54 protein-coding genes (1 of these 54 running past the window's edge) are annotated in these 52,001 nt (G+C 74.9%); 35 read left to right on the forward strand and 19 right to left on the reverse strand.

Annotated features, from left to right (window positions below; all coding sequences use genetic code 11):
• A protein-coding gene (locus ACPFP2_RS16160; protein ID WP_424089988.1) for an amino acid adenylation domain-containing protein crosses the window boundary here: on the forward strand, positions 1-4,003 show its 3' portion. Its footprint begins 1,562 nt before the window's first position; the window shows 4,003 of its 5,565 coding nt (coding positions 1,563-5,565); its start codon lies beyond the left edge, outside the window; the stop codon is at positions 4,001-4,003.
• A gap of 51 nt (positions 4,004-4,054) precedes the next feature.
• On the opposite strand, the gene ACPFP2_RS16165 is transcribed toward ACPFP2_RS16160, so the two are convergent.
• Both ACPFP2_RS16165 and ACPFP2_RS16170 read right to left on the reverse strand, forming a co-directional pair.
• Positions 4,055-5,296, reverse strand: a complete 1,242-nt coding sequence (locus ACPFP2_RS16165; protein ID WP_424089989.1) for a hypothetical protein — start codon at positions 5,294-5,296, stop codon at positions 4,055-4,057.
• A 41-nt stretch (positions 5,297-5,337) separates the two neighbouring features.
• Positions 5,338-5,853 carry an NUDIX hydrolase gene (locus ACPFP2_RS16170; RefSeq protein ID WP_424089990.1) on the reverse strand — a complete coding sequence of 172 codons (516 nt, stop codon included), beginning with the start codon at positions 5,851-5,853 and terminating at the stop codon, positions 5,338-5,340.
• Between the two features lie 41 nt (positions 5,854-5,894).
• Here ACPFP2_RS16170 and ACPFP2_RS16175 point away from each other — a divergent pair, with 41 nt between their 5' ends.
• Positions 5,895-6,632, forward strand: a complete 738-nt coding sequence (locus tag ACPFP2_RS16175; RefSeq protein WP_424089991.1) for a class I SAM-dependent methyltransferase — start codon at positions 5,895-5,897, stop codon at positions 6,630-6,632.
• A 49-nt stretch (positions 6,633-6,681) separates the two neighbouring features.
• A complete protein-coding gene (locus ACPFP2_RS16180; protein WP_424089992.1) occupies positions 6,682-7,173 on the forward strand; it encodes a type II toxin-antitoxin system PemK/MazF family toxin in 492 nt (163 codons plus the stop codon).
• A gap of 91 nt (positions 7,174-7,264) precedes the next feature.
• Here the strand turns inward: ACPFP2_RS16180 and ACPFP2_RS16185 are convergent, their stop codons facing one another.
• Positions 7,265-7,915, reverse strand: coding sequence for a GGDEF domain-containing protein (locus tag ACPFP2_RS16185; RefSeq protein WP_424089993.1), 651 nt, complete (start codon positions 7,913-7,915; stop codon positions 7,265-7,267).
• Between the two features lie 269 nt (positions 7,916-8,184).
• Between ACPFP2_RS16185 and ACPFP2_RS16190 the strand changes: the two genes are divergently transcribed.
• The 4 genes from ACPFP2_RS16190 (at position 8,185) to ACPFP2_RS16205 (ending at position 11,998) form a co-directional block, all read left to right on the forward strand.
• On the forward strand, positions 8,185-8,424 hold the full coding sequence (locus ACPFP2_RS16190; protein WP_424089994.1) for a DUF397 domain-containing protein: 240 nt from the start codon (positions 8,185-8,187) through the stop codon (positions 8,422-8,424).
• A gap of 140 nt (positions 8,425-8,564) precedes the next feature.
• Positions 8,565-9,446 (forward strand): helix-turn-helix domain-containing protein, encoded by an 882-nt coding sequence (locus ACPFP2_RS16195; RefSeq protein ID WP_424090044.1) that lies wholly within the window; start codon positions 8,565-8,567, stop codon positions 9,444-9,446.
• 111 nt (positions 9,447-9,557) lie between these two features.
• Positions 9,558-10,406, forward strand: a complete 849-nt coding sequence (locus tag ACPFP2_RS16200; RefSeq protein WP_424089995.1) for an SAM-dependent methyltransferase — start codon at positions 9,558-9,560, stop codon at positions 10,404-10,406.
• Between the two features lie 146 nt (positions 10,407-10,552).
• A complete protein-coding gene (locus ACPFP2_RS16205) occupies positions 10,553-11,998 on the forward strand; it encodes a serine/threonine-protein kinase (protein ID WP_424089996.1) in 1,446 nt (481 codons plus the stop codon).
• 6 nt (positions 11,999-12,004) lie between these two features.
• Here the strand turns inward: ACPFP2_RS16205 and ACPFP2_RS16210 are convergent, their stop codons facing one another.
• Together ACPFP2_RS16210 and ACPFP2_RS16215 are read right to left on the reverse strand one after the other, a co-directional pair.
• A complete protein-coding gene (locus tag ACPFP2_RS16210) occupies positions 12,005-12,823 on the reverse strand; it encodes an MOSC domain-containing protein (protein ID WP_424089997.1) in 819 nt (272 codons plus the stop codon).
• Between the two features lie 124 nt (positions 12,824-12,947).
• Positions 12,948-13,649: a carbon-nitrogen hydrolase family protein gene (locus ACPFP2_RS16215; RefSeq protein ID WP_424089998.1), complete on the reverse strand. Its 702-nt coding sequence runs from the start codon at positions 13,647-13,649 to the stop codon at positions 12,948-12,950.
• Positions 13,650-13,736: 87 nt separating this feature from the next.
• Here ACPFP2_RS16215 and ACPFP2_RS16220 point away from each other — a divergent pair, with 87 nt between their 5' ends.
• The 5 genes from ACPFP2_RS16220 to ACPFP2_RS16240 all read left to right on the forward strand — a co-directional run bounded on the left by ACPFP2_RS16220 (position 13,737) and on the right by ACPFP2_RS16240 (position 18,524).
• Positions 13,737-14,519, forward strand: coding sequence for a DedA family protein (locus tag ACPFP2_RS16220; protein WP_424089999.1), 783 nt, complete (start codon positions 13,737-13,739; stop codon positions 14,517-14,519).
• Between the two features lie 100 nt (positions 14,520-14,619).
• On the forward strand, positions 14,620-15,690 hold the full coding sequence (locus tag ACPFP2_RS16225) for an SRPBCC domain-containing protein (RefSeq protein WP_424090000.1): 1,071 nt from the start codon (positions 14,620-14,622) through the stop codon (positions 15,688-15,690).
• Positions 15,691-15,857: 167 nt separating this feature from the next.
• Entirely contained in the window at positions 15,858-16,802 is a 945-nt protein-coding gene (locus tag ACPFP2_RS16230; RefSeq protein WP_424090001.1) for a hypothetical protein, read from the forward strand.
• A gap of 47 nt (positions 16,803-16,849) precedes the next feature.
• Positions 16,850-17,821, forward strand: a complete 972-nt coding sequence (locus tag ACPFP2_RS16235; protein ID WP_424090002.1) for a pirin family protein — start codon at positions 16,850-16,852, stop codon at positions 17,819-17,821.
• Between the two features lie 40 nt (positions 17,822-17,861).
• Complete coding sequence (locus ACPFP2_RS16240) at positions 17,862-18,524, forward strand: hypothetical protein (protein ID WP_424090003.1); 663 nt, start codon at positions 17,862-17,864, stop codon at positions 18,522-18,524.
• A 206-nt stretch (positions 18,525-18,730) separates the two neighbouring features.
• On the opposite strand, the gene ACPFP2_RS16245 is transcribed toward ACPFP2_RS16240, so the two are convergent.
• Both ACPFP2_RS16245 and ACPFP2_RS16250 read right to left on the reverse strand, forming a co-directional pair.
• Positions 18,731-19,384, reverse strand: a complete 654-nt coding sequence (locus tag ACPFP2_RS16245; protein WP_424090004.1) for a DUF1345 domain-containing protein — start codon at positions 19,382-19,384, stop codon at positions 18,731-18,733.
• Positions 19,385-19,447: 63 nt separating this feature from the next.
• Entirely contained in the window at positions 19,448-19,717 is a 270-nt protein-coding gene (locus ACPFP2_RS16250) for a DUF2795 domain-containing protein (protein ID WP_424090005.1), read from the reverse strand.
• Positions 19,718-19,873: 156 nt separating this feature from the next.
• Between ACPFP2_RS16250 and ACPFP2_RS16255 the strand changes: the two genes are divergently transcribed.
• From ACPFP2_RS16255 to ACPFP2_RS16280, 6 genes are all read left to right on the forward strand, one after another.
• Positions 19,874-20,287 carry a DUF2267 domain-containing protein gene (locus ACPFP2_RS16255; protein ID WP_424090006.1) on the forward strand — a complete coding sequence of 138 codons (414 nt, stop codon included), beginning with the start codon at positions 19,874-19,876 and terminating at the stop codon, positions 20,285-20,287.
• 233 nt (positions 20,288-20,520) lie between these two features.
• The gene (locus tag ACPFP2_RS16260; RefSeq protein ID WP_424090007.1) at positions 20,521-21,537 is read left to right on the forward strand and encodes a TerC/Alx family metal homeostasis membrane protein; all 1,017 of its coding nucleotides are present in this window, start codon (positions 20,521-20,523) and stop codon (positions 21,535-21,537) included.
• Between the two features lie 81 nt (positions 21,538-21,618).
• The gene (locus ACPFP2_RS16265) at positions 21,619-22,209 is read left to right on the forward strand and encodes a sulfite oxidase-like oxidoreductase (RefSeq protein ID WP_424090045.1); all 591 of its coding nucleotides are present in this window, start codon (positions 21,619-21,621) and stop codon (positions 22,207-22,209) included.
• A gap of 1 nt (position 22,210) precedes the next feature.
• Positions 22,211-22,972 (forward strand): ferredoxin reductase, encoded by a 762-nt coding sequence (locus ACPFP2_RS16270; RefSeq protein ID WP_424090008.1) that lies wholly within the window; start codon positions 22,211-22,213, stop codon positions 22,970-22,972.
• A gap of 16 nt (positions 22,973-22,988) precedes the next feature.
• On the forward strand, positions 22,989-23,276 hold the full coding sequence (locus tag ACPFP2_RS16275) for a DUF6510 family protein (RefSeq protein ID WP_424090009.1): 288 nt from the start codon (positions 22,989-22,991) through the stop codon (positions 23,274-23,276).
• 112 nt (positions 23,277-23,388) lie between these two features.
• Complete coding sequence (locus ACPFP2_RS16280; protein WP_424090010.1) at positions 23,389-23,919, forward strand: GNAT family N-acetyltransferase; 531 nt, start codon at positions 23,389-23,391, stop codon at positions 23,917-23,919.
• A gap of 34 nt (positions 23,920-23,953) precedes the next feature.
• On the opposite strand, the gene ACPFP2_RS16285 is transcribed toward ACPFP2_RS16280, so the two are convergent.
• Both ACPFP2_RS16285 and ACPFP2_RS16290 read right to left on the reverse strand, forming a co-directional pair.
• Positions 23,954-24,115 carry a hypothetical protein gene (locus ACPFP2_RS16285; RefSeq protein WP_424090011.1) on the reverse strand — a complete coding sequence of 54 codons (162 nt, stop codon included), beginning with the start codon at positions 24,113-24,115 and terminating at the stop codon, positions 23,954-23,956.
• A gap of 133 nt (positions 24,116-24,248) precedes the next feature.
• Positions 24,249-25,331, reverse strand: a complete 1,083-nt coding sequence (locus ACPFP2_RS16290; protein WP_424090012.1) for a hypothetical protein — start codon at positions 25,329-25,331, stop codon at positions 24,249-24,251.
• 261 nt (positions 25,332-25,592) lie between these two features.
• Between ACPFP2_RS16290 and ACPFP2_RS16295 the strand changes: the two genes are divergently transcribed.
• Both ACPFP2_RS16295 and ACPFP2_RS16300 read left to right on the forward strand, forming a co-directional pair.
• Positions 25,593-27,746, forward strand: coding sequence for a glycogen debranching N-terminal domain-containing protein (locus tag ACPFP2_RS16295; RefSeq protein WP_424090013.1), 2,154 nt, complete (start codon positions 25,593-25,595; stop codon positions 27,744-27,746).
• 78 nt (positions 27,747-27,824) lie between these two features.
• A complete protein-coding gene (locus ACPFP2_RS16300; RefSeq protein WP_424090014.1) occupies positions 27,825-29,129 on the forward strand; it encodes an NAD(P)/FAD-dependent oxidoreductase in 1,305 nt (434 codons plus the stop codon).
• Between the two features lie 23 nt (positions 29,130-29,152).
• On the opposite strand, the gene ACPFP2_RS16305 is transcribed toward ACPFP2_RS16300, so the two are convergent.
• The 3 genes from ACPFP2_RS16305 to ACPFP2_RS16315 all read right to left on the reverse strand — a co-directional run bounded on the left by ACPFP2_RS16305 (position 29,153) and on the right by ACPFP2_RS16315 (position 32,232).
• Positions 29,153-30,238, reverse strand: coding sequence for an AI-2E family transporter (locus ACPFP2_RS16305; protein WP_424090015.1), 1,086 nt, complete (start codon positions 30,236-30,238; stop codon positions 29,153-29,155).
• 128 nt (positions 30,239-30,366) lie between these two features.
• Positions 30,367-31,158 (reverse strand): spermidine synthase, encoded by a 792-nt coding sequence (locus ACPFP2_RS16310; protein WP_424090016.1) that lies wholly within the window; start codon positions 31,156-31,158, stop codon positions 30,367-30,369.
• Between the two features lie 102 nt (positions 31,159-31,260).
• The gene (locus ACPFP2_RS16315) at positions 31,261-32,232 is read right to left on the reverse strand and encodes a DUF2267 domain-containing protein (RefSeq protein WP_424090017.1); all 972 of its coding nucleotides are present in this window, start codon (positions 32,230-32,232) and stop codon (positions 31,261-31,263) included.
• Between the two features lie 183 nt (positions 32,233-32,415).
• On the opposite strand from ACPFP2_RS16315, the gene ACPFP2_RS16320 reads away from it, so the two are divergent.
• Complete coding sequence (locus ACPFP2_RS16320; protein ID WP_424090018.1) at positions 32,416-32,730, forward strand: hypothetical protein; 315 nt, start codon at positions 32,416-32,418, stop codon at positions 32,728-32,730.
• A gap of 68 nt (positions 32,731-32,798) precedes the next feature.
• Here ACPFP2_RS16320 and ACPFP2_RS16325 read toward each other — a convergent pair whose 3' ends face one another.
• Together ACPFP2_RS16325 and ACPFP2_RS16330 are read right to left on the reverse strand one after the other, a co-directional pair.
• Positions 32,799-33,140 carry an STAS domain-containing protein gene (locus ACPFP2_RS16325; protein WP_424090019.1) on the reverse strand — a complete coding sequence of 114 codons (342 nt, stop codon included), beginning with the start codon at positions 33,138-33,140 and terminating at the stop codon, positions 32,799-32,801.
• Between the two features lie 46 nt (positions 33,141-33,186).
• On the reverse strand, positions 33,187-33,579 hold the full coding sequence (locus ACPFP2_RS16330) for an STAS domain-containing protein (protein ID WP_424090020.1): 393 nt from the start codon (positions 33,577-33,579) through the stop codon (positions 33,187-33,189).
• A gap of 204 nt (positions 33,580-33,783) precedes the next feature.
• Between ACPFP2_RS16330 and ACPFP2_RS16335 the strand changes: the two genes are divergently transcribed.
• The 5 genes from ACPFP2_RS16335 to ACPFP2_RS16355 all read left to right on the forward strand — a co-directional run bounded on the left by ACPFP2_RS16335 (position 33,784) and on the right by ACPFP2_RS16355 (position 38,220).
• The gene (locus ACPFP2_RS16335; protein WP_424090021.1) at positions 33,784-35,550 is read left to right on the forward strand and encodes a SpoIIE family protein phosphatase; all 1,767 of its coding nucleotides are present in this window, start codon (positions 33,784-33,786) and stop codon (positions 35,548-35,550) included.
• On the forward strand, positions 35,547-36,596 hold the full coding sequence (locus tag ACPFP2_RS16340; protein ID WP_424090022.1) for a cobalamin B12-binding domain-containing protein: 1,050 nt from the start codon (positions 35,547-35,549) through the stop codon (positions 36,594-36,596). Before ACPFP2_RS16335 ends, ACPFP2_RS16340 begins: the two co-directional genes overlap by 4 nt.
• A gap of 86 nt (positions 36,597-36,682) precedes the next feature.
• Entirely contained in the window at positions 36,683-37,030 is a 348-nt protein-coding gene (locus tag ACPFP2_RS16345; RefSeq protein WP_424090023.1) for an STAS domain-containing protein, read from the forward strand.
• Between the two features lie 73 nt (positions 37,031-37,103).
• On the forward strand, positions 37,104-37,550 hold the full coding sequence (locus ACPFP2_RS16350; protein WP_424090024.1) for a response regulator: 447 nt from the start codon (positions 37,104-37,106) through the stop codon (positions 37,548-37,550).
• A 121-nt stretch (positions 37,551-37,671) separates the two neighbouring features.
• Positions 37,672-38,220, forward strand: a complete 549-nt coding sequence (locus ACPFP2_RS16355) for an ATPase (protein ID WP_424090025.1) — start codon at positions 37,672-37,674, stop codon at positions 38,218-38,220.
• Between the two features lie 9 nt (positions 38,221-38,229).
• On the opposite strand, the gene ACPFP2_RS16360 is transcribed toward ACPFP2_RS16355, so the two are convergent.
• Complete coding sequence (locus ACPFP2_RS16360) at positions 38,230-39,069, reverse strand: hypothetical protein (RefSeq protein WP_424090026.1); 840 nt, start codon at positions 39,067-39,069, stop codon at positions 38,230-38,232.
• Positions 39,070-39,372: 303 nt separating this feature from the next.
• Here ACPFP2_RS16360 and ACPFP2_RS16365 point away from each other — a divergent pair, with 303 nt between their 5' ends.
• On the forward strand, positions 39,373-40,320 hold the full coding sequence (locus ACPFP2_RS16365; RefSeq protein ID WP_424090027.1) for an endonuclease/exonuclease/phosphatase family protein: 948 nt from the start codon (positions 39,373-39,375) through the stop codon (positions 40,318-40,320).
• A 3-nt stretch (positions 40,321-40,323) separates the two neighbouring features.
• Here ACPFP2_RS16365 and ACPFP2_RS16370 read toward each other — a convergent pair whose 3' ends face one another.
• Together ACPFP2_RS16370 and ACPFP2_RS16375 are read right to left on the reverse strand one after the other, a co-directional pair.
• On the reverse strand, positions 40,324-40,749 hold the full coding sequence (locus tag ACPFP2_RS16370) for an OsmC family protein (RefSeq protein ID WP_424090028.1): 426 nt from the start codon (positions 40,747-40,749) through the stop codon (positions 40,324-40,326).
• A 90-nt stretch (positions 40,750-40,839) separates the two neighbouring features.
• On the reverse strand, positions 40,840-41,790 hold the full coding sequence (locus ACPFP2_RS16375; RefSeq protein WP_424090029.1) for a serine/threonine-protein kinase: 951 nt from the start codon (positions 41,788-41,790) through the stop codon (positions 40,840-40,842).
• A gap of 182 nt (positions 41,791-41,972) precedes the next feature.
• Here ACPFP2_RS16375 and ACPFP2_RS16380 point away from each other — a divergent pair, with 182 nt between their 5' ends.
• Entirely contained in the window at positions 41,973-42,206 is a 234-nt protein-coding gene (locus tag ACPFP2_RS16380) for a hypothetical protein (protein WP_424090030.1), read from the forward strand.
• Here ACPFP2_RS16380 and ACPFP2_RS16385 read toward each other — a convergent pair.
• The gene (locus tag ACPFP2_RS16385) at positions 42,182-43,021 is read right to left on the reverse strand and encodes an alpha/beta fold hydrolase (RefSeq protein WP_424090031.1); all 840 of its coding nucleotides are present in this window, start codon (positions 43,019-43,021) and stop codon (positions 42,182-42,184) included. The two genes, ACPFP2_RS16380 and ACPFP2_RS16385, sit on opposite strands and share 25 nt — an antisense overlap.
• A 203-nt stretch (positions 43,022-43,224) precedes the next feature.
• Between ACPFP2_RS16385 and ACPFP2_RS16390 the strand changes: the two genes are divergently transcribed.
• From ACPFP2_RS16390 to ACPFP2_RS16400, 3 genes are read left to right on the forward strand one after another with little or no spacing between them, the layout of a single operon-like run.
• Positions 43,225-43,965: a response regulator transcription factor gene (locus ACPFP2_RS16390; protein WP_424090046.1), complete on the forward strand. Its 741-nt coding sequence runs from the start codon at positions 43,225-43,227 to the stop codon at positions 43,963-43,965.
• The gene (locus ACPFP2_RS16395; protein ID WP_424090032.1) at positions 43,943-45,448 is read left to right on the forward strand and encodes a sensor histidine kinase; all 1,506 of its coding nucleotides are present in this window, start codon (positions 43,943-43,945) and stop codon (positions 45,446-45,448) included. The genes ACPFP2_RS16390 and ACPFP2_RS16395 overlap by 23 nt, the downstream gene beginning before the upstream one ends.
• 51 nt (positions 45,449-45,499) lie before the next feature.
• Positions 45,500-46,189 carry a helix-turn-helix domain-containing protein gene (locus tag ACPFP2_RS16400; protein ID WP_424090033.1) on the forward strand — a complete coding sequence of 230 codons (690 nt, stop codon included), beginning with the start codon at positions 45,500-45,502 and terminating at the stop codon, positions 46,187-46,189.
• Between the two features lie 17 nt (positions 46,190-46,206).
• Here the strand turns inward: ACPFP2_RS16400 and ACPFP2_RS16405 are convergent, their stop codons facing one another.
• Entirely contained in the window at positions 46,207-46,614 is a 408-nt protein-coding gene (locus tag ACPFP2_RS16405; RefSeq protein ID WP_424090034.1) for a VOC family protein, read from the reverse strand.
• A 186-nt stretch (positions 46,615-46,800) separates the two neighbouring features.
• On the opposite strand from ACPFP2_RS16405, the gene ACPFP2_RS16410 reads away from it, so the two are divergent.
• The 4 genes from ACPFP2_RS16410 to ACPFP2_RS16425 all read left to right on the forward strand — a co-directional run bounded on the left by ACPFP2_RS16410 (position 46,801) and on the right by ACPFP2_RS16425 (position 51,886).
• Positions 46,801-46,950, forward strand: coding sequence for a hypothetical protein (locus ACPFP2_RS16410; protein WP_157745101.1), 150 nt, complete (start codon positions 46,801-46,803; stop codon positions 46,948-46,950).
• 10 nt (positions 46,951-46,960) lie between these two features.
• Positions 46,961-48,370, forward strand: a complete 1,410-nt coding sequence (locus ACPFP2_RS16415; protein ID WP_424090035.1) for a methyltransferase — start codon at positions 46,961-46,963, stop codon at positions 48,368-48,370.
• A complete protein-coding gene (locus ACPFP2_RS16420; protein WP_424090036.1) occupies positions 48,363-50,414 on the forward strand; it encodes a sulfatase-like hydrolase/transferase in 2,052 nt (683 codons plus the stop codon). Before ACPFP2_RS16415 ends, ACPFP2_RS16420 begins: the two co-directional genes overlap by 8 nt.
• Before the next feature lie 188 nt (positions 50,415-50,602).
• Entirely contained in the window at positions 50,603-51,886 is a 1,284-nt protein-coding gene (locus ACPFP2_RS16425; protein ID WP_424090037.1) for a citrate synthase, read from the forward strand.
• The last annotated feature ends 115 nt before the right edge of the window (positions 51,887-52,001 follow it).

Consider the following 52,001-nt stretch of genomic DNA (forward strand, 5'->3'; position numbering starts at 1 on the left):
GAACGCCGCGGCGAACCGGGTCGCCCACCGGCTGCGGGCGGCCGGCGTCGGGCCGGAGACCCTGGTCGGGGTCTGCGCCGAGCGGTCGGTGGAGCTGGTGGCGGGCCTGCTGGGCGTGCTCAAGGCCGGCGGGGCCTACCTGCCGCTGGACCCGGAGTACCCGGCGGACCGGCTCGCCTTCATGGTCGACGACGCCGCCGCCCGGGTGGTACTGGTGCAGCGGCACCTGCGCGACGTGCTGCCGGACACCGGCGCGACCGTGCTCGCCCTCGACGACGAGGCCGTCTGGGCCGACCAGCCCACCGACGACCCGGCCCCGACGGCAGGCCCGCAGCACCTGGCGTACGTCATCTACACCTCCGGCTCGACCGGCCGACCCAAGGGGGTGCCGAACACCCACCGGGGCATCGTCAACCGGCTCGACTGGATGCAGAAGACGTACCGGCTCGGCGCCGACGACGCGGTGCTGCAGAAGACGCCGGCCAGTTTCGACGTCTCGGTGTGGGAGTTCTTCTGGCCGCTGCGCGAGGGCGCCCGGCTGGTGCTGGCGAGGCCCGGTGGGCACAAGGACGCCGGCTACCTGCGGGACCTGCTGGTCGCCGAGCGGGTCACCACCGCCCACTTCGTGCCGTCGATGCTGACCGTCTTCCTCGCCGAGGACGGCGTCGAGGCGGCGACCGCGCTGCGCCGGGTGATCTGCTCCGGTGAGGAACTGCCGCTGACCTCGGCGGTCGACTTCACCGCCCGGCTGCCCGGGTGCGAGCTGCACAACCTGTACGGCCCGACCGAGGCGGCCATCGACGTCAGCGCCTGGCACTGCGACCCGGCGTTGCTGTCCGGCCTGACCGGTGTGCCGATCGGCGGCCCGATCGCCAACCTGCGGCTGTACGTGCTGGACGGGCGCGGCGAGCCCTGCCCGGTCGGGGTGGCCGGGGAGCTGCACATCGGCGGGGTGGGGCTGGCCCGCGGCTACCATCGCCGGCCGGCGCTGACCGCCGAGCGCTTCGTCCCCGATCCGTTCTCCGGCGAGCCGGGTGCGCGGCTCTACCGCACCGGCGACCTGGCCCGCTGGGTGATCGCCCCGGCCGTACCCGATGCGGCGGATGCCGCGGACGGCGCGACCGGGTCGGTGGCGGACGGCGCGGCCGACGACCGGCAGGCCGGCGTCATCGAGTTCCTCGGCCGGATCGACCACCAGGTCAAGCTGCGCGGCCTGCGCATCGAACTGGGTGAGATCGAGAGCGCGCTGCGCGAGCAGCCCGAGGTGACCGAGGCCGCGGTGATCGTCCGCGAGGACACCCCCGGCGACAAGCGGCTCACCGCCTACCTGGTCGGGACGGCCGAGCACGCCGCGCTGCGGGCCGCGCTCAAGGAGACCCTGCCCGAGTACATGGTGCCGGCCGCGTTCGTCACCCTGGACGCCCTGCCGCTGACCCCCAACGGCAAGCTCGACCGCCGGGCGCTGCCGGCCCCGGTGGTGACCCGGGAGGCGTCGGTGGCGCTGGTCGAGCCGCGCGACGACACCGAACGGCTGCTCGCCGGCATCTGGCGGGACGTGCTCGGCGTCGACACGCTCGGCATCGACGACGACTTCTTCGACCTCGGCGGGCACTCCATGCTCGCCACCCAGGTGGTGGCGCGGATCCGCAAGGCCGAGCACGGCGGGCGCGCGGTCGGCGTGATGGACCTGTTCCAGCAGCGGACCATCCGCGACCTGGCCGCGTTCATGACCGGCGGCGGCGACGGCGACGAGCCGCGCCGGCTGCTCTACGAGCTGACCAGGCCGATCCCCGCCGCGCAGCGGGTGCTCAGCTACGTCTGCGTCCCGTACGGCGGCGGCAGCGCCATCGTCTACCAGCCGCTGGCCGACGCGCTGCCCGCCGGCCATGCCCTCTGGTCACTGGCCATCCCCGGCCACGACGTGGGCCTGTCCGAGGACGCGCTGCCGTTCGAGGAGCTGACCCGCCGGGTCGCCGACGAGATCCTGGAACGGGTCGAGGGGCCGATCGCGCTCTACGGCCACTGCGGCGTGGGCAGCGCCATCGTCGCCGAGGTGGCCCGCAAGGTGGAGGCCGCCGGCCGGGAGTTGGAGGCCCTCTACATCGGCGCGATGTTCCCCTTCGCCCGTCCCAAGGGGGCCTTCGCCGCCCTGCGCACCCGGCTCGAACGGATGCGCAGCAACCGGCACTACGCCAGCTGGCTCAAGTCGATGGGGGTGGACACCGACGAGCTGGACCCGGAGCAGGCCGACCGGATCATCAGCAACATGCGGGCCGACTCCCGCGCCTCCGAGGAGTACTTCACCGGCCTGCTCGACCGGGGTGCGGCGAAGCTGCGCACCCCGGTCATCTCGGTGGTCGGCTCGGAGGACCCGGTCACCGACTACCACACCGAGCGGTACGCCGAGTGGCAGTTCCTCAGCGACACCCTGGGCCTGGTGGTGCTCGACCAGGCCGGGCACTTCTTCCTCAAGTACCGCGCCGAGGAGCTGGCCGAGATCGTCACCCGGGTGCACCCGGCCGTGGCCGCCGGGGACGTCTCGGCGCTCGGCCCGGCCGCCCGGGGCGAGGACGCCGGCTGGGTGGTCGCCGACCACCAGCGGGTCGGCGTCGACGACGACCCGGCGAAGGCGGTGGTGAAGCCGAGCATGGCCCGGTTCGTCGCGGTCACCGTCGGCCAGCTCGTCTCCACCACCGGCTCGGCGCTGACCGCGTTCGCCCTGCCGATCTGGCTGTTCACCCGTACCGGCTCGGTGGCCGACCTGGGGCTGCTCTGGGCGTTGGCGCTGATCTGCGGCGTGCTGATGCTGCCGGTGGCCGGCGCGGTCACCGACCGGATCAGCCGCCGGAAGATCATGATGATCGCCAGTTGCAGCGCCGGCTCGGTCCAGCTGGTGCTCGCCGGGCTGCTCTGGACCGACACGCTCGCCCTCTGGCACATCTACGCCCTCGTCGCGTTGAGCCAGGTGGCGGCGTCGTTCCAGCGGATCGCGTTCCAGTCGGCGGTGCCCCAGCTGGTGCCGAAGCGCTACCTCGGCCACGCGATGGGCATCACCCAGCTCTCCACCGGCGTGGCGATGCTGCTCATGCCGGTCTTCGCCGCCGGCCTGCTCGCCGCGATCGAGCTGAAGGGCATCCTCCTGATCGACGTGGCCAGCTACCTGGTGGCGGTGCTGACCCTGGCCGTGGTCCGGTTCCCGGACCTGCTCGGCTGGCGGCCCCGGGAACGGCTGCTGGTGGCCATCGCCAACGGCCTGCGCTACTCGTGGCAGCACCGGGGCTTCCGGTTGATGCTCGGCTACTTCGCCATCGGCAACATCTTCCTCGCCCCGGCGCTGGTGCTCACCACGCCGCTGGTGCTCTCCTTCGGCACCGCGACGCAGGTGGCCCAGGTCGCCCTGGCCGAGGCGGTCGGCGCGGTGGCCGGCGGCGTGCTGATGGCGATCTGGGGCGGACCCCGGCGCCGGCGGATGATCGGTGTGCTGGTCGGCAACCTCGGCACCGCGATCGGGTGCGTGTTGATCGGCCTGGACGCCTCGCTGGCCATGGTCTGCGTCGGCTTCTTCTGGCTGGCCATGGCGATGACCACCGCACAGTCGATCTACGCGACGATCGTGCAGGTCAAGGTGCCGCAGCGGTTCCACGGCCGGGTGTTCAGCCTGAACCAGACCATCACCTGGTCCACCCTGCCGATCGGCTTCGCGGTGCTCGCCCCGGTGGCGACCGGGCTCTTCGAGCCGATGCTCGCCCCGGGTGGGGCGCTGGCCGGGTCGGTGGGCGCGGTGATCGGCACCGGTGAGGGCCGGGGCATCGGCTTCGCGTACGTCTGCTTCGGGCTGGCCCTCGTCGTGATCACCCTCGGCGGCTTCGCGATCCGGATGCTGCGCCGCTTCGACCTCGAGGTGCCGGACTCGCTGCCCGACGACCTGATCGGCGCGCAGGAGCGGGAACGCCGGCTCGCCGCCCGGGCCGCCGAGCGGGAACGGGAGGCGGTGCCCGTCTGAGCCGACGGCAGGTGGGGATCCGCCCGGGACCCGGATCCCCACCTGCCGTCCTCACCACGGCGCGGGCGGGTCCGTCAGGTCGTCGGCCGCCGGCTCCTCCGGCTCGGCCACCCAGGCGGAGAAGACCGGCACGCCGTGCCAGGGTCCCGTCCCGCCCCGCCGGTCGGTGGCCACCGCCACCACCGCGTACGGGTGGTCGAAGCGCAGCTCGGCGGTGCGACGTACGCCGTCCGGGGGCAGGCTCGACAGCACGGCCGTCCCGGTGACGGCGGCGGCCTCGAAGCCGTACCGGCCGTACCGGGCCAGCACCGCCTGCCGCGCCTCGACGCCCGGGTCCGCCGCGCCGAGCAGCCCGCCCAACGCCCGCGCCGCCGTGCCGAAGCCCAGCGCCGGGTCGGTCAGCTCGTGCTCGTCGCGCGCGGACCAGCAGGGCAGCACCGCCTCGTGCCGCTCCTCCCGGCCGTCGCGGGACCACACGGGCACCTGCTCCTCCCGCAGCGTCCAGGCCGGCCCGGCGCCGAGCGGCAGGTCGAACAGGGACCGGCGGTCCGCCGGCGGGCCGTCGCCGTCGAGCGCCGCGCCGCTCACCTCGTGGGCGGCGGCCAGCACGTCGCCGGGGTCGACCGCCGGGTCGGCGGCCACCGACAGCACCACCAGCCCGGCCCCGTCGCGCGGCGCCGCCGACGCGGCGTGCACGGCGACGTCGCCCGCCGCCGTCGCCGCGATCCACGCCCGGTGACCGTGCTGCGGGGCGCGCAGCACGCGGTCGAGCCGTCGGGCCCACGGCCCGGCCCCGCCGAGCGCCGCGCCCGGGGCGAGGTCGAACGGGTCGGCCCAGGAGATCCGGGTGGCCAGGGCGCCGGCCAGCATCACCAGCACCCGGGGTGAGGCGGCCAGCGGGAAACGGTCGATCATGCCCAGGGTGTGCTCCCGGGCCCAGGCGTCCAGCCCGGCCTGGTCGGGCAGCGGGCCGGTCGCGGTCGTCCGGGGCAGGCCGGCCCGCCACCCGTCCAGCCCCGCCGAATCGGTTCCCGGCCGGTGCCAGAGCGCGGTCGCCGAGGCGACCAGCGGGTGCGGCGCGTCCAGCAGCGCGGCGGCCAACCCGGCCGCGGTCGTCGCGTCCATGCCGAGGACGTCGTCCAGTTCGTCGCGGAGCCCGCCGGTGGCCGCCGGCGCGGCCAGGGCGAGCAGCAGCCAGGCGCCGAGCGGGGAGGCCACGTGGTGCCGGCCGCCGATCCCGGCGTGCAGCCGGGCGGCGTACCGGGCCAGCGGGGCGTGCAGGGTCGTCGTCATGCTCTCCACTGTGCCCACCCGTGGCCCGGTCGGCATCCCGGTCAGGACCAGAGTTCGAACGGCTCGTCGATCCGGTCGCCGGCCAGGAACGGGGCCAGCAGCTCGGGCAGCCGGCCCGGGTAGAACCGGTCCCGGCCGGCCACCACCTCCGCGACGGGCCACCAGCGGAACCCGAAGTAGTCCTCCACCTCGTAGTCCAGCCGGTCGGCGCCGTCGACGTCCGGCGCGACGGCGTCGAGCCGTACCGTCATCACCACCTCGTCCTGCAGGTGCCGCCGCTGCCGGTGGACGAAGCTGGCCCGGCGTCGCCAGGACGGCGGCCCGAGCCGGTCGGCGGTGACCACGAAGCCGGTCTCCTCGCGCAGTTCGCGCAGGGCCGTGTCGGTGTACGTCTCGCCCGGGTCGACGCCGCCGCCCGGCAGCTCCCACCAGGTGCCCAGCCGGGGGTGCTCCGGGTCGCGGGTGTAAAACAGCAGGACGTGCCCCCGCGCGTCGCGCACCACCAGGCGCACGGCGCTGCGTTCGACCACGGGCAGGTCGTCCGGCAGCTCGATCATGGGTCCCCCTGGCCCGCCCGACCTTTGGCAGGATGGTGGTCGTGGCGGATGTCTTCGGTGAGGTCGCGGCCAGTTACGACGACGCGCGGCCGGGCTACCCGCCCGCGCTCGCCGGGTCCATCCTCGCCTATCACGGCCGGACGCCGTCCCGGCTGGTCGAGGTGGGGGCGGGCACCGGGCTCGCCACCCGGGCCCTGCTCGCGGTGGGCGCGCCGATGACCTGCGTGGAGCCCGACCCGCGGATGGCCACGGTGCTGGCGGCCCGCTTCCCGGCCGTCGAGGTGGTCCCCGTCCGGTTCGAGGCGTGGCCGCCGCCGCCCGGCGGGGTGCCGGTGCTGGCCTGCGCGATGGCCTGGCACTGGCTCGACCCGGCGACCCGGTGCGCGCGGGCGTGCGACGCGCTGGCGCCGGGCGGCACCCTGGCCGTCCTCGCCCACTGTTACGACTACGTCGACCCGGCCCAGGGCGCGGCGATCCGGGCGGCGTTCGAGTCGGCGGACCCGGTCGGGCAGGCCGACCGTCCGGACGGCTGGTTCGGCGCGGAGATCACCGCCAGCGGGCTGTTCACCGATGTGCGTACCGAGTCGTTCCGCCGTGACGAGCCGCTGTCCACGGCCGCCTACCAGCGCCTGGTCAGCACCTTCTCGCCGCAGCTGCGCCGCCCGCCGGCGTTGCGGGAGCGGGTGCTGGCGGCGGTGGGCGCGACGGTCGACGGGTTCGGCGGCACGGTGACGCTGGACCTGCGCACCACGCTGGTGCTGGCCCGCCGCCCGGGCTGACGGGAACGGCCGGGAGGCGCTGCGGCCCGGGGACGGCTAGGCTGCCGCCGTGGCAGGTCTGTTGAGGAACGTCGCGGTCCGGCTCGGCCGGGTGGCCGGGAGAGCGGCGCCGGTCGGCTCGCCGGGGGCGATCCCGGCCCAGGTGGCCCGTCGGCGCCAGGTCAGCGCGTTGCAGCGCCGGGAGCTGACGTACGCCCCGGAGCTGGACGGCCACGCCGACCCCGGCGAGATCGTGTGGACGTGGGTGCCGTACGAGGACGACCCCCGGCAGGGCAAGGACCGCCCGGTGCTGGTGGTGGGCCGGCACAGCCGGACGCTGTTCGGGCTGATGCTCTCCAGTCAGAGCGAGCGCGACGGGCAGCGGCACTGGCTGGCGCTCGGCCCGGGGGAGTGGGACCGGGACAACCGCCCGAGCTGGGTACGTCTCGACCGGGTGCTCACCATGCGCGAGGACAGCATCCGCCGGGAGGGCGCGGTGCTGGACCGGGACCGCTTCGACCGGATCGGCCGGGCGCTGCGCGCCGGCTACGGCTGGCGCTGACCTGCTCGCGCCACGGGCGCGCGGCGGCCGGTCCCGGCGCCGGGCGAGGTCGTGCCGGTGCCCGATGGCGTCGGCCCGCCCAGGTGGTGCGTCAGCACTCCGCGAGGCGGGGGGCGTCGACGAGTTGCCGGGGCGCCCGGCGGCCGGTGACGCCCTTGGCCCGGTACATCGCGGCGTCGGCGGCGCAGAGCGCCTCGGTGAGCTGGGTGGGGCCGGTGACCGGGGCCAGGCCGACCGAGGCGGTGACCCGGACGCTGCACCCGGCCAGCGAAATCGGGGCGGCCATCGCCTCGCAGAGCCGCCGGGTGGCGTGGTCGATCCAGCGCCGGTCGACCGAGGGGGTGCGGAGCAGCCCGGCGAACTCGTCGCCGCCGAGGCGGGCGACGAGGTTGTCCCCGGCGAAGGCGGTCAGCCGCTGCGCGACGCTGATCAGCACCTGGTCACCGGCGGCGTGGCCGTAGCGGTCGTTGACCTGCTTGAAGTCGTTGAGGTCGAGCACCACGGCGATCAGCGGCTGCCCGCCGGCGTCGGTGAGCAGGGCCGCGGCGATGCGGTGGAACGCCCGGCGGTTGGGCAGCCCGGTCAGCGGGTCGTGGCTGGCGGCGTGCCGTTCCGCGGCGAGTTCGGCCTGCAGGTACGCGATCTCGGCCTCCGCCCGCAGCGCCCGGCGGCGCAGCTGCCACACCGAGACCAACGCGCCTGCCGCGGAGATGCCGGACGCGAAGCTCAACGGATCCGGCACGAGACCTCCCTCGCGACGTCGTGGACGGCCGGGAGGCGTCGGCCGTCGGGCCGTGCCGGGCCGTCGTCTCCCCAGGTGGCTACCCGGGTGGGGTAACCGAAAGTGAACGGATGGGTACCGTTCACGTGCGTTATCATGCTCGCTGTCCGATGCAGATGCAATAGCAGATGCACGTGCAGCACGGCCCGGTCCGGCGTCGCGACCCCACTGGCCGCGTCACCGTCCACTCGTGACGCCGGTGGGCTCTTCACCGCACAGAAAGACCCCTCATGCAGCAGCCCGAGAATGGCGTACCGGTCACCCAGCTACCGCCGTTGCGGTGGCAGAAGAGTCGGCGGAGCAACCCCAGCGGCAACTGCGTCGAGCTGGCCGCGCTCCCCGGCGGGGCGGGCATCGCGGTGCGCAACTCGCGCCACCCGGAAGGGCCGGCGCTGATCTACACCGTGGCCGAGATCGCGGCCTTCGTCCTCGGCGCCCGGGACGGGGACTTCGACCACCTGATCAACTGACCGGCCGGTTCCCACCGACGGGACGGAATCGTCCGTGTGGACCAGTACACCTCACCGTGGGTCCATGGCATGCTTACACGTCGGTCGGGTCGGGCTGTCCGGTCGACGCAGGGCGCGCACGCGGAGGGCGGCACGTGACGATGGCTACCGCGCAGGGGGGTCCGGCGACCGGACCCACCGTGCTGCGCATGCTGCTCGGCGCCCAGCTCCGCCGGCTGCGCGAGGCCAGCGGCGTGACCCGCGAGGGCGCCGGCTGGGAGATCCGCGCCTCCGAATCCAAGATCAGCCGGATGGAGCTGGGCCGGGTCGGCTTCAAGGAGCGCGACGTCGCCGACCTGCTCACCCTCTACGGCGTCGACGCCCCCGAGGAGCGGGAGGCGCTGCTCAAGCTCGCCCGGGACGCGAACAGCCCCGGCTGGTGGCACCGCTACGGTGACGTGCTGCCCAGCTGGTTCCAGTCGTACCTCGGGCTGGAGGCCGCGGCGTCGCTGATCCGCACCTACGAGGTGCAGTTCGTCCCCGGGCTGCTGCAGACCGCCGGGTACGCCCGGGCCGTGGTCCTGCTCGGTCACCGGCACGCCACCGCCGACGAGGTGCAGCGGCGGGTGGAGCTGCGGCTGCGCCGCCAGCAGTTGCTGCGCCGCGACCAGCCGCCGCAGTTGTGGGCGGTGGTCGACGAGGCCGCCCTGCGCCGGCCGATCGGCGGGCCGCAGGTGATGCGCGAGCAGCTCGACGCCCTGGCGGCGGCGACCCGCTCGCCGCACGTCCGGCTCCAGATCATCCCGTTCGCCGCCGGTGGGCACGCCGCCGCCGGAGGTGCCTTCACCATCCTGCGCTTCGGTGACGACGACCTGCCCGACATCGTCTACATCGAGCAGCTGACCAGCGCCATCTACCTCGACAAGCGCGAGGACCTCGACTACTACGCGGTGGCGATGGAGCGACTCTGCGTGGAGGCCGCGCCGCCGGAGCGGACGCCGGAGATCCTGGCCCGGATCCGCGACGAGCTCTACCCGGCCTGACCACCCGGCCCGGGGCGGCGCGGACGCCCCGGTGCCTCTACGATGGTCCGCGACCGACGACAGTGGACGGACGCCGTCGTCGCGGGTCGCGCGACCGTCGTGGAGGCAGCTGTGAGCACCGACGCCCCGGGAGTCACCCCGGGCCCCGTCCACCCGAGCGACCGGATCGACACCTCGGTGGCGCACCCGGCCCGCCGCTACAACTACTGGCTCGGCGGCAAGGACAACTTCCAGGCCGACCGGGAGTCCGGCGACGCGATGGCCGAGCGCTTCCCGACCATCCGGATCAGCGCCCTGGAGAACCGCCGGTTCCTCCAGCGGGCGGTGGGCTACCTGGCCCGCGAGGCCGGCATCCGGCAGTTCCTCGACATCGGCACCGGCATCCCCACCGCCGACAACACCCACGAGGTCGCCCAGCGGATCGCCCCCGAGTCGCGGGTGGTCTACGTCGACAACGACCCGATCGTCCTCGCGCACGCCCGGGCGCTGCTGACCAGCTCGCCCGAGGGCGCCACCGCCTACATCGACGCCGACCTGCGCGATCCGGAGAAGATCCTGCACCACCCCGACCTGCGGCGCACGATCGACCTGTCCCGGCCGGTCGCGCTGATGCTGGTGGCGATCCTGCACTTCGTCCCGGACTCCGACGACCCGTACGCGGCGGTGCGCCGGCTGCTCGACGCGCTGCCGCCCGGCAGCTACCTCGCCGCCTCGCACGCCACCCACGAGTACCTCCCCCCGCAGATCGCCGAGGAGGCCAAGGCGGCGGCGAAGGGCGGCGGACCGCACGGGATCATCAACCTGCGCACCCTCGAGGAGTTCACCGGCTTCTTCGCCGGCCTCGACGTGGTCGAGCCGGGCATCCGCTCGGTCGCCGAGTGGCGGGCCGAGTCCGAGCCGCAGCCGCGTCCGTCGGTGGTCGAGGTCAGCATGTACGGCGGAGTCGCCCGCAAGCCCTGACCCCTCGGGTCACCGGCGGCGTCGGCGAACCACGTGGCGCCGGACGACCCGGGCATGCGGCGCATTCGCCGAAACTCCGCCCATCCGGGTCGCCACTCGGCACGGCGGTTGGTGCGCGATCACCGCAGCAGGCAGACTGGACCACCATGTCGTCGCTCACGCCCGCCCTGCGCCTGCACGACCGCTACGTCCTGGTCGAGCGGATCGGCCTGGGTGGGATGTCCGAGGTGTGGCGCGCCGACGACGAGGTGCTGCACCGGCCCGTCGCGGTCAAGGCGCTCGCCGCGCAGCTCGCCAGCGACCGCGAGCTGCGTGCCGTGATCCAGCGTGAGGCGCGGGCCGCCGCACGGCTCACCCATCCGCACGTAACCCAGGTCTACGACTACGGCGAGGCCGCCCTGCCCGGCGGCGTCGTCGTGCCGTACCTGGTGATGGAGCTGGTGGAGGGGCACAGCCTCGCCGACCGGCTCACCGGCGGCCCGCTGGCCTGGCCGGACGCGGTCCGCACCGCCGGCCAGGTCGCCGCCGCCCTGGCCGCCGCGCACCGGATCGGCGTGGTGCACCGCGACGTCAAGCCGGCCAACGTGATGCTCACCGAGACCGGCGCCAAGGTGCTCGACTTCGGCATCGCCGCCCTGGCCGGCCCCCGGCACCCGCTGACCGGCGCCGACGGCGAGCTGATGATGGGCACCCCGGCCTACTTCGCGCCGGAGCGGCTGACACCCGGCCCGCCGAACCCGGCCAGCGACGTGTACGCCCTCGGGGCGCTGCTCTACCGCGCCCTCACCGGCCGGCCCCCGCTGCCGGTGCAGACCTGGGAGGACGCGCTGGAGGTGCACGCCGCGCGGACGGCGGTGCCGCCGCTGCGCGTGCCCGGCCTGCCCGCCGACGTCGCCGAGCTGACCATGGCCTGCCTCGCCGCCGACCCGGCCCGCCGGCCCACCGCGGCCCAGCTCGCCGGCCGGTTCGGGGCCGCCCCGCCGGCCGACCCGCCGACCGCGCTGCTGCCGACCGTGCCCGGGCCCGCCCATCCGCCCACCCTGATCGACCGCTCCGCCGCTGCGGCCCGTCCCGCCGCCGGCCGCGTCGCGCCGCCGGCCCCGGCCGCCCGGCGGTCGAACCGGCCGCTCGGCGTCCTCGTCGCCGCCGGAGTCGCGCTGCTCGTCGGCCTGGTCGGCGTGCTCGCCGTCGACGACGACGGACCCGACCGGCGCACCCCCGCCGCCCCGGCCACCGCGACGCCGGTGCAGGAGCCGACGAGCGTCGAAGCGCCACCGCCCACCACCAGCGCCCCGTCGCGCGGGGAGCGGCCCGCGCCCCGCACGGCGCGCCAGCTCACCGCCGAGTTCGCGGCGCTGCTCGACCGGGCGCAGGCGGCCGGCGACGTCGATCCGAGGACGGCCGAGGAACTGCGCGACCGGCTGTCCGCACTGGAGGAGGGCAAGCCCAAGGACCGGATCAAGCGGCTGCGGGAACTGGCCGGCAAACTCGCCGAGGCGGTCGAGAAGGACCGGATCGACGACGGGACGGCCGCCGACCTGCGGGACCTGCTCGCGATCTGGCCCCGCTCGCGCGGCACCGACGACGACTGACCCGGCTCAGCGCAGTTCGACCCGGTCGCCCACCGCGACCCGGCCGGGCCGCACCACGGCCGCGTACGCCCCGAGGCAGGGCTGTGGGCCCAGCCCGGGCAGCGGGACGACCCGGTTGAGCCGGGCCGGCGCGCGCAGCGCCTCCGGGTCCCGGGGGAGCGGACCGTGCGCCAGGGTCGGCACCGCGCAGCGGGGCGTCGGCGCCAGCACCCGCAGCACCAGCTCCGGGCCGATTCGCAGCTCCCGGCCCACCCAGTCGTTCTCGGCGAACCCGTCGCCGGTGGTCTCGATGACCAGGTTCGGCCGGTAGCGGACCGGGTCGGCCCCGCCGGCCGCGGCCAGGGTGGCGGTGGTGAGCAGGTGCACCGGCGCGAAGTCGACCAGGCTGCCCGGCGGGGCGGCGGCACCCACCGGCCCGTGCGTCGTCGGCACCGTCGCGTCGAGGCCGGCGGCCAGCACCGCCTCCGGGTCGGCCCGTTCCAGCACGGCGTCCGGCGGCGGGTCGCCGGTCAGCGTGACCGGGCGGCCCAGCAGCCGGGACAGGACGGCGTCCAGGTCGGCGTCGCAGGTGGACCGGGCGGCGCCGTCGGGCAGGTCGAGCCGGATCAGGTCGGGCGGGGCGCCGGACGCGCGCACGGTGAGCAGGCGCCGCCACAGCCGGGGCTGCTTGGCGCTGGCCACCCGCCCGGTCTCCCGGTCCAGCAGGGCGTACCGGCGGTCCCCGGCGACGCCGCGCTCGTCCACCGTGGCGCCGGTGAGCGCCTCGCCGAGCATCGACTTCACCGGGTAGCGCCACAGCTGCCCCAACCGCCCGGTCACCGTCACCGGTCCACCGTAGGCGACACCGGCGCCGTCGCGCCGTCCCGCGCCCGCGTCACGACTGCCAGCTCCCCCTGCGGGTTCCGGCGCCACCGGCCCGCCATGCCGCGCCTGCGTCGCGGACCGCTGCTCAGCCGAGCGTGGCGCGCACGACCTCGCCGGGCTCCGCGCCGGCCCGGGCCACCGGTGTGCCGTCCGGCCGCCACACGCCCGAGCCGCCGGCCGTGCGGGGGTAGCGGCTGCCGGACGGGCCGGCGAAGCTCGCCGTCGCCACCCAGACCCGATGCGCGGCGGCGACCCGCCGGGCCCGCTCGTCGGGGACCCCGGCGTCCTCGGGCGACTCCAGCACCCCGGCGACGTAGACGTCGGCCCCGAGCGCCACCGTGCGCGCCGCGTGCTCGACGACGCCGGTGTCCTTGCAGACGGCCAGGCCCAGCCGCCAGCCGTCCACGTCGCACACTCCCGGCTCGTCGCCCGTCACGAACCGCGCGGACTCCGCCGCGCCGAGGAACATCTTGCGGTACGCCACCCGGACGCCCGTCGCGTCGACCGCGAGCATTCCCAGCCACCGCCGGTCCGCGTCGCCGACCGGCGCGCCGGCCAGGGCCAGGGCACCGGTCGCGGCGCACGCCTCGACCAGCGGCGCGAGCCGTGCGTCGGCGACGTCGAGGGGCGCGGCGTCCAGCTCGTACCCGGTGAGGGAGAGCTCGGGGAAGACCACCACCCGGGCGTCGGCGACGCGGACCGCCGCCGCGTGGGCCGCGACGTTGGCGACGACGTCGTACGGCACGCAGGGCGGCTGGGCGACGGCGATGGTCAGCGGTGTACGCACGACGGGCCCCTTCGGGTGGATCCGGGTTCCGCGAGGCGGTGGGCCGGATCCGTGGTCGATCCGCCGGACGCCTCGTAGCTTTGTCCCATGATCCCAAGCTCTCTGGCGCTCAGTTCCCGCACGGTCGTGTCCGCGTCCGAACCGCCCTCCGACGGGCTGGTCGGCTACGTGACCGGTCTGGTGGAACGGCTCGGCGGGCCTGGCGCGGGACTGGCCGTGGCGCTGGAGAACCTCTTCCCGCCCATTCCCAGCGAGGTGATCCTGCCGCTGGCCGGTTTCACCGCGGCCCAGGGGAAGATCAGTCTGGTGGGCGCGATCCTGTGGACCACGCTCGGCTCCGTGGTCGGCGCCTGGGTGCTGTACGGCATCGGCGCGGCCCTCGGCCGGGACCGGATGCGGGCGATCGCGGCCCGGCTGCCCCTGGTCAAGCTCAGCGACGTCGACAAGACGGAGGCGTGGTTCCTGCGGCACGGCGTGAAGGCGGTGTTCTTCGGCCGGATGATCCCCATCTTCCGCAGCCTCATCTCCATCCCCGCGGGGGTGGAGCGGATGCGCATCGGGACCTTCCTGCTGTACACGACGCTGGGCAGCCTGATCTGGAACACCACCTTCGTGATGGCCGGCTACCTGCTCGGCGACAACTGGCACGTGGTCGAGTCGTACGTCGGCTCCCTGCAGCGGGTGGTCATCGTGGTCTGCGTCGCCGCGGCCGGCTGGTTCGTGGTCGGCCGGGTACGGGCCCGCCGGGCGCGGGCCGCCGCCTCCGCCCCGGAGCCGGACGAGGTGTCGTGGGGCGTCGTGCCGGTGGAGAGCGCCGGGCCGGGCCGGGGGACCGTCTACCGGGCGTCGTCCTGGTCCCGGGACGGCTGACCCGCGCCCGCCGGGGAACGCCCCCGCCCGCCCCGAGGGGCCCGTCCGGCGACGGATCCCCGTCGCTCCGGCGGGCCGACGGGAGCCGTAGAGTCGCGCCGTGATCGAGATCGGCGCGCGGGTCGACCTTTCCCACCCACCGCAGCGGGTCTGGCGCGCACTGACGGACCGGGAGCTGCTCGCCCGCTGGTTCGTCGAGGTCGACGCCGGGCCCGGGGAGCGGCTGCTGCTGCACACCGCCGGGCTGCCGGGGTTCGAGGTCGCCGTCGACGCCGAGGTGGTCGAGCGGCGGGCGCCGGAGTCGCTGGCGCTGCGGTGCGACGAGGCCGGCCGGCGCAGCCGGCTGAGCTGCGTCGTCGTCCCCACCGCCGAGGGCTGCCGGCTGTCGGTCACCGAGACCCTGGAACAGGGCGCCTGGCCCGCCGGGCTGCACGCCGACCGGGAGCGGCACCACGAGCAGGCCCTGACCGTGCGGCTGCCCGCCATCCTCGACTGGCTGGCCTTCCGGGAGGTCGATCTGCGTCGGGGCGAGGGCGCCGCGACGGCGGAGCTGCCGCTGGTCCCGGCGTACCACCCGCCGCGACGCGGCCGTCGGCGGGCGGTGGTGTGGACCGCCGCTGCGGTGGTCGGGATCCTGGTCGCCGGCGCGGTGGCGGTCTGGGCCGTGCTGCCCGACCCCCCGCAGCGCGCCGCCGGGGTCGACCCGTTGCCGCCGCCCGTCGTGGCCGGCGCCACCAGCCGCCCAGCCCGGGCCTCCGGTCCGGCCACCCCCGGCCGCTCCGTCGGGGCGGCGACGGCCCGCCCGAGCCGCAGCGCCTCGCCGCGGGCCTCCCGCACCCCCGCACCGGTCACTCCGCCCCCGGGGGTGAGCGCCCGCTACGAGACCGCGTCGACCCGCCTGTTCGGCTGGACCGGCGAGGTGGTGCTCGACAATCCCGGCGACGCCCCGGCGACGGGCTGGACGGTGGTCGTCACGCTCGCCGCGTCCGGCACGGTCACCGGCGCCAGCGGGGCCGACTGGCGGCAGGACGGCCGGACCGTCGCCTTCACCGGCACAGCTGTCCCCGCCGGTCGGTCCCGGACGATCAGCTTCGACGTCCGCGACGCCGACCCCCTCAGCAGGTCGCCGCGCGGCTGCACGGTCGACGGCGACCCCTGCGCCGGCCTCTGACCCGGCCGGGGACGATGCCGGTCGACGCCGACCGGCGCCGGTGCCCGCCCGCGCGGCAGGGCGCCGTGCCGCCGACCTCGGACGCGACCCGCCGCCCGGCCGGTCGCGGGTGATCCGATCGTCCGTCGCATACGTACTGCCCTGCGGGGACCGTGAGAGGGGCGCACATGGCGGAGGCGGAGCGCAGCGACCGTCCGGCGGCGGGGGAGACGGCGGGCGACGGGCCGCCGGACGTCGAGCCGGCAGGGGCGTCCGCCGCGCCGGTCGTACCGGTCGGCGGTGAGCCGGCGGACGAGCCGCCGTACCGGTCGCCGTGGCCGAGCGCGGCCCGACTGCTCGCCGCCGCCGCGATCGTGGTGCTGGCCCTGGGCGCGCTGGCGGTGACCGTCACCCTGGCCAACCCCGACCGGCTCGGAGTCGCCTTCTCCGGGGGCCGGCCGACCGCGCCGACGCTCGCCCCCGCCGCACCGGGGCGGGGCGGTACGGCCCGGGCGGCGGCGGCCGAGCAGGCGCTGACGGCTCCGCTGGCCGGCCGGCGGCGGGCCACGTTCGAGCTGGCGGACGGGCTGACCTCGTTCCGGCTGCGCACCGAGGACCTCGGCGACGACCTCTACCAGGTCAGCAGCCCGGCCGACTCCGGGGTGCAGCCCCGGCCCGAGGTGCTGGGCGAGCGGGTGCAGCTGCGCCTGGTCAAGAGCGGCCGCGCCGGCAGGGGGGCCGTCGACGTGGTGCTCAACTCCCGGGTCGCCTGGCGGCTGCGTCTGGTCGGCGGGGTCAGCGAGCACCTGCTCGACCTCACCTCCGCCCGGCTGTCCGGGGTGGAGGTGATCGGCGGCGCGGCCCGCATCGACCTGCGCCTGCCCGAGATCCGGGGCGCGCTCACCGTGCGGATGACCGGTGGGGTCAACCAGTTCGTGGTCCACGCGCCCGGCCGGCCGCCGGTCCGGGTCCGCGCCGCCGCCGGCGCGGGCGGCGTCACCGTGTACGACGACCGGCGCGACGGGGTGGGCCCCGGCGAGATGGTCAGCTCCCCGAACTGGGACCGCTCGGTCGACCGGGTCTACGTCGACCTGGTCGCCGGCGCCCACACCGTCACGGTGCGCGCCGACTGATCGCCGGTCCGCGCCGTCGTCCGCGCGGCCCGGCATAGAGTCGGGCGATGGACCGTACCGAATCGCTGCCGGCGCAGACCCGACCACCCGGTGTGGCTCCGGCCGACCCGGGCAGCGTGCTGCTGCCCGGCCACGACGTCCCCCTCGGGCGCTACACCACCGTGCGCCGGCTGCTGCCGCAGCGGCAGCGTCGGATGGTCGGCGCCTGGTGCTTCGTGGACCACTTCGGCCCGGACGACGTGGCGCAGCGGCCCGGCATGGAGGTCCCACCGCACCCGCACACCGGCCTGCAGACCGTCACCTGGCTGCTCGACGGGGAGATCGTGCACCGGGACAGCCTCGGCAACGTCCAGCCCATCCGTCCCGGTCAGCTCAACGTGATGACCTCCGGGCACGGCATCGCCCATTCCGAGCGGTCGCCGGCGACCCACCCGCCGGTGATGCACGGCGTGCAGCTCTGGGTGGCGTTGCCCGATCCGGCGCGGGCCGGCGCGGCCGACTTCGCCCACCACGCCGAGCTGCCCCGCTGGCGCGACGGCGAGCTGGACCTGACCCTGCTCGTCGGTGAGCTGGGCGGCGAGCGCTCCCCGGCCGTCGTGCACACCCCGCTGCTCGGCGCGCAGCTGGAGGTGCGCGGGCCGGCGCGGGCCACGCTGCCGTTGCGCCCCGACTTCGAGTACGGCCTGCTGGCGATGTCCGGCGCGGCGGAGGTGGACGGGCTGGCCCTCGCCCCCGGCGCGTTGCTGTACCTCGGCGCCGGGCGGGACCGGTTGACGCTGGCCGCCGACCCGGGCAGCCGGCTGATGCTGCTCGGCGGGGAGCCGTTCGAGGAGCCGCTGGTGATGTGGTGGAACTTCGTCGGGCGCTCGCACGAGGAGGTGGCCGCCGCCCGGGAGGACTGGACGGCCGGCCGCCGCTTCGGCACGGTGGCCGACGACGCGGCCCCGCCGCTGCCCGCCCCGGCGCTGCCGACCAGCCGGCTCAAGGCCCGCGACCGGCGCGGCGGCCTGCACGGCTGACCGGCAGGAGTGCTCACCGCCGGGGCGGGTAGTCGCCGGTATGACCAGTGTGATCGCGGGTACCGAGGACCGGAAGCGCCTGGTGCGCCGGCTCGCCGGTGGCGGCCGGGGCTTCGCCGAGCAGTACGGCTTCCGGGTCACCAACAATCCGTCGAGCCTGTTCCAGCTGCTCTGCCTGGCGGTGCTGCTGGCCCGCCGGGGTGACTTCCGCCGGGCCCTGGACGCCGCCCACGCCCTGCCGGACAACGGCTGGGACAGCGCCGCCCGGCTGGCCCGCTCGCTGCACGCCGACCGGGTACGCGTGCTGCGCGAGGCCGGCCGGCGCGGCGACGTCGACGCGCTGGCCGACCTGCTCGGCGACCTGGCCCGTACCGTCGTCGAGCGGTACCGGGGCGACCTGCGCCGGTTGCGCGCCACCGCCGGGCGCGACCCGGCGCGGGAGCGGGCGCTGCTGACCGCGCTGCCCGGGGTGGACGACCAGGTGGCCGACCTGTTCCTGCGCGAGACGCAGGCGTTGTGGCGGGAGGTGGCCCCGGTCGCCGACCGCCGGGCCCTCGTCGCGGCCCGCCGCCTCGGCCTGGGGCGCTCCGCCCATGACCTGGCCGAACTGGCCGGCAGCGGGGAGTCGGAGCGGCTGGCGTGGCTGGTCGGCGCGCTCGCCCGGGTCGACCTGGAGCAGCGCTACGCCGAGGTGTCGAGGTGAGTCGCCGCCCACACTTTGCCGAAAATCAGCCGTACGGAGGATGCCGTACCGTATGGTAGGCGTGGCAGTGATGCCCGCCCGGTTCGGGCGAACATCCACCGCCTGGCGGTACGCGACCCGGTTCGGGCGTGGACCCGCCAGCGACAGGTTCGTGTGGCGCCCCAGGTCGCGGTTCGTGGCCGGGGGCGCCCGCCTGTTGCGCCCGCTCAGCGGGCCAGGCCGGCGAGCAGGTTCACCGTCGCCGCGATGATGATCGCGCCGAACAGGTACGACAGCAGCGCGTGCCGCAGCACCGTCCGACGCATCTCGTGGCTGGTCAGGTTCGTGTCGGACACCTGGAACGTGGCCCCCACGGTGAACGCCACGTAGGCGAAGTCCGCGTAGCAGGGCTGCCCCGGCTGGTTGAACTCGATGCCGCCGTCCGGACCGGTGTAGTACAGCCGGGCGTAGCGGGTGGTGAAGACGGTGTGCACCACGCACCAGGACAGCAGCACGCTCGCCATCCCCAACGCGCCGTACAGGTCCCTCGACAGCACCGGTTGCGCGGTGCGGGTGCCGATCAGCACCAACGCGACGGCCAGCAGACTGGCCAGGCAGGCCACCAGCAGCAGCACGTCGCGCACGGCCCGGTTCGGGTCCTCGTGCACCGCCAGCTCGCCGGTGCGCCGGGCGTCCAGCGGCCACAGCGTCCGCCAGACCAGCACCAGCCAGCTCACCGCCGCCGCGTCCCAGCCGACGAGCGGGCCGAGGCCGGGGGAGACCAGCGCGGCGAAGAGCCCGCCGACCACCACCCCGACCACGCCCATCACGGTCAGCTGGACGGCGGCCGGGGTGTGCCCGTGCGGTCCCCGCAGCGTCACGTCCGCCGTCCGGGTCGCCCGCCGTCCGCCGCGGGCGCGCTGCCCGCCGTCACCGCCGGCGGGTCAGATGCCGCGCAGGTGCTGGGACACCCGCGGGTGCCGATCGCGGGCCTGGGCGGCCCGCTGCGACGCGTCGACCTCCGGCGCGGCGTCGATGCCGGCGGAGCGGGCCACCTCGTTGCCGTTGGCGTAGTCCACCGGGGGCAGCGCGCGCAAGGCCCGCAGCACCTCCGGCGGCGCGCCCTCCCGTTCGGCCTCGCGCACGACGTCGTCCTTCTCCGCCGGGTAGTCCAGGCTCGACAGGTACTGCAGGACGTCGGTGTAACTCGCCATGGCGTGAGCTCCCTCGCCGCCTCGATATCCGGTCACGACCGGCGGCGGTTACCCCCTCGGCCCGGCCTCACGCGCCGTCCGGGCGGAAATCCGCGCCGTTTCCGGCCCCGCCCGGCGGGTACCCGACGCCTCCGACGTCGAAGGGAGCGCGCCCCGATGAACTACGACACCTTCGTCGACCAGGTGGCCCGGCGGACCCGGGTCGACTCCGAGCGGGCCGTGGCGTTGATCCACGCCACCCTGGAGACGCTGACCGAGCGGTTGACCGGGGGTGAGGTGCTCGACCTCGCCACCCAGTTGCCGACGCCGTTGCAGCTGGTCCTCAAACCCACCCCGAGCACCGAGGCGGCCGAGCGGTTCGGCGCCGCCGAGTTCGTCGCCCGGGTCGGGCGGCGCGCCGGGATCGACGAGACGGCGGCCCGCGACGCCGTCCGGGCGGTCTTCACCACCCTGCGCGAGGCGGTCAGCGGCGGTGAGTTCGACGACATGGTGGGCCAGTTCCCGCGCGACTACCGGGAGATGGTGGAGCCGGCGCTCGCCCCCGGCGCGAGCGTGCTGCGCCGCGCCTGAGCGCGTCCCCGCACCGGTGGGCGTGGCCCGCACACAGCCGTTGACCAGGGCAACCAGCTGGTGTGCCGGATTGGCGGCCGGTCTGAGCCTGCCCTAACCTTGACCGCACGAGGGGAGTACTTCCCACGAACCATGCCGGTCAGTACGGCGTGCCCCGGGCACGCCTCGGGTGGTTGCCCACGAAGTGTGGGTGAAGGAGACCTCGAACATGGCACGGTGTTCGAGGAGGCTCCATGACGGATGTGTCGTACCTGGCCGCCGATCTCCAGTCGGTCGGCACGCCCACGCTCTGGGCGGTCACCATCGCGGGCGTGCTCGCCCTGCTGGTGCTCGACTTCCTGGTGACCCGCCGCCCGCACGAGGTCTCGCTCAAGGAGGCCCTCGGCTGGTCGGCGTTCTACATCGCGCTGCCGCTGGCCTTCGGCGGCTGGCTCTGGTCGCGCTACGGCTCGCAACAGGGAGTGGAGTACCTCACCGGTTACCTGGTCGAGAAGTCCCTCTCGGTCGACAACCTCTTCGTCTTCATGCTGCTGCTGGCCGCCTTCGCGGTGCCGGCCGTGCTGGCCCAGCGGGTGCTGCTCTACGGCATCGCCGGCGCGCTGGTGCTCCGTGCGGTCTTCATCGCCCTGGGCGCCGCCGCGCTGCAGACCCTCGACTTCGCCTTCCTGCTCTTCGCCCTCATCCTGATCGTCACCGCGATCAAGCTGCTGCGCGACGCCCTCTCCGGGCACGAGCAGGAGGTCGACATCAACAAGATGCGGTCGGTGCGGCTGCTGCGCAAGTTCATGCCGGTGGTCGACGAGTACCACGGCACGAAGATGACCATCCGGCAGCACGGCAAGCGGGCGCTGACCCCGCTCGCCCTCGTGGTGGTCGCGGTCCTCGCCACCGACGTGGTCTTCGCCGTCGACTCGGTGCCCGCCGTCTACGGCATCACCGAGGACCCGTACCTGGTCTTCGCCACCAACGCCTTCGCCCTGCTCGGGCTGCGCGCGCTCTACTTCGTGCTGCACGCCGCGCTGAGCCGGCTGGTCCACCTCAGCTACGGCCTGGCGGCCATCCTGGCCTTCATCGGCGTCAAGCTGGGCCTGCACTGGGCGCACGGCATCTGGAAGGGCGTGCCGGAGATCCCGACGCTGGCCTCCCTCGGCGTCATCATCGGCGTCCTGGTGGTGGTCACCCTCACCAGCCTGCGCGCCACCCGCGAGCAGCCCCCCGGTGACCGTGAGGTGGTCGCCGAGCGGCGCTGACGCGGCGTCCGCCGCCGGCGGGGGTACGCGCGAACGCCTCCGTCCGCCCGTCGGCGGTGGTACGACTGACGGGTGGGAATCGTGTCACCGGGCTTCCAGGGCCGGCGCCGCTCCAGCGGGCCGGCCCTGCCGCCGGGGCAGTACCTGACCGAGGACTTCCCGGTGCTGTCGGCCGGGCCCACCCCGAAGGTGCCGCTGGACACCTGGGAGTTCGTGCTCGACACCGAGTCCGGCGCGGAGTTCCGCTGGAGCTGGCCGGAGTTCACCGGCCTGCCGCAGGAGACGCCGACGGTGGACATCCACTGCGTCACCCGCTGGTCCAAGCTGGGCACCAGCTGGCAGGGCGTCTCGCTGGACACCCTGCTCGACGGCGTGGACACCGCCGCCCGGTACGCGCTGGTCCACTCGTACGGCGGCTACACCACCAACCTGCCCCTGGACGACCTGCGCGGCGGCCGGGCGTGGGTGGTGCACACGTACGACGGCGCGCCGCTGCCGGCCGCGCACGGCGGCCCGGCCCGGCTGCTGGTACCGCACCTGTACCTGTGGAAGTCCGCGAAGTGGGTGCGCGGCATCCGGCTGCTCGTCGACGACCAGCCGGGCTTCTGGGAGACCGCCGGCTACCACGACTACGGCGACCCGTGGCGCGAGCAGCGCTACCAGGGTGACTGAGGTGGCCGCGTCCACCACCGGCGGCCCGGTGGCCGCCCCGCTGACCTGGCGGGTGGCCCGGCTGGCGCACCGCCGGGTCGAGACCCCGACCGCGCAGACCCTCGTCCTCGACCTGCCGGGCTGGCCGGGGCACCTGCCGGGGCAGCACGTCGACGTGCGGTTGACCGCCGAGGACGGTTACCAGGCCGCCCGGTCGTACTCGCTGGCCGGGCCCGCCGACGGGGAGCGGATCGCGCTGACCGTGCAGCGGGTGCCCGACGGCGAGGTGTCGCCGTACCTGATCGACACCTGGGCCGAGGGTGACCCGGTCCAGGTGCGCGGCCCGGTCGGCGGCTGGTTCGTCTGGCGGCCGGAGGAGCGCGCGCCGGTGCTGCTGGTGGCCGGCGGCTCCGGAGTGGTGCCGCTGATGGCGATGGTCCGCGCCCGGCGGGCCGCCGGTAGCCGGGCGCCGTTCCGGCTGATCTACTCGGTGCGCACCCCGGCCGACGTCATCTACGCCGACGAGCTGCGTCGCCGTGCCCGCGACGACCAGGGCCTCGACGTGGCGTACGTGTACACCCGGCAGGCGCCCGACCGATGGCGGGGCGAGCCGCACCGGATCGGGCTGGCCGACGTCGACACCCACGGCTGGCCGCCCGAACTGGAGCCGCTCTGCTACGTCTGCGGCCCCACCGGCTTCGTGGAGACCGTCGCGGACCTGCTGGTGGGGCTGGGACACCGGACCCGGCGGGTACGCACCGAACGCTTCGGCCCCACCGGCTGAACGGCGAGGAGACCCGATGACCGACATGTCCTACCTGGACGGCAACATGCTCGACGGCCCGCTGCGCGAACTCTTCGCCGTCGACCTGAGCGCCGCCACGGGGCGCTGTGACAACTGCGGGATGCTCGGTCCGATGGCGGGGCTGCACGTCTTCTCCCACGCCCCGGGGCTGGTGGGGCGATGTCCGTCCTGCGCCGAGGTGATGCTGCGGCTGGTCCGCGCTCCCGACCGGGCCTGGCTGGACCTGCGCGGCGCCACCTTCCTACAGGTGCCGATGCCCCTCGACCGACCGCTGCCCCGCTGACCGCCGGCGCCCCCGCCAGCCGCGCCGACCGCCGTCGGGTCGGCCCGCGCCGTACCGGTCGTGGCGCATCCCGGTGGACACCGTGGCGGGCGGCCGGCGAGAGTGGTCCGTCGTGAGATACCTGCGCAGTGCCGGCACCGTCGGCATCCGCCGCCCCCGGCCCACCGACGCCGCCGAGTTCGTCGCCGCCGCCCGCCGCAGCCGTGAGCTGCACCATCCCTGGCTCGCCGCGCCGGACACCCCGGAGAAGTTCGTCGCGTACCTGGCGAAGGCCCGCCGTCGCGACCAGCAGAGCTTCCTCGTCTGCGACCGGCCGAGCGGACAGATCGCCGGCTACGTCAACATCGGCGGGATCATCATGGGCCCGCTGCGCGGCGGCTTCATGGGCTACGCCGCGTTCCTGCCGTACGCCGGGACCGGACACGCCTCGACCGGCATCGGGCTGGTGCTGGCGTACGCCTTCGACACGCTCGGCCTGCACCGCGTGGAGGCGAACATCCAGCCGGGCAACGAGCCGTCGCGGCGGGTGGCCCGCAAGCTCGGCTTCCGGCAGGAGGGGTACTCGCCGGACTACCTGTTCATCGACGGCGCCTGGCGCGACCACGAACGCTGGGCGATCACCGCCCCGGCGTCCGACGGGTGAGCGCCGGGGCGGCCCGCGACCGCCCCGGCCCTGCTCAGCGGCCCGGTCCGCGCGCCTGCGGGCGCTGCCCGCCGAGCCGCTCGATGCGGCCCTGCTTGTGCTCCACCCGCCGGCGCTGACGGGGCGTGAGCTGCTTGCGCCCGCTCTGCCGCAGGTAGATCGGCTGTCGGTGGTCGTTGGACATCGGCATGGTCATGTGGCTGTCCTCCCTCCGGCTGGAGATGGCGGTGGACCACCACGCTGCGCCGGCGCCGGGTGAGACGACCCCACCCGGGCAGGGTGAGCCGGCGAGACGGCGACCGGACCGGTCGCCGTCTCGCCTCAGGACGTCAGATCCGGGAGGTGAAGGCGGCCAGGAACCGGTGCGGGGTGATCACCCCGGCGTTGTCGAAGCAGTTCACGTCCACCTCGGCGTCGAGCGCGTACGACCACGGCTGGGTCAGGTGGCAGTAGTTCGACCCGTCGCCCTGCGCCACCACCTGGACGTGCGTCTCCTTGGCGCCGAGCTGCGGGAACCTCGCCAGGTAACGGCCGGCGGGCGCGATCGCCACGACGGTGTTGACGCCGACGCCGAGCACCGAGTTGTCGTTGGTCGGGCCACCGACGGCGGTGCCCAGGTGACCGAAGCGGGTCGGCGGGGCGAGCGAGCCGATCACCGACCGGTCCCGGTGGTACGACAGGGTGAAGTCGCTGTCCGCCGGCGCGCCGGTCTGGTCGAAGCAGTTGACGTACACGACCACGTCGGTGCCCGCGGCGAACCACTGCAGGACCTTGCACCGGCGCTGCACCGCGTTCGGGTGCACGGCGGTGACCTGCACGTTGCCGGCGAGCACGCCGGCCAGCCCGACCCCCGGCAGCTTCACCGAGTACTGCCCGAGGAGCAGGTGGGCGACGCCGTTCGCCGCGCCGGTCGAGTTGTACGACTGGGCGACCCCGCCGCCGGCCTCGTGGACCCAGGCGTGGGAGGTGCCCGCCGGCAGCACCCCGGAGCTGGTCGTCCAGAGCACGGTGAACGGGGTGTCGTCGCGCTCACCGCCCGGCTTGTGGCACTGCACGTCGACGATCTGGTCCGCCCCGGACTGGTACCAGCGGACCACCTCGCAGTAGTGGCCGGTCCGGTTCACCGGTGTCACGTGCGGCACCCCGCGCGAGCCGGTGCCGATCTGCGGGAACCGGACCAGGAACCGGCCCGGCGCGATCTTGGCGCCCTGCGCCCAGGCGGCGGGGAACGCCGTCTTCCAGCTGCCCCACTGCCGGCTGGTGTCGAGCACCGTCCACGCCGGCACGGTCGGGTCCTTGACGTACGCGAAGCCCCACCGGTCGGCGGTGGCCGCCGCGGCCGGGGTGGCCGCGACCGCGCCGACCGCCAGGACGGCGGCGAGCGCGGCGGCGGCGAGCGAACGGAGTCGCATGTTTCCTCCTGTGACGAGAGCCGTGTCGCCCAGGAGCGTGCGCCGCCGCCGGTCCGGTCACTGTCGGCTACCGCACCGTGACCTGTCGGGAGTGCGCCGCTGTCAACTCCCCGGCTTCGCCGAGCGCGCCGGGGCAGCGGTGTGCTGCACGCTCCACCGCGGGGACGCCGAGGAGAAGCGGCGACCACCGCATTCGACACGAGGGTTTCACCCGGACCGGGTGATGCCCGGCTCGCCCCCGGCCTTCCTACCGTGAGTGCCATGGCTGCCGTCCGCCCGACCCCGGCCGACCCGATCCCGGGCGTGTTCGTCGCCGACCGCGAGACCGGTGACCAACGTGCCATGCCACCGGAGCTCGGCCCGGACTCGATGGCCGTGCTCAGCGGCCCCACCTTCATGTACTCCGACCGGGCCGGGGACGTGCCACCCGGCGGCATCGGCGGCCTGGTCCACCTGGACACCCGCCTGATCAGCGGCTGGGTGCTCACCATCAACGGCAACCGGCTGCTGGTGCTGCGCGCCGAGACCATCGACCACTACTCCGCCCAGTTCATCCTCACCAGCCCCGAGCTGCCCGGGCTCGCGCCGGACACCGTCGGCGTGCGTCGGCTGCGCTACGTCGGGCAGGGTTTCCACGAGCGGATCGAGCTGCTGTCGTACAAGGCCGAGCCGTGCACCGTCGAGCTGCGGCTGGCCGTCCGCGCCGACTTCGCCGACCTGTTCGAGGTCAAGTCCGGGGTGCGCGACCGGTCCGCCTCCATCCTGCGACAGCACACCCCGGAGCAGCTCCTCTTCTCCTACGACCACGAGGACTTCTCCGCCTGGACCACCGTGCGCTGCTCCATCCCCGCCGACCGGGTCGAGGGCGACGACCTGGTGTGGCAGGTGACGCTCGACCCCCGCCAGCAGTGGCAGCTCGACCTGCGCGTGCCGCTGCCACCCGGGATGGGCGTCGTCGAGACCGGGCGCGCCGACTTCGCCGAGGTCGTCCACGGCCGCCGGAACGACCCGATCCGGCGCTGGATCGAGACCCGGGCGAAGCTGCGCAGCGACCACCCGAGCCTGGAGCGGGCCATCCGACAGTCCCGCTACGACCTGGCCGCGCTGCGGCTGGACCTGGAGGTCCGGGGCCAGCGCATCATGCTGCCCGGCGCCGGCCTGCCCTGGTTCCTCACCCTCTTCGGCCGGGACACCCTGATCACCGCGTACCAGACCCTGTCGGCCGGGCCGATGCTCGCCCAGGGCGCGCTGTTGGCGCTGGCCCGCCTGCAGGGCAAGCGCTGCGACAACTTCACCGATGAGGAGCCCGGCCGGATCCTGCACGAGGTACGCAGCGGCGAGCTGACCCGCACCGGCCGCAAGCCGTACGCCCCGTACTACGGCACCGCCGACGCCACCCAGCTCTGGCTGATCCTGCTGTCCGAGTACTGGCGCTGGACCGGCGACGACGACCTGGTCCGGTCGCTGCGGGACAACGCGATGGCGGCGCTGAACTGGATCGACCACTTCGGCGACCGGGACGGCGACGGCTACGTCGAGTACGCCACCCGCTCGCCGGAAGGGCTGGGCAACCAGTGCTGGCGCGACTCGCCGGACGGGGTCCGCTTCTCCGACGGCCGGATCCCGGTGCTGCCCATCGCCACCTGCGAGATCCAGGGCTACACGTACGACGCGAAACTGCGCCTGGCGGAGCTGGCCGACGGTCCGCTGGGCGATCCGGCGCTGGCGGCCCGGCTGCGCGCGGAGGCCGCCCGGCTGTACGAGCGGTTCAACCGGGACTTCTGGCTCGACGAGCGCGGCGGTTTCTACGCCGTCGGGCTGGACGGCGACAAGAACCCGATCGATTCCAAGACCTCCAACATGGGCCACCTGCTCTGGAGCGGCATCGTCCCGCCCGAACGGGCCGAGCGGGTGGTGCGTCAGCTGATGCACCCCGACATGTTCTCCGGCTGGGGCATTCGCACCCTGTCCCGGGAGGACCGGCCGTTCAACGCCCTCGGTTACCACCTGGGCACGGTCTGGCCGCACGACAACTCCCTGGCCGTGCTCGGCATGGCCCGCTACGGCTTCCGCGCCGAGGCGAACCAGGTGAGCCTGGCCCTGCTCGACGTCGCCGAGCAGTTCGACCACCGGCTGCCGGAGGCGCTCAGCGGGTACCCGCGCGAGCGCACCCTGTTCGCCGTGCCCTACCCGACGGCGTGCAGCCCGCAGGCGTGGGCCGCCGGCGCCCCGCTGGCCCTGGCCCGGGCGATGGCGGGCCTGAACCCGGTGGACGGCCGGCTCGTGCTCGATCCGGACATCCCGCCGGAGGTGGGGCGGATCCACGTCGAGAAGGTCCGCGCGTTCGGCCGGCTGTGGGAACTCGAGGCGATCGGCCGCACCGGGCACATCCGGCTCCAGGACGATCCGGCCTGACCGGGTCCGTCCCGCTCCGCGACGCTGGGGCCGGACCGGGCACGTTTGCTCGGGCACGCGACGGGAACGGCAGCGGGCATGACGAAACCTCGTGTGGTGATCGTGGGGGCCGGGTTCGCCGGTTACCACGCGGCGAAGACGTTGAGCCGGCTGGCCCGCGACCGCGCCGAGATCGTGGTGCTGAACTCCACCGACTACTTCCTCTACCTGCCGCTGCTGCCGGAGGTGGCCGCCGGAGTGGTGGAGCCGACCCGGATCTCGGTGCCGCTCACCGGCACCCTCGACGGGGTGCGGGTCATCGTCGGGGAGGCCGACCACGTCGACCTGCAGAACCGCTGGGTGGGTTTCACCCAGCCCGAGGGCGACCGCGGGCGGATCGCGTACGACCGGCTGGTGCTCTGCGTCGGCAGCGTCAACAAGCTGCTGCCGATCCCCGGGGTGACCGAGTACGCGCACGGCTTCCGCGGCCTGCCCGAGGCGGTCTACCTGCACGACCACGTGATCCGCCAGATCGAGCTGGCCGAGCAGGCCGAGGACCCGGCCGAGCAGCGGTCCCGCTCCACCTTCGTGGTGGTCGGCGCCGGGTACACCGGCACGGAGGTGGCCGCGCACGGACAGCTCTTCACCGACCGGCTCGTCGCCCAGCGGCCGCACCTGAAGATCCGGCCGCGCTGGATGCTACTCGACGTCGCGCCCCGGCCCCTGCCGGAGCTGGACGAGCGGATGTCCGACACCGCCGACCGGGTGCTGCGCCGCCGGGGCCTGGACGTGCGGATGGGCACCTCGGTCGCCGAGGCCACCCCGGACGGCGTGATGCTCACCGACGGCGAGTACGTTCCGACCTGCAGCCTGATCTGGTGCGTCGGTGTGCGTCCCGACCCGTTCGTGGCCGAGCTGGGCCTGCGTACGGAGAAGGGCCGGCTGGTGACCGACGAGTACCTCAACGTCCCCGGCTTCCCCGAGGTGTACGCCTGCGGCGACGCGGCCGCCGTGCCCGACCTGACCCGCCCCGGGGAGATCTGCACGATGACCGCGCAGCACGCCCAGCGCCAGGGCAAGCTCGCCGCACACAACATCGCCGCCTCCTACGGGCAGGGCAGGCGCAAGCCGTACAAGCACCACGACCTCGGCTGGGTGGTGGACCTCGGCGGCAAGGACGCGGCGGCGAACCCGCTCAAGCTGTCGATGTCCGGGCTGCCGGCCAAGGCCGTCACCCGCGGCTACCACCTGCTGGCCATGCCGGGCAACCGGGCCCGGGTGGGCGCCGACTGGCTGCTCGACGCCACGCTGCCCCGCTCGGCGACCCAGCTGGGGCTGGTCCCGGCGCACGCCGTACCGCTGGAGAGTTCGTCGCCGGAGGTGCCGGTCCGGGTACGGGCCTGACTGGTCCAGGACCGGCCGGCGGGTCACCCGTCGGCCGGTCCGGCGTCCGGCTCGGTGGGGGCGGGCAGCGTCCGGGCCCCGCTGGTCGGCGTGAACTCGCGTAGCAGCACCTGGCCGATGCCGGCGGCGGGGATGGCCAGCAGCGCGCCGACCAGTCCGGCCAGCTCGGCGGCGAGCAGCACGCTGACCAGGACGGTCAGCGGGTTGAGCCGGACCGCGCGGGCCATGATGACCGGTTGCAGCAGGTGGTTCTCCACCTGCTGGTAGACGACGAAGAAGACCAGCACCACGATGCCGGCGGTGGGGGAGTGCAGGAACGCCGCCCCGGCCGCGACCAGTGCGCCGAGGGTCGCCCCGACCAGCGGGATGAGGTCGGCGACGGCGACGACCAGCGCGATCACCGCGGCGAACGGCACCCCGGCGAGGGCGAGCACCAGGTACGTCAGGCCGCCGCAGATCACGCTGATCAGCAGGTTGCCACTCAGGTATCCGGTGATCGTGCGGGAGATCTCGCGACCGATCCGGTGCAGCCGCTCGGCCGGCCCGTCGCCGACCAGGCGCAGCACGGCCCGCACGATCCGCGGCGCCTCCAGCACCATCAGGTACGCCAGCACGATCACCGTGACCAGTCCGGCGAGGGTCTCCAGCACGCCGCGGACCAGCCCGACGGCGGGTGCGCGCAGTTCACCGCCGTACCGCTGCACCTGCTCGGAGTGACGGCGGGCGTAGTCGAGCAGCCCGAGGCGCGCCAGCAGTTCCCCGAGCGGCCCCCGGCCGTCCCGGGTCTCGGCCAGCAGCTCCGGCGCCCGGTCGACGAACCGGCCCAGCTCGTCCAGCAGCGGTACCACGATCAGCGCGCCCAGCCCGCCGAGCAGGACGAACGCGGCGAGGAAGACCAGCAGCGTGGCCAGTGCCCGGTGCCGTACCAGTCCGCGTTGCAGGCGATCGACGAGCGGGCTGAGCGCGACAGCCAGGAAGGCGGCGACGAGAATCCAGATCAGCACCCGTCGGGTGGCCCAGACCAGCGTCAGCCCGAGCGCGGTGCCGAGCACCAGCCCGATGACGATCAGCGCCCGGCGGGCCGTGGACCGGTCGTCGGCGGTGCTCATCCGGCGCGGCTACCCGGGCCGACCGCCCCGAAACCCCGCCGGTCGCCGCCGCCGGTCGCCGCCCGGGACCGTCGTCGGGTGTCCCGGTCCGTGACCGGCTCGGCCGTTCGGGGAGAGGTGTCGACGGCTCAGCCGGCCAGCGAAGCGTCGGTGGCCGGCCGGGCGCCGCCGACGAACGCGTCCAGTTCCCCGCCGTACAGCACGCCGCCGGGCACCGGGTCGGCCGCCACCCGCCCGGCGAGCCGGCGGACCGGCAGGCGGCCGGGGCGGTGGGCGGCGGCGAGCACAACGTTGCCGTAGCGGCGGCCCCGCAGCATCCGGCGGTCGGCCACCAGGCAGACGTCGGCGAAGACCGCCCGCAGGGTCGCCACCTGCACCCGGGTGAAGACCAGCGGCGGCAGGTCGGTCACGTTGACCAGGTACACCCCGTCGGGACGCAGCGTGCGGGCCACTTCGGTGACGAACTCCCGGCTCGCCACGTGGCCCGGCATCCGCGCGGCCCGGTAGATGTCGGCGAGCACCAGGTCGTGGCGGTGCGCGGGGGCCGCGGTCACCGCGTCCCGGGCGTCGGCGATGTCGACGTGGACCGGCGCCGGCGGCGCCGGTAGTTCGCGGTCGACCAGGTCCACCACGGCGGCGTCCCGCTCGACGACCCGCTGTGCGGAGCCGGGGCGGGTCGCCGCCACGTACCGGGGAAGGGTCAGCGCGCCGCCGCCCAGGTGCAGCACGTCGAGGGGCAGCCCGGCCGGCGCGGCCAGGTCGATCACGGCGGCCATCCGGCGGACGTACTCGAAGTGCAGGTGACGAGGGTCGGCCACGTCGACGTACGACTGGGCCACGCCCCCGGCGAGCAGGATCCGACCCGTGCGGCGGGCCGGGTCGACGACCAGGTCCGGCCGGTCGTCGGCGGCGCTGTCCATGGGCGGCAGGCTAGCGGACGCGCCGCCGCCACCCGGGCCGGCGCCGACCCGGGCGGCCACCGGGCCGGCGGGCACCCGCCCACCGGCCCGGGTGACGTCGGCTCAGCCGGCGGCCATCCCCGCGCCGGCCTCGTCGATCGCGTCGTCGACCCGGTGCGCCAGTTCGACGTCCGCCGCGGTCACCGCGTCGGCCTGCTGACTGCGCACGGTCAGCACCGCGTTGTCCGGGTCGGGCCGGCCGATCTGCGGCCCGCGACCGGCCTGTGCGCGGAGCAGGTCGAGCCGGTCGAGCACCCGGTCCAGGTTGTCCGGTGGCAGCTCGATGGTGCGCACCAGCGACCGCCGGTCGCTGGACCAGTACGGCAGGTCGTCCAGAGCGGCGCGCAGCTCCGCCTCGCTGAGCGGGGCGGTGGCGCTGGACGGCCCCACCAGGCCCCCGCCGACCTCGGCCGGGCCGAGCAGGTCGCGCAGCCCGTCCGGCACGTGCAGCGACCCGACCAGGTCACCGTCGTGCTCCGCGAGCGCGGCGAGGGTCGCCTCCGCCTGGTAGCGGGCCTGTTCCGGGGAGCGCCCGCTGATCCGGCCCACCTCGGCCAGGAAGCCGGGCAGGTCACGGTGGCGCTCGATGCCGTCGACCGGCACCACATCGTGCAGCTTCACCGGCACCGCCTCCAGCAGCCGCGCGCGTTCGCCCTCGTCGAGGGCCCAGGCCAGGGCGAGCACGGTGGCCTCCGCGCCCACCTTGGCGGTGCGGAAGTCCACCCCCGCGCGGCGGCTCACCTCGTCGACCAGCTCGCGGTAGCCCATCGGGGTCACCTCGCCCTGCCCCGGCTCGGGGCGGGGCCGGTTGGCCGTGGCCACGGTGGCGGCCGGCGGCGCCGGCCCGCCCCGGGTGCTGTCCGGCTTGTGCCGGCCGGCCGGCGGCGGGCCGGACCGCTTGCCCCGGTCCAGGCTGGTGAGCTGCTTGGAGGCGCTCAGGCTGGTGCCCGCCTCGCTCGGCTGCCGACCCTGCTCGCGGGCCTGGCGGGCCAGGGCCCGGCGGCGCTGGTTGTCGCCCTCCATCTGCTTGCGCATGGTCGACCTCGCTCCACTGTCGGGTTCACCGTCGCCGCTGGCGTTCCCGTCGCCGCGAGGAAGGTAACGGGGTGAGCCGGGGTCGCCGGGTTCATTCCGCCGGGGTGAGGGGCGCTCACCCGGAGGGGCCGCACGATCAGGCTGACCGGAAGTCTTCCGAGCAACGCGGAAGGGAAGGTCGTCATGAAGAGGATCGTCGAGATCGTCCCCGCCCGTCCGGGTTGGTACGCCCGCTGGCAGGTCACGCCCGAGCAGACCCGGTGCTACCCGGTGAGCCTGTGGGCGCTGGTCGAGGGGCCGGAAGGATCCGACCGCGAGGTGGTCGGCGTGGACTGCGCCGGTCAGTGGCCCGGGGCGGACGACAACGAGGCGGGTGGGGACTTCGTCCGGTACCTGTTCCAGACGCCCGATTCCGGTCGGCCGGAGGACGCCGAGCCGCCGTCGACGGCCGAGCTGCGCGAGAGCGGCCCCCGGCTCCAGCCGGTCACCACCACCTAGACCCTCCTCCCGGCCCCCGGCCCCTGGTCCCAGGGTCGGGGGCCACCCCGGCTCCCGGCCGGGGCGGCTCAGCCGGCTTCGCGCGCCTCGTCGCCGATCGCCGGACGCTCGACGGCCAGCAGTTCGGTGAGGCCGGTGCGGTCCAGCAACTGCTGGAGCTGCGGGCCGACCCCGGCGAGGCGGACCGCGCCGGCACCGGCGAGCACCACGAACGCGCTCAGCCCGGAGGAGTCGCAGAGACCGACGCGGGCCAGGTCGATCAGCAGCTCGTGGCAGCCGTCCGCGCGCGCCTCGGCGGCGGCGGCGACCAGTTCGGGTGCGGTGTCGAAGTCGAGGTCGCCGGTCAGCCGCAGCCGGGCGCGCCCGGCGTCGAGCCGGGTCACCTCGATGGACAACAGCTGAGAGGGCATGAATACATGTTCCCAGCTTCCGGTGTCCGGGAAACGCCCGGGGGGTTCAGGCGGACGCGGCCGGGCGGCCGTACGCCCCGGTCTCCGGCCGTTCGCCGGTGAGCGGGCGGGCCAGCAGGCCGGTGACGCCGGTCATGTCGAGGATGGTGTCCAGGAACCGGGGCGTGGAGCGCAGCCGGATGAGGGTGCCGCTGTGCTGCCCCTCACGCCACGCGTGCACGATGACCGACAGCCCGGTGCTGTCGATGAAGAGCAGGTCGGTGAAGTCGAGCACGAGCACCGGCGGGCGCTGCGTCAGGGCCCGGTCGACCTCGGCGCGCAGCGGGGCGGCAGTGGTGAAGGCGAGGTCCCCGCCGACGGAGATGACCGGGGCGTCCGGGTCCGACCGGTCGACCGACATGGTCAGCGGAGTCGCCTCGGCTTTGCTCCCATGGGGCACCACACGATCACCTTTCCGCAGGGCTGCCTTTCCGGGAGCGTAACAACCCCCGTCGTGCCCCGCCCGGCACGCGCGGCCGGGCCTCGGCGGCAGCGTGGAGTGGCGGTACCGGGATACCGGCGTAGGGTGGGGCCGAGGAGATTGGAACATACGGACCATTACCGCGGGACCGTGGGTGTCGACACGAGGAGTGGGGCTCAGCTGGTGACTGCTGCCGACGTCAGGGGCGCCGACCCGGGCGACGGACGGCTCTCCACGCCGAGCGACGTCCGGGTCCCGGCGCGGTCCGCCGAGGCCGTCGTGCGGCCCTCGTCGGCGCTGCCGCCACTGGCCCCCGACCGTGGGCATCCCGAGCCCGACTGGTCCGAGGTGGTCGAGCACTTCCGGGAAGGTCTGATCGTCTGCGATCCCGACGGTGTGGTGCGCCACCTCAGCCCGGTGGCCGAGCGCCTGCTGCCCGAGGTCGCCCAGGGCCGGGCGCTGACCGCCTCCGGCGTGCCCGCCCTGCGTTCCGGCGGGGCCGGTGAGTTCGCCCACCACGGCCGTCGGTTGCGGATCCGGGAGGTGCCGCTCTCCGGGGGCCGCCGGTGCCACTACGTCGAGGACGTCTCCGAGAGCGTCACCCGCGCCGACGCGCTGCTGGCCGAGCGGGCCCGCTCGGCCTTCCTCGCCGTGGTCGGCGAGAAGCTCGGCAACCCGCTGCACCCCGACCGGGCCGCCGCCGCGGTGGTCCGGCTGACCGTGCCCACGCTGGCCGACGTCGCCGTGCTGGTGCTGGCCCCCCGCTCGGGACGGGCCCGGTGGTGGCGGGCGAGCCGGGCCGACGACGAGGCGCCCGCGGTGGACAGCGGCGTGCTCTCCGCCACCGCGCTGCCCCCGGCGATCGCCGAGGGGCTCTCCGGCGTCGAGCCGCACGCCGTCGACTGGCTGGTCGAGCAGGCGGTGGACGCCGGCTGGTTGCCGGGCCTGGAGGCCCGCGAGGTCGTCGCCCGGGTGGTGCCGCTGCCCGGCCGGGAGGCCCCGGCGGGCGTGCTGCTGGTCGCCCGCCGTTCCACCCGCTGGTTCGACGAGGACGACGTCGAGCTGGTGCGGGCCTTCGCGGCCCGGGCCGGCGCGGCGCTGACCACGGCGGTGCTCTACCGGGACCAGGCCGAGGTGGCCGACACGCTCCAGGCGAGTCTGCTGCCGGTCGAGCCGGTCACCGTCGCGGGCGTGCAGTGGGGCACCGCGTACCGGCCGGCGCAGGCGAGCCTGCGCATCGGCGGTGACTTCTACGGTTCGCACCGGCTGCCCGACGGCGGCTCGGTGTTCTTCCTCGGCGACGTCTCCGGCAAGGGGGTCGAGGCGGCGGTCTTCACCGGCCAGCTGCGGCAGTGCCTGCAGGCGCTGCACCGGGTGGAGTCGCATCCCGGCCGGCTGCTCAAGCTGCTCAACGACGCGCTGCTGGAGACCACCCAGGCCCACGGTCAGGGCCGGTTCGCCACCATGGTGCTCGGTGTGGTCCGGCCCCAGCGAGACGGTGCCCTCACCCTGACCATGGCCGGCGGGGGTCACCTGCCGCCGCTGGTGCTGCGTGCCGCGGGCGAGGTGGAGGTGGTGCCGCTGAGCGGCATGCTGATCGGGGTGGTGCCCGACCCACGCATCGGCGAGGTGACCGTACGCCTGGAGCCCGGGGAGACCTGCCTGCTCTACAGCGACGGGGTGACCGAGGCGCGCGGCGGCCGGCGCGGCGACGAGCAGTTCGGGCACGAACGGCTGGTCAACGCGGTGACCGATTGCCAGCGGGTGCCGGCGCCGGCACTCGCCGAGCGGATCGAGCAGGTGACCTGCGACTGGCTGGCCCACGGCGACCACGACGACATCGCGGTGCTGGCGCTGCGGGCCACCGGCCCGGGCGGGCGTCCGCCGCGGCACCTGCACGCCGTACCCGCAGTGGGTGGGCCTGCCGAGCAGAGGGAGACGCGACAGTGACCGCCGCGACCACTCAGGCCGACCCGTCGGCGGCGTACGCGCAGTTCCTGGACGCGCTGGCGGAGGCCGACGAGTACGCGGCGATCGAGGTGGCCGGCCGGCTGCTCGACGCGGGGGTGCCGGCCGAGCGGGTGTTGCTCGACCTGGTCGCCCCGGCCCAGGCCGAGGTGGGCGAGCGGTGGGCCCGCAACGAGTGGAGCGTGGCCCAGGAGCACGCCGCCACCCACATCAGCGAGCGGGTGGTGGCGGCGATCGCCGCGCGGGCCAATCCTCGTCCCACCCGGGGTCGGGTGGTGGTGGCGTGCATGGACGGGGAGTGGCACGCGCTGCCACCTCGGCTGGTGGCGGAGGTGCTGCGGCTGCGGGGCTGGCAGGTGACCTTCCTGGGGGCGAGTGTGCCCGCCGCGCACCTGGTGTCGTACCTGCACCGGCACGACGCGCACGCGGTGGCGCTGGCCTGCGCGCTGCCGATGCGGCTGCCGCACGCGCACCGCATGATCGAGGCCTGCCGCCGCTCCGACGTGCCGGTCGTGGTCGGCGGCCGCGGCTTCGGCGACGACGGCCGGTGGGCCCGAGCCCTGGGGGTGGCCTGGGCGCCGGACGCGCCGACCGCGGCCGACCTGGTGGCCGACGAGCGGGCGTTGCGCCGGGTGCGCCCGGCCGAGCTGCCCCACCTCGCCGACGACGAGTACGCCAGCCTGGTGCGGCGCCGCGGCGAGCTGATCGACTCGGCGCTGGCCGACCTGCACGAGCGGGTGCCCGCGGTCGAGGCCTACACCCCGGCCCAGTTGGACTCGACGATCAGCGACCTGGGCTACATCGTGGACTTCCTCGCCGCCGCCCTGTACGTCGACGACGACTCGCTCTTCACCGACTTCGTCGACTGGCTCGCGCAGATCCTCTCCAGCCGGGGCGTGCCGGCCGGGGCGGTGGGGCTGACCCTGGGGCACTACCATCGGCTGCTGCGCGACTTCCCGCGCGCCGGGCGGTTCCTGGCGCTCGGCGAGGCCCGGGTCGCCGCCCTGCGCGACACCGCTCGGGGCTGACCCGGCGGTGCCGTCGCGGGACGGCCCCCTGCGTATACTTGCTCCACTGCAAGGGTCCGCCTGCGGTGTGAGCGAGAGGGACGACATTGACCTTCGCGGTCACGCACAGCCCGCGCGATGGTGGCGGGGTCTGCCTGCGGCTCGTCGGCGAGCTGGACGTGAGCACGGCGGGGGAGCTGAACGAGGCCATCGACCGGCTGGCCGCCGAAGGTGAGCGTCACCTGCTGCTCGACCTCACCGAGTTGACCTTCTGCGACTCCACCGGCATCGCGGCGTTCGTCCGGGGCGACAACCGCGCGTCGGCCGACGACGGGTGGTTGCGGGTCACCGGAGCGACCGGCCGGGTGGACCGGGTGCTCCAGGTCACCGGCCTGGCGGACGTGCTGCGATACCGACCGGACACGGTGGACCCGGCGTCACGATCCGGCCGGTGATCGGTTAGATTTCCCCGCCAGCGGGTGACCGAGACCGTTGTCCCCGACCGCCGACACGAGACAGGTACATCCCATGGGCCCAGCTGCCGTGAATCCCGTCCGGATCCTCGTCGTCGACGACGACCCGGGTGACGTCCTGATGATCGAGGAGGCGCTGGCGGACTCCGAGATCGAGAAGGTCATCGACGTGGTCAACGACGGCCAGGAGGCGATGGAGTTCCTGCGCCAGGAGGGCCGGCACACCGAGGCCCGGCGGCCGGACGTGATCCTGCTGGACCTGAACATGCCCCGGATGGACGGGCGGCAGGTGCTCGGTGAGGTCAAGCGGGACGAGGACCTGCGGACCATCCCGATCGTGGTGCTCACCACCTCCAACGCCGACAACGACATCGTCGGCAGCTACACCCTGCAGGCCAACGCGTACGTGACGAAGCCGATCGACCTGGACGACTTCAACGACGTGGTGCGCCGCATCGACGAGTTCTTCGGCCGCGTGGTCGTGCTGCCCAAGCGCTCCTGAACGACCGCGCCCCGGCGCGCCCTCAGTTACTGAACATTTTTCCCGAACCACTCCGGTGGTCGCCGGCAGCCGCCAGGATCGAACTGGGGAAAGACGTACCAGCTTCCTGGGGGGCGACAGTATGAGGTTCTCCGTCGTTGAGACCGGCTACGACCAGCGGCAGGTGGATTCGTGCCTGGATGAGCTCGGGATCCGGTTGACCCGGCTGGCGGCGCGCGCCGAGGTCGCCGCCGGGGCGGGCCGGGAGTGGGACCAGATCCGGCAGGAGGCGGCGCTGCTGCGCGGGCTGGTCGACCGCCAGGGCGCGCCCACGGACGGCGGCGCGGTGGCGGCACGCCGGGACGCGTCGGCCGTCGAGCGGGAGGCCGCCGAGATCCTGGCGCAGGCCCGCAGCGAGCTGGACGCGGCACGCGAGGAGGCCCGGCAGGTCCGGGAGCGGGTGTACGCCGAGGCGATGCAGGCCCGCCGTGAGTTCGAGGTCGCGCTGCACGAGCGGCGTCGTCGGGAGGCCCGGGTCGACCGGATCCTCGCCGGCCTGCCCGGGGAGGCGGTGCCGGCGGACACGCCGACCGCCGCGGCGTCGACGGGCGGGGTGCCGGCGACCCGGGTCGCCACGGGCACCGCTGAGGTGTCGGTCGAACGGCCCGAGCCCGGCACCCGGGTGGCCTGACCGCCGGGCTCAGATCAGCGCCGCCACCACCGTGGTGGCCCGCTGTTCATGCTTGGCGTACGCGTCGGGGAAGGCGGAGATCTGCACCGCCTGGGCCGCGGCGGTGACGCTCATGTCCTGCCACCCGGGGACCTCGAGCAGCGCCGTGTAGAACGCCCGGGCGGCGTACGCCGGGCGCATCAGTTGGGCCACCGTGCCCCAGCCGCTGCTGGGGCGCTGCTGGAACAGCCCGACGGAGTCGTGGTCGGAGCCGCTGCCCTGGTGCGGGTGGTCGAACGACTCGGGCAGCACGTCGCTGGCCAGGTTGTGCAGGTTGCTCTCCTGCATCGCGGTGGCGATCGCGACGACCAGCCCGCGCTTCGGCACGCCCATGTCGACGCCTACGTCGACGATCACCTTGGCGTTGTCCATCTGCGCCTGGGTCAGGCCGGCGACGGGGCGGGGTCGTACCGGCCGGGCCGGCCTCGGTTTCGGTTTCGGCTTGCGGGTGGCGGCCGGGCTGGGCGTGGCGGCGGGGACCGGGACGGCGAGCGGGGACGCGCCGCGGTCCAGGGAGCGGGAGGCCCGCTCGTCGGCCGCGGCGCGTTCGGCCAGCACCTCGCGCAGCGGCTCCGTGCGGTGCTCGCTCTCCTGTGTGCCGGCGAACGCCACCAGGCCGAGACAGCAGGTCACCCCGCCGGCGAGGACGACCCGGGCGGGTGTGGACGCCAGCAGCGCGCGGGCGCCGCGCCGGGGCGGCTCCGGGGCCCGGTGGCGGCCGATCCTCCGTTCGCCCGAGGGGGCACCGGCTGGACGGGTAGCCCGTCGGGCCGCGGTCGACTGCTGCTCAGGGGAGTGATCGGCAGGCACCCGCCGAGGCTAGAGAGCCGTACGGCCCGTGCCATCGGGGTGATTAGTGGCATGCGCCACAATTCGCCATGATCGGCAGGGGCAATCTCCCTATTCGATCTCGAACCGTACCAGCCCGGCAATCCTGTCTTGTCGCTCATGTCGTTCTTGCTCGAAGCAATCCGGCAAGCGTCAGGGAGGAGGGTGTCCGGCCGCAGCCTCCTCCGTTCGGTCGACGGCCACCGGGCCGTACCGCCGACCCCCGAACCGGTCGGGTGGCGGAGTCACCGGCGGCCGTCCACCGCCGTCGGTACGATGCGGACGGTGACCAGCGTCATGATCGACGAGCCGGCCGCGGCCAGTCCGGCCCGCGCCGCCGACCGGCGTGGACTCGTCGTCGTCCTGCTCGCCCTACTGCTGGCCGCGGTGCTCGCCGGCCACCGCGCGGTGCCGAACGTGCACGGGTTCGGCAGTCTGCTCGACAGCGTCTCCCCGCTGCTGGGCCTCGCGGTGCCGGCGCTGGCGCTCGGCGCGCTGCTGCGCCGCTCCCGGCGGGCGCTGCTGGCGGTGGCCCTTCCGGGCGTGGTCTGGGCGCTCGCGCACGGCGGCGCCTGGCTGCCGCCGGCCGCCGGCTCCGGGCCGACCGGGATCCGGGTGGCCAGCCAGAACCTGCGGGCCGGCAACCCCGATCCGGCCGCGACCGTGGCGCCGCTGGCCCGCTCCGGAGCCGACCTGATCGCGTTGCAGGAGGTCGACGACGGCGACCGCCTCGCCGGGTTGCGCGAGCGCTACCCGCACCGGGCGGAGGTCTCCACGGTGGCCCTCTGGAGCCGGTACCCGATCACCGACTCCACCGGGGTAGACACCGGGCTGGGCTGGACCCGGGGGCTGCGGGCGGTCGTCGCCGCGCCGGAGGGGGAACTGGTGGTCTACGCGGTCCACCTCGGCTCGGCGCGGGCCGGCGACACCGCCACCCGGGACGAGACGGTGCGTGCCCTGGCCCGCGCGGTCCGTGCCGACCGCGCCGAGCGGCTGCTGGTGCTCGGGGACCTCAACACGGCCAGCACCGACCGGGTCTTCAGCCCGCTGACCCGGCTGCTGGGCGACGCCCACGCCCAGGCGGGGCGCGGCTTCGGCTTCACCTGGCCGTCGGCGGTGCCGGTGACCCGCCCCGACCACGTGCTCTACCGGGGGCTCACCCCGACCGCGGCCGGAGTGGCCCGTACCCCGGGCACCGACCACCGGGCGGTGACCGCGGGTTTCCGCTGGTGACGCTCAGCGCCGTACGCCGTCGGCGGGCGTCACGGTCAACCGGTGCCGGGTGGCGTCGCCGCTGGAGAAGGGCCAGATGCGGTCGGCGTACTCGACCAGGTCGGCCAACTGCTCGCGGCTCAGCCCGGCCGACGAGATCGACGCGTGCACGTCCGCCCGGTAGCGGCCGTCGTCGTCGCGGCCCAGCTTCGCCTCGGCGGTGACCTGGACCGTGTGCGCCTCGTCGGTGATCTCCCCGGCCGCCTCCACCGCCGCATGGTGCAGGCAGGAGGCGAACGCGGCGGCCAGCAGCTGCTCGGGCGTCAGGCCCGTGCAGTGCGGCGCGAGCGGCGACGCCAGCGCGCTGGACAGGCCACCGTCGTCGGTGCGTACGTGACCACCTGAGGCGGTGGCCGTGGCCTCATGCAGCCAGGAACTCGGATCCGGCATCACGTTCCTCCCGTCACTCACCGGCCGGGGTTCCCGGCCTCGATCGGGTGAAACGCGGCGGAGCGCGCCGCCGCCGGGTCGGTCGTGGGGTCAGGCCGGGCCGGCGCGCGACCAGTCGTCGAGGGCGACCGCCTCCGTCGCCTCGGTCGCCGCCCGCTGGGTCCACGGCGAGATCGGGGTGCTGCGCGGCCGGGGCACCGACGCCAGCATCGGCACGTACACCCGGGCGTCCACCGCCTCGGCCAGCAACAGCGCGGCCATCAGGCTGGTCGGACGGCTCGTCGGCTCGTCGGCGAGGCAGCGCCGGCACAGGTCCGCCACCTCCGCCGGCAGCCCGTCGATCGGTGGCAGCGGCTCCGGCGCCACCATCCGGCGGGCCCCGACCAGCTGGGTTGCCGTGGTCCCCGCCGCGTACGGCAGCCGTCCGGTGAGGCAGTAGTAGAGCAGGACGCCGAGGGCGTACATGTCGGCGGCCGGGGTTGCCGGTTGCCGGTCGAACTGCTCCGGGGCCAGGTACGCCGGCGTCCCCAGCACCATCCCGTCGGGGGTCTCGTCCGCCGCGCCGGCCGACGTGGCGATGCCGAAGTCGAGGACCTTCACCCCGGACGGGGTGAGCATGACGTTGGCCGGTTTGACGTCGCGGTGCACGATGCCGTGCGCGTGCGCGGCGGCCAGCGCCGCGGCGACCTCGGCGCAGACCCGTACCGCGATCCGCCAGTCCAGCGGCCCGGCGCGCAGGTGCGCGGCCAGCGTCTCGCCCTCGGCCAGCTCCATCACGATGTACGGCGCCTCCTGCCCGGGCGCGGTGGCCGAGGTGCCGAAGTCGTGCACGCTGGCGACGTTGGGGTGGACCAGGCGGGCCGCGGAGCGGGCCTCCGCCCGGATGCGCTCCACCGAGGTCTGCTCGCCCTGCCGTCCGGGCGACATCAGCTTCACCGCCACCGGCCGGTCCAGCACCAGGTCGTGCGCGCGCCACACCTCGGACATGCCGCCCACGCCGATGCGCTGTTCGAGCTGGTACCGCCCGTCCAGCGTCCTCATCGACCCGCTCCTGTCTGCTTCGTGCCGTACCGCCTGATTGCGCTCCCGGCTTCCGGAGCCGGTACCCACGGCCCGAGCTGGGCAAACCCGGCCGAGCGGGCTCGTGGGCCGGTGCCGTGCGGTAGCTTGCCAGCCAGGGCACCCGGCCGACCGGGCCGGGGCGCGGGCGTACGGGAGGGCGGATGGGCGAGGTGTCCGTGCGTTTCGTCGGCGGGCCGGCCCACGGCCTGCTGCGCGAGTTGCCCGCCGACCCCGACGGCGCGCCGCCCGTACGGTGGATCATGCGGCATCCGGACGGCGATCCGCCGCCGGGCGGCGCCGGAGCGGACCACCTCTACGCCCGGGAGCGGCGCGACGGCGCCGGGGTGTGGACGATGCGGTTCGTGCACACCTACCCGGTCGGCGCCGGGGAGTAGCCCGGCCGGCCTCCGGTGGTCTCCAGGATGACCGAGGCGACCAGTTCGGGGTCGTCGTGCATCGGCACGTGGCCGCAGTCGACGAGGTCCAGGTGCCGGGCGTCGGGCAGCCGCGCGCGGGCGAGGGCGGCCTGTCGGTGCGGCAGGATCCGGTCCCGGGTGCCCCAGGCCACGGTCACCGGGACGGTCGGGGCGCCGGCGAAGGTGTAGCGCCGGCCGGCGCGGGCCACCGCCCGGAAGGCGCGGGCGTCGCGCAGCGCCCAGGTGTCGGCGAGCGCCACGTCCACGGTGAGCCGTTGCGGCCGCGCGACGATCATGCCGAAGGCGAGCGACCGCAGCGGCGGTGAGGCGAGCACCGACCGGACGACCGGCGCGGGCATCCGTGCCGCCGCCCGGTGCAGGCCGAGCACGGCGAGGGCGCGGCGCAGTTCGCGCGGGGTGCAGAAGCCGGCCGGGGAGAGCGCGGTGGCCGACGCGGCGTGCCCTGCGGCGGCCAGTTCCAGGGCGATCGCGCCGCCGAGGCTGTTGCCGGCCACGTGCGGGCGGTCCAGACCGAGCGCCGCGCAGAACGCGGCCACCCCGGCCACCACGCCGGCCATGTCCCGGGGCAGACCGCCGGCGGGCGCCGGGGAGCGGCCGAAGCCGGGCAGGTCCAGGGCGAGCACGTCGTGCCGGGCGGCGAGCAGGTCCAGCACCGGCAGCCAGGCGGCCCAGTGGTGGCCGATGCCGTGCAGCAGCACCAGCGGGGGACCCGAGCCGCGCCGTTCGAAGACGACCGGCGGGGTAGCAGGGGAGTCATCGCCATCTATGCCCACGGCCGGAAGTTACCACCGGGTAGCAGCCGACGGAAGAGCCCTGGCCCAGCCGCCCGGCAACCCCCGGGACCACCCGGTGCGGAAGTCGCCCCGATGGCGGGGTGGGCCGGTACGGTCGAGCCGGACCCGGGTGCGCGCACAGCGGGCACACAGCAGGGGCACAGGTCCACGCCAGCCCGGCGGCCCACGATGGGGGCGTGGTGATGAACGGACAGGCGGCCCCGCAGCGCATCGAGCTGCGCCGCCCCGACGGCGAGCCGGTGCGGGTGCTGGTGGTCGACGACGAGCCGACGCTGACCGACCTGCTCGCCATGGCCCTGCGGTACGAGGGCTGGCAGGTGCGCAGCGCCGGCGACGGCACGGGCGCGCTGCACCTCGCCCGACAGTTCCGGCCCGACGTGGTGGTGCTCGACGTGATGCTGCCCGACCTGGACGGCTTCCAGGTGCTGCGCCGCCTGCGCGAGCAGTCCCCGACCGTGCCGGTGCTCTTCCTGACCGCCCGCGACGCGGTGGAGGAGCGCGTCGCCGGCCTCACCGTGGGCGGCGACGACTACGTCACCAAGCCGTTCAGCCTGGAGGAGGTCATCGCCCGGCTGCGCGCCCTGCTGCGCCGCTCCGGCTTCGCCGTGGCCACCCGGGAGGAGGCGGTGCTCACCGTCGGCGACCTCAGCCTCGACGAGGACAGCCACGAGGTACGCCGTGGCGGCGACCTGATCACCCTCACCGCCACCGAGTTCGAGCTGCTGCGCTACCTGATGCGCAACCCGCGCCGGGTGCTCAGCAAGGCGCAGATCCTCGACCGGGTCTGGCACTACGACTTCGGCGGCCAGGCCAACGTCGTCGAGCTCTACATCTCGTACCTGCGCAAGAAGATCGACGCCGGGCGGCCCCCGATGATCCACACGCTGCGCGGGGCGGGATATGTCCTCAAGCCCGCGGAGTGACGGGGACGGTCGCCCGCGCCGGTGGCCGGCCGGCTGGTCGCTGCGCCGCCGGCTGGTGCTCGCCGTGGTCGCGCTGCTCGCCCTGGTCGGGGTCAGCATCGGCGGGCTCACCACCCTCGCCCTGCGGCACTTCCTGATCGCCCAGGTGGACCACCAGCTCACCCTCGGCGACCGCCGGCACGGCGACGACTTCCCGCCCTGGTTCCGCCAGGGCGGCGACCTGCCGTGGCAGGCCGGCGCCGAGCCGCCGGCCCCGGAGCCGCCGCGCGGCTTCCCGCCCGGCTCGATCGCGGCCCGGACCCGCGACGGCGTCGTCATCGCCCGCACCCGCGTCGAGACCGGCGGCCTGGAGCAGGTGCCCGCCGCCGACGTGGCCGCGCTGGCCACGATGGCCACGGACGGGCACCCCCGCACCGTCGACCTCGGCGAGCGGGGCGACTACCGGGCGGTGGCCCGGCAGACCCAGGACGGCAACGTGCTGGCCGTGGCGATCCCGCTGTCCGGGGTGTCGGACACCGTCATGTGGATGGTCGTCGCCCAGGTCGGTGTGGTGACCGCCGGGCTGCTGGTGGCCGGCAGCATCGGGGCGCTGATCGTCCGGGCCACGCTGCGTCCGCTGCACCGGGTCGCCGCCACCGCCGCCCGGGTCGCCGAGTTGCCGCTGGACCGGGGGGAGGTCGCCCTCTCCGTCCGGGTGCCCGCCGCCGACACCGACCCCCGCACCGAAGTCGGGCAGGTGGGGGCGGCGCTCAACCGGATGCTTGGTCACGTCGCCGGGGCGCTCGCCGCCCGGCAGGCCAGCGAGACCCGGGTACGCCAGTTCGTCGCCGACGCGAGCCACGAGCTGCGTACCCCGCTGGCAGCCATCCGCGGGTACGCCGAGGTGGCCCGGCGCGGACGGGACCAGGTGCCGCCCGACGTCGCGCACGCCCTGCTGCGGGTGGAGTCGGCCAGCACCCGGATGACGGCGCTCGTCGACGACCTGCTGCTGCTCGCCCGGCTCGACTCGGGCCGGCCGCTTGCGGTGGAGCCGGTCGACCTGACCGCGTTGATCATCGACGCGGCCAGCGACGCGCACGTCGCCGGTCCGGAGCACCGCTGGCAGCTCGACCTGCCCGACGAGGCGCTGGAGGTGCCCGGCGACGGTGTCCGGCTGCACCAGGTGGTGGCGAACCTGCTGGCCAACGCGCGGGTGCACACGCCGCCCGGCAGCACGGTCACCACCCGGCTGGCCCGGGTGGGCGGCGGCGTGGAGATCAGCGTCGCCGACGACGGACCGGGCATCCCGCCGCAGTTGCAGGGTGAGGTCTTCGAACGCTTCGCCCGGGGCGACAGCTCCCGCTCCCGCGAGCACGGCAGCACCGGACTCGGGTTGGCGATCGTGGCGGCGGTGGTGGAGGCGCACCACGGCAGCGTCCAGGTCGAGAGCCGGCCCGGGCGCACCGTCTTCACGGTCCGGCTGCCCGTACCCGCTCTGCCCTGATCCCGGTGCCGACCCGGTCCGCCGTCGTACCGCGGTGGCAGGGTGGGCGGCGTGTACCGGGAACGTCGGGCCGACCGGATCGCCGGGGCGGTGGTGTGGGCCAGCCGGGCCCGTCCCGGCGCGGCGCCGACCCGGGTGCTGCCGGACGGCTGCCTGGACCTGCTCTGGTCCAGCCGGTCCGGGCTACTGGTGGCGGGGCCGGACCGGACCGCCCAGCTCTCCCGATCCGTGCCGGGGGAGCGGTGGCTGGGCCTGCGGCTGCCGCCCGGCACCGGTCCGGCGGTCTTCGGCGTCCCCGCCGACGTGCTGCGGGACCGCAGGGTGCCGCTCGACGCGCTCTGGGGCCGGGCGGCGGACGAGGTCGCCGAGCGGCTGGGTGACCTGCCGAGCGCCGCCGCGCTGGAGTCCGTGGCCGTCGACCGGCTGGTCGCCGCCGGCGGGCCGGACCCGTTGGGCGCGCGGATCGCCGCCTCGCTCGCCGCCGGGGCGAGCGTCGCCACGACCGCCGCCGAGGTCGGCCTCGGCCCGCGTGCCCTGCACCGGCGCAGTCAGGCCCTCTTCGGGTACGGCCCGAAGACCCTCGCCCGCATCCTGCGGATGCGCCGGGCGCTGGCGCTGGCCGGCACCGGCGTGCCGTGGGCCGAGGTGGCGGTCCGGTGCGGGTACGCCGACCAGGCCCACCTCACCCGCGACGTGCGCGAGCTGGCCGGCGTCCCACCCACCCGGCTGCTGCCCGGCTGACCTCACATTCGGTGCGCTCAGGCGGCGGCCGGCGTGGGCAGCGGGGCGTAGAGGTCGACGCCGTTGCCGTCCGGGTCGTGCAGCACCGCGTACCGCTGCCCCCAGTCGGCGTCCCACGGGGGCAGTTCGCCGTGGAAGCCGGCCTCGGTCAACGCCGTCCAGTACCGGTCGACCTCCGCCGGGTCGGCGCACCGGAAGGCCAGGCTCATCCGGGCGCTGCCGGTCGGCGGCGTCCAGCCCGGGCCGAGGTCGCGGATGCTGTCGACGGTGTCCCAGCCGATCCGGACGCCGCCGGGCAGGGTCACCTCCACGTGCGGCAGGGTGTCCGATTCGGACGGCAGGTCCAGTCCGAGCCGGCGGTAGAAGTCGAGGCTGCGTGCCATGTCGGCGACGACCAGGCCGAGGTGGTCCATTCGAGGTGCCATGCCCTGAGGCTAGGCCGGCGCCGGGGCGGGGTCTTGAACGAAACGGACGCACGGTCGCCGGTGTGGCCCCGCGCGAGCCGTCGACCGCGTACGGTGTCAAAGGAACAAGTCCGGCGTAAACGGCTTAAATGCCGCAAAGTTGTGTGCCCGGCGGCGGGTGACGACGGTGAGGGAAGGGAGCGGTCGGTGAACCACCTGGCCTACCTGGACGCGGGGTCCGGCAGCCTGATCGTGCAGGCGGTGGTCGGCGGGGTCGCGGGGGCGGCCGTCGCCGCCAAGCTCTACTGGCGACGGCTGGTCGACCGCTTCCGCCGCCAGCCCACCGACCGGGGCTGACCGCCCGCCCATGACCAGCTCCGACACCCGGGTCGAGCCCGGCTCCTTCCGCGACCCGGCCAACCGGGTCTTCCACGCCGGAGACCAGGTGCTGCGCGGCCTCGGCCCGCAGGCGGCCCGCGACTGGCAGGCCCTGGCGGCCAGCGACTTCTTCACCGCGCTGCTCGCCGAGGGCAAGGTCTGCGGCACCGAGCCGGTCGACCCGGCCGTGCTGCCCGGCTGGACCGCCGTGCTGCGCCACGAGCGCATCCCGTTCGTCTCGCACCCGTACGAGTGGTCGTTCGGCATGCTGCGCGACGCGGCGCTGCTGCACCTGGAGATCCTGCGCCGGGCGTTGCCCGCCGGGTTCACCACCAAGGACGGCTCGGCGTACAACCTGCAGTGGCGGGGCGCGACCCCGGTCTTCATCGACGTCGGCTCCTTCGCGCCGCTGGCCGACGGCGAGCCCTGGGCCGGCTACCGGCAGTTCTGCCAGACCCTGCTCTACCCGCTGCTGCTCCAGGCCCATCTCGGCGTGGACTTCCAGCCCTGGCTGCGGGCCCGGGTCGACGGCGTCGAGTCCGACCAGATGCGCCGGCTCTTCCGGGGCGCCCGCCGGCTGCTGCCCGGCGTGCTCACCCACGTGCACCTGCACGGCGCCATGCAGGAGCGCAACGCCCGGTCGAGCACCACCGACGTCCGGGCCCAGCTCCGCGCCGCCGGCTACTCCCGGGACCTGGCCCTGGCCACCGTACGCGGGATCGAGAAGCTGGTCCGCCGGCTGGACCGGCGCGACGAGCCCAGCCACTGGGTCGACTACCAGCGCACCTGCAGCTACACCGCGCAGGACCGGGCGGAGAAGGAGCACTTCGTCACCGCGGCCGTCACCGCCGCCGGCAGGCCCGGCCTGGTCCTCGACCTCGGCGCCAACGACGGCCGGTACGCCCGGATCGCCGCCCGGCACGCCGCCGCGGTGGTCGCCGTCGAGCAGGATCCGGCCGTGGTCGACACCCTCTACCGGGCGCTGCGCGCCGAGGGCGAGCAGCGGATCCTGCCGCTGGTGATGGACCTCGCCGATCCGTCCCCGGGCGGAGGCTGGCGCGGCGTGGAGCGGGCCGGTTTCGCGGTCCGGGCCCGGGCCGACGTGGTGCTCGCCCTCGCCGTGGTCCACCACCTGGCCATCGGCCGCAACGTGCCGCTGGCCCAGGTCCTCGACCAGCTCGTCGCCTACGTCCGGCCCGGCGGGCGGCTGGTGGTGGAGTTCGTCCACCCCGAGGACGTGATGGCGCGCCGGCTGCTGGCCAACAAGCCCGACGGGCTCTTCCCCGACTACCGCCGCGACGAGTTCGAGCACCTGCTCGCGGCCCGCTGCCGCATCGAGCGGCAGCGGGAACTGCCGTCCGGCACCCGCACGCTCTACCAGGTGGTGGTGGGTGGCTGACCGCGCCCTCGCGACTGCGGCGCCACCGCGTACGTCCGGCCCGCCGCCGGACCCGGACACCCCGGGTGGGCGGCGGGCCGAGCTGCGCCGGCTGCTGGAGGTGACCGCCCTGGTCGGGCTGGCGGTCACCCAGCCGCTGCTCGACGTGCTCGGGCGCAGCCCGGACTTCTTCCTGTTCCACCGGGCGGACCCGGGCGACGTGCTGGCGCTGGTGGCGCTGGTGACCGTCCTGCCCACCGTCGCGTTCGGCGCGTTCGGCCTGGCCACCCGGCTGGCCGGCGTCCGGGTCCGCGGGCTCGCGCACACCGTCGTGGTGGGGCTGCTGCTGGCCGCGCTCGCCGTCCAGGCCGGCCGGCACGCCACCGGGCTGCGGGGCGTACCGCTGCTGCTGGTCGCCGGGGTCCTCGGCGCCGCCGGGGCGGTGGCGCACCGCCGGTGGCACGCGCCGGGGCGGGTGCTGCGGGTCGCCGCGCTCGGCCCGCCGATCTTCGTGGCGCTGTTCCTGTTCGCCTCGCCCGCCTCGGCGGTGGTGCTGCCCCGGGCCCACGGCGGGGCGGCCGGGGTGGCCGGGCCGGGGGAGCACCCACCGGTGGTCATGATCGTCCTGGACGAGCTGCCGCTGGTCTCCCTGCTCGGCCCGGACGGGCGGATCGACGCCACCCGCTACCCGCACTTCGCCGAGCTGGCGGCCGGCTCCACCTGGTACCGCAACGCCACCGGGGTCAGTGGCTGGACGCCGTACGCGTTGCCGGCCATGCTCACCGGCCGCTACCCGGCGCAGCCGCTCGCCCCGCACTACTCGCAGTACCCCGACAACCTCTTCACCGCCCTCGGCGGCCTGTACGACGTCCGCGCCGAGGAGAGCATCACCCGGCTCTGCCCGCCGAGCCGCTGCGAGCAGCCGTCGAGCCCGCAGCAGGGCCTCGGGGTGCTGGTCCGGGAGAGCGGGCGGCTGCTGCGGCAGCTCGTCGCGCCGGTGGACAGCCGCATCGACCCGCAGGAGTCGTACCGGGAGCGGACCGCGGCGGAGGCCGGCCTGGACGACGGCGAACCGGTCCCGGACGACCCCAAGTTCCGCTGGGACAAGCTCAACGACAACCAGCCCGCCCGGTTCGCCGGCTTCCTGGCCGGCCTACGCCCCAGCGAGCGGCCCACCCTGCACTTCCTGCACCTGCTGATGCCGCACGCGCCGTGGGCGTACCTGCCGTCGGGGGCGCGCTACACCGCCCCCGAGGACCTGCCCAACGCCGGCGCCGGCTGGGCCGAGTTGGCCCGTTCCCGGCACCTGGCCCAGCTGCGCTACACCGACCGGCTGGTCGGCGAGACCCTGCGTACGCTGCGCGCCACCGGCCTGTACGACCGGGCGCTGCTGGTGCTCACCGCAGACCACGGGGTCAGTTTCCAGCGGGACTGGCAGGGCCGCGGGCTGGACGCGATCAACCACGCCGCCGGCGAGGTGGCCTGGGTGCCCACCTTCGTCAAGACGCCGCAGCAGCGCGCCGGCCGGGTGGACGACCGTAACTGGGAGCACGTCGACCTGCTGCCGACCATCGCCGACGAGGTGCACGTGCGGATCCCGTGGCAGGTCGACGGCCGCTCCGCCCGGCAGGCCCCGCGCCCGCGCCCGGAGAAGGTCTTCTACGACCGGCCGGGCCAGCCGTTGACCCTGCGCGGCGGGGTGCCGGCCCGGCCGCCGGACCCGCCGGCGCACCCGCTGGTCGGCACCACCGTCGGCGACGCGCCCACCGAGGGGCGGGCCCGGGTGGCGAACCTGGACGCGTTCCGGGCCGTCGACCCGGCCGCCGGTGAGCTGCCGGCCCTGGTCTGGGGCACGGTGCCCGACGAGGTGCCCGACGGCACGCCGCTGGCGGTCGCGGTCAACGGCACGGTCGCCGCCGTGGTGCCCGTGGTACGCCGGGACGAGGGGGGCCGCCGCTTCGCCGCCCTCCTCGCCGACGACCACCTGTTCTCCGCCGGCGTCAACCGGCTCGACCTCTACCGGGTCGCCGCGGACGGCGGCCTGCGCCGGCTGACGCTCGGCTGAACCTTTCGTCCCCGACGCCCGTCATCGTCGGGTTCGCCCTCGCTGACCAGGGTTTCCGAGCCGCCGGGTCGGGAATCGGGTGACGCATACCTCACCGCCGAACCACGACGGGCAGTGTCCCGGGGTCCGCGAATACGGTAGAAGCGAAGGCAATTCAACGAAGATTCGCCGGCGAAGCGAGGAACCACATGACGGAAGTCAAGCTCGATCACCCCGGTGGGCAGCTTTCGATTCCGGTGCACGACGCGGTCGAAGGCCCCGCGGGCATCGGGGTGAGCAAGCTGCTGAAGGAAACCGGGATGACCACGTACGACCCCGGTTTCGTCAACACCGCGTCCTGCTCGTCCGCGATCACCTACATCGACGGTGACGCGGGCATTCTGCGGTATCGCGGCTACCCGATCGAGCAGTTGGCCGAGAAGAGCTCCTTCCTGGAGGTCTCCTACCTGCTGATCTACGGCGAGCTGCCCACCCAGCAGCAGCTCACCGAGTTCAGCGACCGGATCCGGCGGCACTCGCTGCTGCACGAGGAGATGCGTCGGTTCTTCGACGGCTTCCCGCGCGACGCACACCCGATGGCCGTGCTCTCCTCGGCCGTCAGCGCCATCTCGACCTTCTACCAGGACAGCCTGGACCCGTTCGACTCCGAGCACGTGGAGATGTCCACGATCCGGCTGATGGCGAAGGTCCCCACCATCGCCTCGTACGCCTACAAGAAGTCGATCGGCCAGCCGCTGCTGTACCCGGACAACTCGCTGGGCTACGTGGAGAACTTCCTGCGGATGACGTTCGGCGTGCCGGCGGAGCCGTACGAGGTCGACCCGGTGGTGGCCCGCGTGCTGGACATGCTCTTCGTGCTGCACGCCGACCACGAGCAGAACTGCTCGACCTCCACGGTCCGGCTGGTCGGCTCCAGCAACGCCAACCTCTTCGCCTCGGTGTCGGCCGGCGTCAACGCCCTGTTCGGTCCGCTGCACGGCGGTGCCAACCAGGCCGTGCTGGAGATGCTGGAGAAGATCAACGCCGAGGGTGGCGACGTCCGTTCCTTCGTCCGCAAGGTCAAGGACAAGCAGGACGGCGTGAAGCTGATGGGCTTCGGCCACCGGGTCTACAAGAACTACGACCCGCGTGCCGCCATCGTGAAGAAGGCCGCCCAGGACGTGCTGGGCCGGATGGCCAAGCCGGACCCGATGCTGGACATCGCCATGGAGCTGGAGGAGATCGCGCTCGCCGACGATTTCTTCGTCTCCCGCCGGCTCTACCCGAACGTGGACTTCTACACCGGCCTGATCTACAAGGCCATGGGCTTCCCGACCAAGATGTTCACGGTGCTGTTCGCGCTGGGCCGGCTGCCCGGCTGGATCGCCCAGTGGCGCGAGATGATCAACGACCCGGAGACCAAGATCGGCCGTCCGCGGCAGATCTACACCGGCTCCGCCGAGCGCGACTACACCCCGCTCACCGACCGCTGACCTCCCGCCCCACACCGAAAGGCCGCCGCCTCCCCCAGGGGAGCCGGCGGCCTTTCCGTCCCCCCACCCCTGCGCCCACCCCGCCCACCCCGCCCACCCACGCCCGCACCCGCCC

This window comes from Micromonospora citrea (genome assembly GCF_049629545.1).
Lineage (GTDB): Bacteria > Actinomycetota > Actinomycetes > Mycobacteriales > Micromonosporaceae > Micromonospora > Micromonospora citrea_A.

What these genes read in the sequence shown, in the direction of transcription:
- ACPFP2_RS16165 (WP_424089989.1), bottom strand. Translation starts at nt 5,296, where the DNA reads ATGACGACGACCCTGCACGCCCCGCTGGCCCGGTACGCCGCCCGGCTG.
- ACPFP2_RS16170 (WP_424089990.1), bottom strand. Translation starts at nt 5,853, where the DNA reads ATGATCGAGCTGCCGGACGACCTGCCCGTGGTCGAACGCAGCGCCGTG.
- ACPFP2_RS16190 (WP_424089994.1), top strand. Translation starts at nt 8,185, where the DNA reads ATGCAGCAGCCCGAGAATGGCGTACCGGTCACCCAGCTACCGCCGTTG.
- ACPFP2_RS16195 (WP_424090044.1), top strand. Translation starts at nt 8,565, where the DNA reads ATGGCTACCGCGCAGGGGGGTCCGGCGACCGGACCCACCGTGCTGCGC.
- ACPFP2_RS16205 (WP_424089996.1), top strand. Translation starts at nt 10,553, where the DNA reads ATGTCGTCGCTCACGCCCGCCCTGCGCCTGCACGACCGCTACGTCCTG.
- ACPFP2_RS16220 (WP_424089999.1), top strand. Translation starts at nt 13,737, where the DNA reads ATGATCCCAAGCTCTCTGGCGCTCAGTTCCCGCACGGTCGTGTCCGCG.
- ACPFP2_RS16230 (WP_424090001.1), top strand. Translation starts at nt 15,858, where the DNA reads ATGGCGGAGGCGGAGCGCAGCGACCGTCCGGCGGCGGGGGAGACGGCG.
- ACPFP2_RS16235 (WP_424090002.1), top strand. Translation starts at nt 16,850, where the DNA reads ATGGACCGTACCGAATCGCTGCCGGCGCAGACCCGACCACCCGGTGTG.
- ACPFP2_RS16240 (WP_424090003.1), top strand. Translation starts at nt 17,862, where the DNA reads ATGACCAGTGTGATCGCGGGTACCGAGGACCGGAAGCGCCTGGTGCGC.
- ACPFP2_RS16250 (WP_424090005.1), bottom strand. Translation starts at nt 19,717, where the DNA reads ATGGCGAGTTACACCGACGTCCTGCAGTACCTGTCGAGCCTGGACTAC.
- ACPFP2_RS16255 (WP_424090006.1), top strand. Translation starts at nt 19,874, where the DNA reads ATGAACTACGACACCTTCGTCGACCAGGTGGCCCGGCGGACCCGGGTC.
- ACPFP2_RS16260 (WP_424090007.1), top strand. Translation starts at nt 20,521, where the DNA reads ATGACGGATGTGTCGTACCTGGCCGCCGATCTCCAGTCGGTCGGCACG.
- ACPFP2_RS16275 (WP_424090009.1), top strand. Translation starts at nt 22,989, where the DNA reads ATGACCGACATGTCCTACCTGGACGGCAACATGCTCGACGGCCCGCTG.
- ACPFP2_RS16285 (WP_424090011.1), bottom strand. Translation starts at nt 24,115, where the DNA reads ATGACCATGCCGATGTCCAACGACCACCGACAGCCGATCTACCTGCGG.
- ACPFP2_RS16290 (WP_424090012.1), bottom strand. Translation starts at nt 25,331, where the DNA reads ATGCGACTCCGTTCGCTCGCCGCCGCCGCGCTCGCCGCCGTCCTGGCG.
- ACPFP2_RS16295 (WP_424090013.1), top strand. Translation starts at nt 25,593, where the DNA reads ATGGCTGCCGTCCGCCCGACCCCGGCCGACCCGATCCCGGGCGTGTTC.
- ACPFP2_RS16300 (WP_424090014.1), top strand. Translation starts at nt 27,825, where the DNA reads ATGACGAAACCTCGTGTGGTGATCGTGGGGGCCGGGTTCGCCGGTTAC.
- ACPFP2_RS16305 (WP_424090015.1), bottom strand. Translation starts at nt 30,238, where the DNA reads ATGAGCACCGCCGACGACCGGTCCACGGCCCGCCGGGCGCTGATCGTC.
- ACPFP2_RS16310 (WP_424090016.1), bottom strand. Translation starts at nt 31,158, where the DNA reads ATGGACAGCGCCGCCGACGACCGGCCGGACCTGGTCGTCGACCCGGCC.
- ACPFP2_RS16315 (WP_424090017.1), bottom strand. Translation starts at nt 32,232, where the DNA reads ATGCGCAAGCAGATGGAGGGCGACAACCAGCGCCGCCGGGCCCTGGCC.
- ACPFP2_RS16320 (WP_424090018.1), top strand. Translation starts at nt 32,416, where the DNA reads ATGAAGAGGATCGTCGAGATCGTCCCCGCCCGTCCGGGTTGGTACGCC.
- ACPFP2_RS16325 (WP_424090019.1), bottom strand. Translation starts at nt 33,140, where the DNA reads ATGCCCTCTCAGCTGTTGTCCATCGAGGTGACCCGGCTCGACGCCGGG.
- ACPFP2_RS16350 (WP_424090024.1), top strand. Translation starts at nt 37,104, where the DNA reads ATGGGCCCAGCTGCCGTGAATCCCGTCCGGATCCTCGTCGTCGACGAC.
- ACPFP2_RS16355 (WP_424090025.1), top strand. Translation starts at nt 37,672, where the DNA reads ATGAGGTTCTCCGTCGTTGAGACCGGCTACGACCAGCGGCAGGTGGAT.
- ACPFP2_RS16370 (WP_424090028.1), bottom strand. Translation starts at nt 40,749, where the DNA reads ATGCCGGATCCGAGTTCCTGGCTGCATGAGGCCACGGCCACCGCCTCA.
- ACPFP2_RS16375 (WP_424090029.1), bottom strand. Translation starts at nt 41,790, where the DNA reads ATGAGGACGCTGGACGGGCGGTACCAGCTCGAACAGCGCATCGGCGTG.
- ACPFP2_RS16380 (WP_424090030.1), top strand. Translation starts at nt 41,973, where the DNA reads ATGGGCGAGGTGTCCGTGCGTTTCGTCGGCGGGCCGGCCCACGGCCTG.
- ACPFP2_RS16390 (WP_424090046.1), top strand. Translation starts at nt 43,225, where the DNA reads ATGAACGGACAGGCGGCCCCGCAGCGCATCGAGCTGCGCCGCCCCGAC.
- ACPFP2_RS16395 (WP_424090032.1), top strand. Translation starts at nt 43,943, where the DNA reads ATGTCCTCAAGCCCGCGGAGTGACGGGGACGGTCGCCCGCGCCGGTGG.
- ACPFP2_RS16405 (WP_424090034.1), bottom strand. Translation starts at nt 46,614, where the DNA reads ATGGCACCTCGAATGGACCACCTCGGCCTGGTCGTCGCCGACATGGCA.
- ACPFP2_RS16415 (WP_424090035.1), top strand. Translation starts at nt 46,961, where the DNA reads ATGACCAGCTCCGACACCCGGGTCGAGCCCGGCTCCTTCCGCGACCCG.
- ACPFP2_RS16425 (WP_424090037.1), top strand. Translation starts at nt 50,603, where the DNA reads ATGACGGAAGTCAAGCTCGATCACCCCGGTGGGCAGCTTTCGATTCCG.